Origin of the sequence: Nostoc sp. (assembly GCF_036917815.1) — a bacterium.
Classification (GTDB): domain Bacteria; phylum Cyanobacteriota; class Cyanobacteriia; order Cyanobacteriales; family Nostocaceae; genus Nostoc.
On the sequence record NZ_JBALEK010000008.1, the window covers coordinates 173,014 to 230,684 of the forward strand.

55 protein-coding genes and 1 pseudogene (2 of these 56 only partly in view) are annotated in these 57,671 nt (G+C 41.1%); 32 read left to right on the plus strand and 24 right to left on the minus strand.

Features of this window, described 5'->3' with window-relative positions:
• From V7K97_RS02450 to V7K97_RS02460, 3 genes are all read right to left on the minus strand, one after another.
• Positions 1–585, minus strand: partial view of a family 10 glycosylhydrolase gene (locus V7K97_RS02450; RefSeq protein WP_334799113.1) — the beginning only. 2,196 nt of this gene lie to the left of the window's left edge; 585 of the gene's 2,781 nt are visible here — the first part of the coding sequence; the start codon lies at positions 583–585; its stop codon lies beyond the left edge, outside the window.
• A gap of 97 nt (positions 586–682) precedes the next feature.
• Positions 683–2,023, minus strand: coding sequence for a TIGR03279 family radical SAM protein (locus V7K97_RS02455; RefSeq protein WP_334799114.1), 1,341 nt, complete (start codon positions 2,021–2,023; stop codon positions 683–685).
• A 117-nt stretch (positions 2,024–2,140) separates the two neighbouring features.
• Positions 2,141–2,965 (minus strand): undecaprenyl-diphosphate phosphatase, encoded by an 825-nt coding sequence (locus V7K97_RS02460; RefSeq protein ID WP_334799115.1) that lies wholly within the window; start codon positions 2,963–2,965, stop codon positions 2,141–2,143.
• A gap of 1,074 nt (positions 2,966–4,039) precedes the next feature.
• Between V7K97_RS02460 and V7K97_RS02465 the strand changes: the two genes are divergently transcribed.
• From V7K97_RS02465 to nadB, 3 genes are all read left to right on the plus strand, one after another.
• On the plus strand, positions 4,040–4,807 hold the full coding sequence (locus tag V7K97_RS02465) for a DUF3120 domain-containing protein (RefSeq protein ID WP_334799116.1): 768 nt from the start codon (positions 4,040–4,042) through the stop codon (positions 4,805–4,807).
• Between the two features lie 489 nt (positions 4,808–5,296).
• Positions 5,297–5,725: a photosystem II complex extrinsic protein PsbU gene (gene psbU, locus V7K97_RS02470; RefSeq protein ID WP_334799117.1), complete on the plus strand. Its 429-nt coding sequence runs from the start codon at positions 5,297–5,299 to the stop codon at positions 5,723–5,725.
• Positions 5,726–5,920: 195 nt separating this feature from the next.
• Entirely contained in the window at positions 5,921–7,606 is a 1,686-nt protein-coding gene (gene nadB, locus V7K97_RS02475; protein ID WP_334799118.1) for an L-aspartate oxidase, read from the plus strand.
• Positions 7,607–7,621: 15 nt separating this feature from the next.
• On the opposite strand, the gene V7K97_RS02480 is transcribed toward nadB, so the two are convergent.
• The 4 genes from V7K97_RS02480 to btpA form a co-directional block, all read right to left on the minus strand.
• The gene (locus tag V7K97_RS02480) at positions 7,622–7,858 is read right to left on the minus strand and encodes a hypothetical protein (protein ID WP_334799119.1); all 237 of its coding nucleotides are present in this window, start codon (positions 7,856–7,858) and stop codon (positions 7,622–7,624) included.
• Positions 7,859–8,565: 707 nt separating this feature from the next.
• Complete coding sequence (locus V7K97_RS02485) at positions 8,566–10,770, minus strand: CHASE2 domain-containing protein (protein WP_334799120.1); 2,205 nt, start codon at positions 10,768–10,770, stop codon at positions 8,566–8,568.
• Between the two features lie 651 nt (positions 10,771–11,421).
• On the minus strand, positions 11,422–12,405 hold the full coding sequence (locus V7K97_RS02490; RefSeq protein WP_334799121.1) for a vitamin K epoxide reductase family protein: 984 nt from the start codon (positions 12,403–12,405) through the stop codon (positions 11,422–11,424).
• Between the two features lie 192 nt (positions 12,406–12,597).
• Positions 12,598–13,446, minus strand: a complete 849-nt coding sequence (gene btpA, locus V7K97_RS02495) for a photosystem I biogenesis protein BtpA (RefSeq protein ID WP_334799122.1) — start codon at positions 13,444–13,446, stop codon at positions 12,598–12,600.
• Positions 13,447–14,202: 756 nt separating this feature from the next.
• Here btpA and rimO point away from each other — a divergent pair.
• The 3 genes from rimO to V7K97_RS02510 all read left to right on the plus strand — a co-directional run bounded on the left by rimO (position 14,203) and on the right by V7K97_RS02510 (position 18,083).
• The gene (gene rimO, locus V7K97_RS02500) at positions 14,203–15,522 is read left to right on the plus strand and encodes a 30S ribosomal protein S12 methylthiotransferase RimO (RefSeq protein ID WP_334799123.1); all 1,320 of its coding nucleotides are present in this window, start codon (positions 14,203–14,205) and stop codon (positions 15,520–15,522) included.
• 253 nt (positions 15,523–15,775) lie between these two features.
• A complete protein-coding gene (locus V7K97_RS02505) occupies positions 15,776–17,308 on the plus strand; it encodes a DEAD/DEAH box helicase (RefSeq protein ID WP_334799124.1) in 1,533 nt (510 codons plus the stop codon).
• A 196-nt stretch (positions 17,309–17,504) separates the two neighbouring features.
• Complete coding sequence (locus V7K97_RS02510) at positions 17,505–18,083, plus strand: Uma2 family endonuclease (RefSeq protein ID WP_334799125.1); 579 nt, start codon at positions 17,505–17,507, stop codon at positions 18,081–18,083.
• A 10-nt stretch (positions 18,084–18,093) separates the two neighbouring features.
• Here the strand turns inward: V7K97_RS02510 and V7K97_RS02515 are convergent, their stop codons facing one another.
• The 5 genes from V7K97_RS02515 to V7K97_RS02535 form a co-directional block, all read right to left on the minus strand.
• On the minus strand, positions 18,094–19,041 hold the full coding sequence (locus tag V7K97_RS02515) for an aldo/keto reductase (protein ID WP_334799126.1): 948 nt from the start codon (positions 19,039–19,041) through the stop codon (positions 18,094–18,096).
• A gap of 49 nt (positions 19,042–19,090) precedes the next feature.
• Complete coding sequence (locus tag V7K97_RS02520) at positions 19,091–19,249, minus strand: hypothetical protein (RefSeq protein ID WP_334799127.1); 159 nt, start codon at positions 19,247–19,249, stop codon at positions 19,091–19,093.
• 39 nt (positions 19,250–19,288) lie between these two features.
• Entirely contained in the window at positions 19,289–19,513 is a 225-nt protein-coding gene (locus V7K97_RS02525) for a hypothetical protein (protein WP_094341195.1), read from the minus strand.
• Positions 19,514–19,649: 136 nt separating this feature from the next.
• Positions 19,650–20,057, minus strand: a complete 408-nt coding sequence (locus V7K97_RS02530; RefSeq protein WP_334799128.1) for a type II toxin-antitoxin system VapC family toxin — start codon at positions 20,055–20,057, stop codon at positions 19,650–19,652.
• On the minus strand, positions 20,054–20,269 hold the full coding sequence (locus V7K97_RS02535) for a hypothetical protein (protein WP_334799129.1): 216 nt from the start codon (positions 20,267–20,269) through the stop codon (positions 20,054–20,056). The genes V7K97_RS02530 and V7K97_RS02535 overlap by 4 nt, the downstream gene beginning before the upstream one ends.
• A gap of 207 nt (positions 20,270–20,476) precedes the next feature.
• On the opposite strand from V7K97_RS02535, the gene V7K97_RS02540 reads away from it, so the two are divergent.
• Positions 20,477–20,911, plus strand: a complete 435-nt coding sequence (locus V7K97_RS02540; RefSeq protein ID WP_334799130.1) for a hypothetical protein — start codon at positions 20,477–20,479, stop codon at positions 20,909–20,911.
• On the opposite strand, the gene V7K97_RS02545 is transcribed toward V7K97_RS02540, so the two are convergent.
• The 3 genes from V7K97_RS02545 to V7K97_RS02555 all read right to left on the minus strand — a co-directional run bounded on the left by V7K97_RS02545 (position 20,863) and on the right by V7K97_RS02555 (position 24,952).
• On the minus strand, positions 20,863–21,492 hold the full coding sequence (locus tag V7K97_RS02545) for a hypothetical protein (RefSeq protein WP_334799131.1): 630 nt from the start codon (positions 21,490–21,492) through the stop codon (positions 20,863–20,865). The genes V7K97_RS02540 and V7K97_RS02545 overlap by 49 nt on opposite strands.
• Positions 21,468–23,711, minus strand: coding sequence for a dynamin family protein (locus tag V7K97_RS02550; RefSeq protein WP_334799132.1), 2,244 nt, complete (start codon positions 23,709–23,711; stop codon positions 21,468–21,470). The genes V7K97_RS02545 and V7K97_RS02550 overlap by 25 nt, the downstream gene beginning before the upstream one ends.
• A gap of 146 nt (positions 23,712–23,857) precedes the next feature.
• Complete coding sequence (locus V7K97_RS02555) at positions 23,858–24,952, minus strand: hypothetical protein (RefSeq protein ID WP_334799133.1); 1,095 nt, start codon at positions 24,950–24,952, stop codon at positions 23,858–23,860.
• Positions 24,953–25,144: 192 nt separating this feature from the next.
• On the opposite strand from V7K97_RS02555, the gene V7K97_RS02560 reads away from it, so the two are divergent.
• Complete coding sequence (locus tag V7K97_RS02560; protein WP_334799134.1) at positions 25,145–25,417, plus strand: hypothetical protein; 273 nt, start codon at positions 25,145–25,147, stop codon at positions 25,415–25,417.
• Between the two features lie 63 nt (positions 25,418–25,480).
• On the opposite strand, the pseudogene V7K97_RS02565 reads toward V7K97_RS02560, so the two are convergent.
• Positions 25,481–25,582 (minus strand): annotated as a pseudogene (locus tag V7K97_RS02565) (RNA-guided endonuclease TnpB family protein); the annotation flags it as partial.
• 303 nt (positions 25,583–25,885) lie between these two features.
• Here V7K97_RS02565 and V7K97_RS02570 point away from each other — a divergent pair.
• The 4 genes from V7K97_RS02570 to V7K97_RS02585 all read left to right on the plus strand — a co-directional run bounded on the left by V7K97_RS02570 (position 25,886) and on the right by V7K97_RS02585 (position 30,020).
• A complete protein-coding gene (locus V7K97_RS02570) occupies positions 25,886–27,319 on the plus strand; it encodes a BCD family MFS transporter (RefSeq protein WP_334799135.1) in 1,434 nt (477 codons plus the stop codon).
• A 49-nt stretch (positions 27,320–27,368) separates the two neighbouring features.
• On the plus strand, positions 27,369–28,175 hold the full coding sequence (locus V7K97_RS02575; protein ID WP_334799136.1) for an inositol monophosphatase family protein: 807 nt from the start codon (positions 27,369–27,371) through the stop codon (positions 28,173–28,175).
• Between the two features lie 214 nt (positions 28,176–28,389).
• Positions 28,390–28,962, plus strand: coding sequence for a hypothetical protein (locus tag V7K97_RS02580; protein ID WP_334799137.1), 573 nt, complete (start codon positions 28,390–28,392; stop codon positions 28,960–28,962).
• A 101-nt stretch (positions 28,963–29,063) separates the two neighbouring features.
• Positions 29,064–30,020, plus strand: a complete 957-nt coding sequence (locus V7K97_RS02585) for an MDR/zinc-dependent alcohol dehydrogenase-like family protein (RefSeq protein ID WP_334799138.1) — start codon at positions 29,064–29,066, stop codon at positions 30,018–30,020.
• A gap of 75 nt (positions 30,021–30,095) precedes the next feature.
• On the opposite strand, the gene V7K97_RS02590 is transcribed toward V7K97_RS02585, so the two are convergent.
• From V7K97_RS02590 to petP, 6 genes are all read right to left on the minus strand, one after another.
• Positions 30,096–30,383, minus strand: a complete 288-nt coding sequence (locus V7K97_RS02590) for a hypothetical protein (RefSeq protein WP_334799139.1) — start codon at positions 30,381–30,383, stop codon at positions 30,096–30,098.
• Between the two features lie 83 nt (positions 30,384–30,466).
• Complete coding sequence (locus V7K97_RS02595; RefSeq protein ID WP_334799140.1) at positions 30,467–30,619, minus strand: hypothetical protein; 153 nt, start codon at positions 30,617–30,619, stop codon at positions 30,467–30,469.
• A 153-nt stretch (positions 30,620–30,772) separates the two neighbouring features.
• The gene (gene chlG, locus V7K97_RS02600; RefSeq protein WP_334799141.1) at positions 30,773–31,819 is read right to left on the minus strand and encodes a chlorophyll synthase ChlG; all 1,047 of its coding nucleotides are present in this window, start codon (positions 31,817–31,819) and stop codon (positions 30,773–30,775) included.
• A gap of 5 nt (positions 31,820–31,824) precedes the next feature.
• Positions 31,825–32,052: a hypothetical protein gene (locus tag V7K97_RS02605; RefSeq protein WP_334799142.1), complete on the minus strand. Its 228-nt coding sequence runs from the start codon at positions 32,050–32,052 to the stop codon at positions 31,825–31,827.
• 9 nt (positions 32,053–32,061) lie between these two features.
• Entirely contained in the window at positions 32,062–33,162 is a 1,101-nt protein-coding gene (locus V7K97_RS02610) for a Get3/ArsA fold putative tail anchor-mediating ATPase NosAFP (RefSeq protein WP_334799143.1), read from the minus strand.
• Positions 33,163–33,282: 120 nt separating this feature from the next.
• Complete coding sequence (gene petP / locus V7K97_RS02615; protein WP_334799144.1) at positions 33,283–33,474, minus strand: cytochrome b6f subunit PetP; 192 nt, start codon at positions 33,472–33,474, stop codon at positions 33,283–33,285.
• A gap of 377 nt (positions 33,475–33,851) precedes the next feature.
• Between petP and V7K97_RS02620 the strand changes: the two genes are divergently transcribed.
• The 13 genes from V7K97_RS02620 to V7K97_RS02680 all read left to right on the plus strand — a co-directional run bounded on the left by V7K97_RS02620 (position 33,852) and on the right by V7K97_RS02680 (position 49,659).
• Positions 33,852–34,580 carry a Uma2 family endonuclease gene (locus tag V7K97_RS02620; protein WP_334799145.1) on the plus strand — a complete coding sequence of 243 codons (729 nt, stop codon included), beginning with the start codon at positions 33,852–33,854 and terminating at the stop codon, positions 34,578–34,580.
• Positions 34,581–34,598: 18 nt separating this feature from the next.
• Complete coding sequence (locus tag V7K97_RS02625; protein WP_334799146.1) at positions 34,599–35,438, plus strand: Uma2 family endonuclease; 840 nt, start codon at positions 34,599–34,601, stop codon at positions 35,436–35,438.
• 6 nt (positions 35,439–35,444) lie between these two features.
• Positions 35,445–36,221: a Uma2 family endonuclease gene (locus V7K97_RS02630; RefSeq protein WP_334799147.1), complete on the plus strand. Its 777-nt coding sequence runs from the start codon at positions 35,445–35,447 to the stop codon at positions 36,219–36,221.
• Between the two features lie 12 nt (positions 36,222–36,233).
• Positions 36,234–36,887, plus strand: coding sequence for a Uma2 family endonuclease (locus V7K97_RS02635; RefSeq protein WP_334799148.1), 654 nt, complete (start codon positions 36,234–36,236; stop codon positions 36,885–36,887).
• 12 nt (positions 36,888–36,899) lie between these two features.
• A complete protein-coding gene (locus V7K97_RS02640) occupies positions 36,900–37,595 on the plus strand; it encodes a Uma2 family endonuclease (RefSeq protein WP_334799149.1) in 696 nt (231 codons plus the stop codon).
• A gap of 338 nt (positions 37,596–37,933) precedes the next feature.
• Positions 37,934–38,740: an ABC transporter permease gene (locus tag V7K97_RS02645; protein WP_334706175.1), complete on the plus strand. Its 807-nt coding sequence runs from the start codon at positions 37,934–37,936 to the stop codon at positions 38,738–38,740.
• Positions 38,741–38,744: 4 nt separating this feature from the next.
• The gene (locus V7K97_RS02650; protein ID WP_334799150.1) at positions 38,745–39,485 is read left to right on the plus strand and encodes an ABC transporter ATP-binding protein; all 741 of its coding nucleotides are present in this window, start codon (positions 38,745–38,747) and stop codon (positions 39,483–39,485) included.
• A gap of 203 nt (positions 39,486–39,688) precedes the next feature.
• The gene (locus V7K97_RS02655) at positions 39,689–40,927 is read left to right on the plus strand and encodes a DUF268 domain-containing protein (protein WP_334799151.1); all 1,239 of its coding nucleotides are present in this window, start codon (positions 39,689–39,691) and stop codon (positions 40,925–40,927) included.
• Positions 40,928–40,952: 25 nt separating this feature from the next.
• Entirely contained in the window at positions 40,953–44,693 is a 3,741-nt protein-coding gene (locus V7K97_RS02660; protein WP_334799152.1) for a glycosyltransferase, read from the plus strand.
• 34 nt (positions 44,694–44,727) lie between these two features.
• Positions 44,728–45,693 carry a GDP-mannose 4,6-dehydratase gene (locus tag V7K97_RS02665; protein ID WP_334799153.1) on the plus strand — a complete coding sequence of 322 codons (966 nt, stop codon included), beginning with the start codon at positions 44,728–44,730 and terminating at the stop codon, positions 45,691–45,693.
• 174 nt (positions 45,694–45,867) lie between these two features.
• Positions 45,868–47,166, plus strand: a complete 1,299-nt coding sequence (locus V7K97_RS02670; protein ID WP_334799154.1) for a glycosyltransferase family 4 protein — start codon at positions 45,868–45,870, stop codon at positions 47,164–47,166.
• A gap of 356 nt (positions 47,167–47,522) precedes the next feature.
• Entirely contained in the window at positions 47,523–48,476 is a 954-nt protein-coding gene (locus V7K97_RS02675) for a hypothetical protein (RefSeq protein ID WP_334799155.1), read from the plus strand.
• Between the two features lie 88 nt (positions 48,477–48,564).
• Positions 48,565–49,659, plus strand: coding sequence for a glycosyltransferase family 4 protein (locus tag V7K97_RS02680; RefSeq protein ID WP_334799156.1), 1,095 nt, complete (start codon positions 48,565–48,567; stop codon positions 49,657–49,659).
• 39 nt (positions 49,660–49,698) lie between these two features.
• Here the strand turns inward: V7K97_RS02680 and V7K97_RS02685 are convergent, their stop codons facing one another.
• The gene (locus V7K97_RS02685) at positions 49,699–50,472 is read right to left on the minus strand and encodes a sulfotransferase domain-containing protein (protein WP_334799157.1); all 774 of its coding nucleotides are present in this window, start codon (positions 50,470–50,472) and stop codon (positions 49,699–49,701) included.
• A 127-nt stretch (positions 50,473–50,599) separates the two neighbouring features.
• On the opposite strand from V7K97_RS02685, the gene V7K97_RS02690 reads away from it, so the two are divergent.
• The 4 genes from V7K97_RS02690 to rfbD all read left to right on the plus strand — a co-directional run bounded on the left by V7K97_RS02690 (position 50,600) and on the right by rfbD (position 54,401).
• Positions 50,600–51,676, plus strand: a complete 1,077-nt coding sequence (locus V7K97_RS02690; protein ID WP_334799158.1) for a glucose-1-phosphate thymidylyltransferase — start codon at positions 50,600–50,602, stop codon at positions 51,674–51,676.
• A 117-nt stretch (positions 51,677–51,793) separates the two neighbouring features.
• On the plus strand, positions 51,794–52,339 hold the full coding sequence (gene rfbC / locus V7K97_RS02695) for a dTDP-4-dehydrorhamnose 3,5-epimerase (RefSeq protein ID WP_334799159.1): 546 nt from the start codon (positions 51,794–51,796) through the stop codon (positions 52,337–52,339).
• A 76-nt stretch (positions 52,340–52,415) separates the two neighbouring features.
• Positions 52,416–53,240, plus strand: coding sequence for a class I SAM-dependent methyltransferase (locus V7K97_RS02700; RefSeq protein ID WP_334799160.1), 825 nt, complete (start codon positions 52,416–52,418; stop codon positions 53,238–53,240).
• 240 nt (positions 53,241–53,480) lie between these two features.
• Positions 53,481–54,401 (plus strand): dTDP-4-dehydrorhamnose reductase, encoded by a 921-nt coding sequence (gene rfbD, locus V7K97_RS02705; protein ID WP_334799161.1) that lies wholly within the window; start codon positions 53,481–53,483, stop codon positions 54,399–54,401.
• A 421-nt stretch (positions 54,402–54,822) separates the two neighbouring features.
• Here rfbD and V7K97_RS02710 read toward each other — a convergent pair whose 3' ends face one another.
• Entirely contained in the window at positions 54,823–55,557 is a 735-nt protein-coding gene (locus V7K97_RS02710) for a 2-phosphosulfolactate phosphatase family protein (RefSeq protein ID WP_334799162.1), read from the minus strand.
• 397 nt (positions 55,558–55,954) lie between these two features.
• Between V7K97_RS02710 and V7K97_RS02715 the strand changes: the two genes are divergently transcribed.
• The 3 genes from V7K97_RS02715 to V7K97_RS02725 all read left to right on the plus strand — a co-directional run.
• Positions 55,955–56,374, plus strand: coding sequence for a BlaI/MecI/CopY family transcriptional regulator (locus V7K97_RS02715; protein WP_099102645.1), 420 nt, complete (start codon positions 55,955–55,957; stop codon positions 56,372–56,374).
• Positions 56,374–57,213, plus strand: a complete 840-nt coding sequence (locus tag V7K97_RS02720) for a M56 family metallopeptidase (protein ID WP_334799172.1) — start codon at positions 56,374–56,376, stop codon at positions 57,211–57,213. The genes V7K97_RS02715 and V7K97_RS02720 overlap by 1 nt, the downstream gene beginning before the upstream one ends.
• Before the next feature lie 358 nt (positions 57,214–57,571).
• Positions 57,572–57,671, plus strand: part of the annotated coding region (locus V7K97_RS02725) for a hypothetical protein (RefSeq protein ID WP_334799163.1) (this coding region is incomplete at its 3' end). 310 nt of the annotated region lie beyond the right edge of the window; 100 of its 410 annotated nt are in view.

A 57,671-nucleotide genomic window follows, 5' to 3' on the forward strand; every position in this document is an offset into this window, starting at 1 on the left:
AGAATTCCAAACAGCAGGAGATTCAGTGCCCATATCGTTAGGAATCACAACGCCGCCACGTACTTTGCCAAAGAGTCCAGCTTGATTTGCCCATTCTGGGATATTGGTTTTTGTGGGTTTAATCTGTTCTGTATCACTGAGACTGAATCCCCAATAACCTCCCAAGAGCGATCGCAATAACTGCCGTACTCCTGGCGATGACAGACTACCTACCGGACCACTGGCAATCAAACGCCCTCCCTTACTCATCCAGTCTTCGAGAGCGATCGCTTGGGTTGGCGTTAATGTCTCGATGTTTGGCAAAAATAATACCCGGCGATCGCCCCAATCTGCCCCACTCTTGACATCATTTAGGGAAACTACACAATATTTAACCCCTGTTGCCTGTAAGCGATCGCTTATCCCTCTCCATTGATTTGCATTTTCTTGGCCATACACTACGCTCAATACGGGTTCTTCAGTGGCCGCCGTTACTGGCAAAATATTAAAATTATTTAAAATTAAAAAATTAAAACTTAAAATTAACAATCCGGCTTTTTTTATTTGTGAATTTGCATTTTTATGATACTTTTCTTCATTCTTCACTAACTGACTCCTCAGGGGATTATTTATTATGCATTACTTCTTATTTATCATCTAGCATCACAACAAATTACCTCCGAAAAACAACGGATCTTTGATACTAAACCTCAATCGAATTGAAAATACATTTTTTGATTAAATCTTCAACTCCTGCTACTGGGAAAATTTTTGTATTTAGTCTGCCAGCTAATTCCTCAATATTCATATCATCTAAAAACACTAATTCCCCATTTTTTAACATGACAATAGGTAGCAAAATCCCATCACCTAAATCTTGCCCTTCTAAGTTTAAAAGTAAATCATGACCAGTTAGTAATCCGGTTACACTGATAGTTTGTCCCCAATAATCACTACATAAAGCACGCATATTAACTTCTAAACCTTCAACCAAATTTAAGCGTTTCAAAATGGGTTGAAATGCTTTTTCTACGGCGTTGCCCACTACCCAAGTGAATCTTCTCTGAGGATAAACTTTTGGCGGCAGTAATTCTGCCGCAACGGTGGCAAATTGCTTGATAAATAATTGAATCAAACCAACTCCGTTATCAATTTGGGGATATTCTTCATATTCAGATTCACTCGGTAATTCCTCACCTGCAATCAAAAACCACTCATCAGCTAACCAAACAACGCTAGAACCGAACTTTTGGCGAAATTGCTGCGAGAGAATTTGCACTTGAGAAATCACTTCTTGAGCTTTTTCCCTAGTTACAGGTGTAAGCTCATCTTCTGGAGGCCGAAACCGTGTCAACCCAACTGGCACAACTGCCACCGATGCCACCGCAGGTATTTCACCAGTATGAAAAAACGTTAAATCTTTGAGAGTTTGTTCCAGATGTTTGCCATCATTTATACCAGGACAAACAACTACTTGAGCATGAATTTGCAGTCGCCTTTCTTGAAACCACTTGAGTTGTTGCAAGATTTGTCCCGCACGGGGATTTTTCAGCAGTCTAATTCTCACTTCCGGCTCCGTGGCATGAACAGAAACATACAACGGAGACAAGCGCATTTGCTCAATCCGCCGCCATTCTCTTTCTGGCAAATTGGTGAGGGTAAGATAAGAGCCGTACAAAAAGCTTAGACGATAATCGTCATCTTTCAAATATAAGCTGGTGCGCTTACCTGGTGGCTGTTGATCGATAAAGCAAAATGGACACCGATTATTGCATTGAATTAAGCCATCAAATAGGGCAGTTTCAAATTCTAGCCCCAAATCTTGGTCATAATCTTTTTCGATTTCGAGACTGTGAGTTTTACCAGCAGCGTCTAAAACTTCTAATTCCAAGACTTCATCAGCACACAAGAACTGATAATCAATTAAATCGCGGGGACGTGTACCATTGATTGCAACGATCGCATCCCCAGCTTCAAAGCCAATCTCTGCGGCTATTGAGTCTGGAAGAACTTTGGTAATTCGGGCAGGATTAATGGTATTCATGGGAATTGGGCACTTGTACTGAGCGTTCGCGTAGCGTCTCCAAGAGTTGCCGTTGGCGCAGCCTCTTCAAGAGTTGTATTGGGCATGGAGTTTGGACTAATGACCAATGACTAATGATTATCCTTTCCAACCTGTGGCGATCGCTACTAAGATAGCACTACCGAATGCTAATCTATACCAAACAAAAACTAAAGTGTTTTTAGTTTGTAAGTATTTGATCAAAAATGCAATTGACAGGTAGGAAAAAATAAAGGTTGAAATAATCCCGACAATTAACAGTCCAACAATATTATCTGGTAACTGGTGGGCTTGAAACAACTTGAAGATTTTCAAGCTTTTATACAGGGTAGCAATGGTAAGAGTTGGAAACCCCAACAAAAATGAGAATTTCGCGGCTGTATCGCGTTCTAATCCTAAAAATAAGGCAGTCGTCAACGTTGAGCCAGAACGAGAAACGCCCGGAATTAAAGCAAGTGTTTGTCCCAGTCCAACTAAAATACCATCCCGAATCTGCAATGAATCGAAACCTCGTTTGCGAGTGCCAATTTTTTCTGCCAAAGCTAGTATAAGTGCCATGATAATTGACATGATGGCAATAATTAATGCACTTTCAGGTAAAACATCTTTCAAAAGAAAGCCGAAAATCAAAGCAGGCATTGTTCCTACTACAATACCGACAAGAATTTTCCATTCTTCGCGTTGCCAGTCTTTGTCTTTTAATGCTTCAATCCCACCTTTGACAATAGTATAAATCAGCGACCAAAAATAAAATACAATTGCGATCACACTGCCAAATTGAATGGCATCGACAAAATCTTTAGAGCCTAGTTCTTTCCACCCAAATACCTTTGTCACAATCAGAAGATGTGCAGTGCTGCTGATTGGCAAAAACTCTGTAATGCCTTGAACAATACCCAAAATAAAAGCTTGAATCAACTCCATCTGCAATTAATACCTTTTTCCTGTTCTAGACATGATTATGAAAATTGTTTAGCTGATGATGTTGCTTTATATACTATCCATTGCACCTAGTATTGGAGAAAATTCAATTTTACCGATCAATAACATCATCGAAGACGCTGACTATGTTCTTACACCCACCTCAATAAGTCAACGCAATTTGGCAAATTCATCAAACTTTAATATTTAGCGGACTGATTGTAGCTCAGAGGATGTCTGAAAAGTTTTTTTATATACACTAATCCTTGGATATCCCCCTAAATCCCCCGATAAATTGGGGGACTCTGAGACTCTTATTACCAGCTTTTTAAGCCTTGATCAGGGGGATCAATAAATATTTTATACTTCTCAGACATCCTCTCACTTTTTAACTGTTAAATTTTACCGTTCACCTCCCTGTAGTCCTAGACTTACAAAGAACTACAGAGAAATTCTGACTTTTCACGTTATGTGGAAAAGCTAACGATTGACCTAACCCCCTTCCCTACGTTCGCGTAGCGGCACGAAGTGCGGGAAGGGGGAAAATTCAAAGTCTCTCTCCTTTTAGGCTACGGTGTACACACATCTCTGTACACAATGCAAAACATCGTGATATCCCCGTAAATCCCCCTTGAGAAGGGGGACTTTAAGAAGTTTTTGCCCCCCAATTTATCGGGGGGTTGGGGGGATCAAAAGGCTGTGGGGCAACTCTCCAAGACTTGTGTGTACACCGTAGCCTTAAAGGAAGAGAGAAATATAAGGGACTTCCAAATAAAAAAATATCCGAAAACTGAGGCAAAAACCCTCTCTATTTCTCCTCTCTCTGTGTTCTCTGTGTCTCTGTGGTTCGTTTCTTTGGATAATTTATTTCTTGTCAGTCCCTAAGTGAGGTTTTCCAGATACCGTGAGAAATTCTGTACATAGTGCAAGTTTAATGGGTCAGTCTGGCGCAGAATGCTTTGCTTGGTTGACGCGCAGCCCTTGGGGAAATTTCAGTATAATTACAATGCTCCCAGGGGGGATTTTAAAGTGTGATATCTTAAATAAGATAAAGTTTAGTAACAAATATTAAAAACTTTGATTAATAATACACTGTCGTCCTACACTGCTTCTACCCCTTCTATTGATACTGAGTTGAATTTGGCTGATACTGGGCAGAAGGGTATCAGGCAATTGGAATCTACACTCTCTTTACCCTTATCTATTTCTGCCCGACAAAGTTGGTTAGTGTTTGCGGCGGCGGTGTTTTTGGTATCAGTACCAGTATTTATAGAAGCGCCAATAGTGCGATCGCTACCAAGTCTAAGTTTAGCCCTGGCAGTATTTTGGGTGTGGCTAAGTTTTACCTTAATGTCACGCCCTGCAACATATATCTGGGGCGATTTGCTCTTAGGATTTAGCTGGAGTTGGTTAGCAGGAGCGATTTACTGGGGCTGGTTACGTTGGGAACCCTTATGGCATCTGCCAGTGGAATCTATCGGTTTACCCTTTGCTTGCTGGTGTCTTTTGAAGAATTGGGGCAAGGTGGGTAGCTGGTTTTATTTAGGTTCTTTACTCGGTACAGTTTTAACAGATGTATATTTTTATATAGTAGATTTAATACCCTATTGGCGGCAAATTATGAGAGTAGATGCAGATGGCGCACCACAGATATTACAAAATGCGCTCATACAAGTACAAACACCTTGGGGACAAACTTGGGCGATAATTCTTGCCTTAACGCTGTTAACAGTCGGCATTTTATCTTTAGGTAGAAAGGAAAAACACTGGTATGCCTTTGGTGGCGCAGTTTTAAGCACAATTTTGGTAGATAGCCTATTTTTGTTAGCAGCGATCGCAGCATGAAAAAGGCAGGAGGCTGCAATCAGCGTGTAGTCTTAACTCTTGCCGAAACTTTTCCCAGCCCAATCTACTACACATCAAGAATGATGCTGTAAATGATTAATTAGTTAAGAAATATTACATAACAATCCATCGCCATCAAGTCTTTTTTGGTATTAGACATCGCACAGTTTCGTGTCTGGTTTAGAGGTAGAATCAGCCACCCCAAAAAGATTTCGTCTAGCTGGGAATGCTACCAGGATGGTGGATGCAACGCTATTGCACTCTTCTGGCGATGAAAATTTTTGACAAAAGCATAGTCAAACCTAGTGACGGCAAATATTGTGCATATTAATACGCTGTATATTAGTTTCTGATGACTGCTGTGTTGATTAAGCTATCAGGTTTTGTCCCTTGTCCTTTGTCTTTGGCGCTCTGACTAATGACTAATGACTGCTGACGGCTGTTAGCTTAAAATTTTTATTTCTGTTTGATGGAAAGAGGTAGAAAATCGTGAAAAGATTGGCGCATTTATTAACAGTGTTTAGTTTGTTACTTGGTTGCTGGGGATGGTTGGGAACAACTCAGATAGCCCAAGCTGCTAGTTTCAACAGTTTTGCTTATGTGCAAGTCCCAGTTCTGGCAATTGAGCGGCAGAATCGGGCAGACGCTAAACTAGGTACGGAATTTGGTAAAAAAATTGATTTGAATAATACCAACGTCCGAGCTTTTCAACAATTTCCAGGGCTTTATCCCACCCTGGCGAAGAAAATCATTATCAATGCTCCCTACAAAAAGGTAGAAGATGTATTGGATCTTGACGGATTGAGTGATTCCCAAAAACAAACCCTGCAAGCCAACTTCAAGAATTTCACCGTGACAGAAGTAGAGCCTGCCTTCAACGAGGGAGACGATCGCTTTAACAACGGTATCTACAGATAACTGCACGTGCCGTTAATGTAGCAAATAGCAGCCCACCCCTGATTGTAGGGAGTGGGAGTATTTATAGAGATGAGGGGGATGAGGAGGATGAGGGAGACTTTTCTAACTCATCTCCCCCTGCTCCCTCATCTCCCCCCTGCTCCCTCATCTCCCCCTGCTCCCTCATCTCCCCCTGCTCCCTCATCTGCCATTACCTTGCCCCAAATAGATATTCCTAGCCAATTTGATGTCTTAGTAGTCGGCGCTGGTGCTGCTGGACTTTACACAGCGCTGTGTCTGCCAGAATCCTTGCGAGTCGGCTTGATTACCAAAGAAACTGTTGCTTTGTCTGCCAGTGATTGGGCGCAAGGTGGCATTGCCGCAGCCGTTGCCCCAGAAGATTCTCCCGCCTTGCACATTGAAGATACGATCCAGGCGGGCGCGGGTTTATGCGATCGCCCTGCTGTCGAATTTCTCGCCCAACTTGCCCCTAGTTGTATTCAATCTCTAGTTAACTTGGGAGTCGCTTTTGACCGTCATGGTCAAGCCTTGGCTTTAACTTTAGAAGCCGCCCATTCTCGCCGCCGTGTTCTCCACGCTGCGGACACCACAGGGAGGGAAGTTACCACCACTCTCACCGCCCAAGTATTACGTCGTCAGAATATTCAAGTCATTCAGCAAGCTTTGGCTTTGAGTTTGTGGATTGAACCCGAAACTGGTCGCTGTCAGGGAATTAGCCTGTTTTATCAAGGTAAAATTACCTGGGTAAAAGCTGGTGCTGTGGTACTGGCAACTGGCGGCGGTGGTCAGGTATTTGCCCAAACCACTAACCCGGCTGTGAGTACAGGTGATGGGGTAGCGATCGCATCTCGTGCCGGCGCGATCCTCCGCGATTTAGAATTTGTCCAATTTCACCCCACAGCCCTCACTAAACCTGGTGCCGATCGCTTCCTCATTAGTGAAGCTGTACGCGGTGAGGGGGCACACCTCATCGATAATGAAGGACGGCGTTTTGCCTTTGACTACCACCCTGCCGGTGAACTCGCACCAAGAGATGTGGTCAGTAGAGCAATTTTCAGCCATTTACAACACACCGCCCTGGATTTGGCTACTGCCCATGTCTGGTTGGATATGCGCCCCATCCCCGCCGACAAGATTCGTCAGCGCTTTCCCAACATCATCAAGGTTTGTCAGCATTGGGGCATTGATGTCTTCCACGAACCTATCCCTGTAGCGCCAGCTGCCCATTACTGGATGGGTGGAATTGTCGCGGATCTGATGAATCGCACAAATATCCCCGGTTTGTATGCGGTGGGTGAAACTGCTAGTACTGGGGTGCATGGGGCAAATCGTCTTGCCAGTAATTCCCTATTGGAATGTATTGTGTTTGGCGCACAGATGGGCCAAATTGAGTTGGAAAATATTGGGCTGCCCTCAGAAACACCAGTGCTACCATTACAAAAATTTAGTCCTGATGCTAGTGAGTGGCACATCCAGCAAGCACAGCTAGAAGCACTCAGGGAGAAGTTACCGCGTCTAGTGTGGGAAAATGCTGGTATTTGTCGGGAGCAATCAAAGTTGGAAACTGCGATCGCTACTATTGAATCCTGGCAGCAAGATTTCGCTGCCTTCCCTCTAAGTCAATTCTTGATTGCTTTAAATCCAGCAGAACCAGCTAGTTTTGACTTACCAGATGTTGAACGACAATTGGGACTTTGGGCAGAAACCCGCAACTTATTAGATGTGGCTGATTTAATTCTCAAAAGTGCTGCTTTTAGAACTGAAAGCCGAGGCGGACACTACCGCTTAGATTATCCTCAATCAGACCCAAATTGGCAAGTCCACACACTAGTACAAACAAATCATTGGTGGCAATCAACTTTACCACAATCTCAAATCTAAAATCCAAAATTGCCATCACCGAGTGCCACTACCATTATTACTGTCGGGTCCACCACAATTTGGTGGAACATATATGTCTTTTATATTTTGAGAATTGACTTTGCCGACGATTGAGGTGTTACTGCTAGTAGCGCCAAAAGCATTAGCACTTGCAGTACTGAATATACCTGTCAAAGCGGCAAGCTTAGGTACTAGTATGTAAGCAGTTACACATAAGATCAGAAGCTTTGTGATTTGGAAGTTAGCTTTCATAGCGTTAAGTAAATTTACTAGTTTTTGATTTTAGAAGTGTTTATTATATTCACCGTATATTTACTGATTTTTCTAAAAAGTATTTTAAATTTATTAAGTTATTGCTGCGATTATATAAAGAATTGCACTATTCGGTGGGATTAAATCGTATTTATACTTAAAAAATATTCTTGATTAGCTGCTTTTACATCAGTCTAAAGTTAGATATATTGACAAATCTGTGTGAGCATTTTGCTAAAGTCACTATATTCTTAATAGCATCTTAATATTTTACGTATAAACACTAAGTTTACTAAAATAATAGTTTATAAAACTCTTATGTTTACTTATTGGATTGTATAATTAAAATTTAATTAAATTAAAGACAAACCAAGATAATTGCAATAATACAAGTATTTTAAAAACTATATAACTACAAAATATCGTAATAAGCGAATTAGTACAGGTATATTTTTAATAGTATCAATATTTACAATAAATATTGATACCTCTGATGACTAATTGCTTTCTTACATAAATTATTAGGTTTAGTCTTCAGGGGAAAAAGCCTTGCTAGGTCTCCATCTTGACTAAAAAGCCACCTTTTAGCATATACGCCATACTTTTTTAGGACAATGCTTTGGACATATCTCCAGCCCACATTCCTAATTTGAAGGTAAAAATATTGACTAAGGTGAAAAAAATCTAGAGGCTTGACTCTTGATTAATTAAGCAAACTCGTAGCGATTTTTACCCAAATGCTTGGCACGGTACATTGCTGTATCTGCTTGTTTCATCAAAGTTTCACTGTCTTGACTGTTGTATGGGTAGACACTAATGCCAATACTGGCAGAGATTCTGATTGCATAACCGTCCAAAACAATTGGCTTGGTAATACTGCTTAAAATTTTTTCGGCGACTCTAGCAGCTATTTGGACATTAGGAATTGCCCGTAAAATTATCGTAAATTCATCGCCACCCAAACGAGAAACTGTATCACTAGCGCGTAGAGAGTTGCTGAGTCTTTCAGCAATAGTCATTAGCAAGCGATCGCCCGTCTCGTGTCCCAGATTATCATTGACTTGCTTAAAGCCATCTAAATCAATAAACAGCAGTCCCAGCAGCAAGTTGTTGTGTTGCGCCCAATGTAACGACTCGTTAAGTTGTTCAGCAAAAAATTTGCGATTCGATAAACCGGTCAGTGGGTCATGATATGCTAAATAACGCAAGTGGTCTTCTTTGAGTTTTAATTCATTGTTAGAGCGGAATAGTTCAGCAGCAGTACGCTTCAGATGTTCTTCCATGAGCTTGCGCTCAGTAATATCTCGGATGATCCCAACTAAAAAGGAATTGCCAGCTGAGTCTTTATGGAGCGATCGCTTCGTGGCAATTTGATAAGTCTGGCCATCGGCATTTGTAAATTCTTCTTCGTGTTCCTGGGGTTGCTGAGTCCGAAATACCAGCTCATCCTGTTGTCGAAACACATCGGCTTCATCTTTAGAAAAAAAGTCGTAGTCTGACTTTTCAATTAACAACTTATTCGGATAACCAATAAATTGACAATACGCGTCATTTAAAACAACCCACTGGTGTTCTTCATTTTTCACAAAAATGGGATCAGGAATCGTGTTGATGATCTGATTCAAAAACTCTTTAGAACGTTTCCACTCTTCTTGGATATGAGCGATGCGACTGATCATCCAAATGGCAGAACTGCCAAAAGTAAACAGCGCCGGAATGAGCGGTATCCACCAACCACACAAGAAAGCAAGGTAAGTAATCAGCGTCAGCACACAGCAAGAAAATAAGATACTAAGAAGGCTTTTAGTTGGGTGTCGTATTCGCCATGTCGTAACTGCTCCCAAACAAGACCAGATAAACATCCAGAAATATTCTACCGGGTCAGTCCAAAATCTGAATAACGGTCGTCCTTTAAGAGCAGCAGAGATTAACTCACTAATAAAATAAGCTTGCAGTTGAATAGCAGGTACAGGCTTTGCCTCACTCATTAGATTGCTGGAGTAAGGAACGAATACAAAATCCTTGAGACTGGGTGCGGTGGAGCCAATCAGTATAATTCGATCTTTGATTAACTTTTCTGGGACTTTATCTGCCAGTACATCTCTGATCGATACCTGGCTAAAACTACAAAAGTATCGAGATGAACTTTGACATTTAGGTTTGGGAAAATTGGTCAAAATTTGGTATCCACCATCATCAGCTCTCACATAGCCACCATCATCACCCTTAAAAGGAATAAATACTGCCTTACCCAATTGCAAATAATCAGGGTTGCCTTTTGCTTTGACGGGAATAATTTCCTTTGACTTTAAATACAATAAAGCCAACTTCAGGGCAAAACTTTCATGTGGCTGATTATCAATAGACCAATACAACAAACTGCGACGTACTTTTCCATCAATATCATATAGCAGGTTGTTAAAGCCCACTTGATTCTGATTTAGTCCCGGTGGAGGCAAAACAGTAAAGTTTTTGTTTTTGTCATTTGCTAGTAGTTCAACACCAATTAAGTTGGGCATTGACTTATAAGCATTACGCAGTTCTTGATTACCAAACTCTACTGGCAAATTTCTGTAGATATCTAAGCCGATAGCAAGAGGTTTGTGGACATTTAATTTTTGTAACAACTGGGCAATCTTTTTATCTGGAATCGGCCACGAACGTACTTCGTTTAAATAGGCTTCATCAATGACTACGATCGTAATCCGGTCTTCTGGCGGTTCATTTGGGCGTAAGCGAAAAAATTGATCCAAAGCTGCCAACTCCAAAGATTGCAATAATCCCATGAAGTGCAAAAGCATGATGCATACTGCAACGCTGGCGGCAGTAATCAATTCTCTGTGTCCTCGACTAAGCGATCGTTTCAGTCGAAAGATTAACTTTACAAAACGCTTGCCTACCTGCTGATTCATTCCCATTACCTAGTAAAGAGAAGTATTCTCTATTTACAATAGCTATTAATAACTATCGGACTAACATAGCTCAAGGGGGAGCTAAATAGAGTTTCTAAGAGTTTTTTCAATTCAGCAAGGTTCTTTAAGACATCATGGTATTTGTGATCTATCAACCATAGATTGAGACCAATTATCTTAACCTATGATCAATTAGATATTTTACTGAGAATTACGGCAACTTCCAACAGACAGACCTTTGGATTCGGCGCTGACATGATTGCATCCCAAAGTGGGTTACAAGTCTGGTAAACCCAAATTAATTATACATTTGACTTAAGTAAATATATGCAATTATTTTCCTTCGCTTAAGGTTTTGCCGATAAAAACAGCAGGAAAATTGGTAATTGGGTATTGGACAAAACTCATTATCTGTTACCAAAAACAAAAAAGCCAACTAGAAACAGATCTCGCTGTATTCATCCAGTTGACTATGAGGTGTAAACTGCACTGTACCGCTAGATTGGTGTAGGCTTCTCAATTCATTAGACATCGGAGTGAAAATTACATAGGCAAAATTCATAAATTTTGCCTACCAAGGATTTTGAGCAACGCATAATTAATTTCACGAGATGTCTATTGCGAACTGTAGATGATGCTTCCTCAAGGCAGTTACTTGAAATACTTGAAGTTACGGGGACCTGTGTAACCAGAAATTTTCGCTAGTTCCTCTAAGCTTTGGACTCCGCTATAGCTTTTGCCATTGATGATCCAAGTAGGGAAGCCTTCAATTTTTGCGGCTTTACACAGTTCTGTTTGAGCTTTGAGTCCATCGGGAGCGCATTCTACCTTAATATCATTGTTGATTATTTCCTCGGCTTCTTTACCAAAAAGCATCTTTTGTTCATGGCAGTGAGGACACCAATAAGCAGTGTATTCCTTAGCTCCTACCTTGGCCAAATTGCGGGCTAAGGCTATTTCTGCCTCACCAGAAGTGGTGGTAACTTCCCAACCGAATGCCGGGTTAGGGTCTTGCTTGGGAATAAAGTTAATTTTTACGGGTTGTCCAGAAGTTCCAGCTGTAACATCTGATTGATTCACGCCAGCATAGACACCTAAAGTACCAATCAGCGTCACCATCCCGACAATTAGGGCGGTAAAGAAGATTTGTCCAATATCTTCCCAAGTCCGACCGATAATCGTCAGTACCAAAAGACTCACAGAGAACAAAGCTGAACCGATACAGTAAGGACAAATAGCTTTGATTTGCGATGCCAGCACATACATTAAGTAGCCGCTAAAAACAGACATAGCGATCGCACCCGCCAACAACAGCCACCATGTCCAATTTTCCAATTGTTTGCGGCTATTATTTTCCCCTGAGTTGAATACCAAGGGAGCCAAAGCAAATATCACCATACTGATGTATGCCAAAAACCCAAACAAAGCTAATGGCTGACCAAAAACCGTTGCCCAAGGACTCGAAAGCACATCATTACAGCCCTTTACACCAGCCTGCGCCACACAAGCGGCACTGCCTCCTGTTAACTTTTCGATGGTGAGATAACCTGTGATCAGGGCACCACACCCAGCGATCGCGGCAATCAATGGACGTGACCATTTATGAATCCAAGGAGTAGAACGACGGCGAATCATAAATATTGGGTAATGGGGAATGGGGAATGGGGAATGGGGAATGGGGAATGGGGAATGGGGAATGGGGAATGGGGAATGGGGAATGGGGAATGGGTAATGGGGAATGGGGAATGAGGAATGGGGAATGGGGAATAAGAAATTGTTCGCTTGCTCCCCTACTCCCCTACTCCCCTACTCCCTACTCCCCACTCCCTAAGAATGTAACTTCACTTGTTCTGCTGATTTGCTTTCACCTTTGGAGTTCCAATTGCGACGAGCAGCTTCCACAAATTGGCTGACGCGAATTGGGTCAATTGGTTGCTCTATCCGTCCGTGACGTTTTAGGGAACTGGAAACTATTACACCATCTGCTGCCTGCATCAATGTATCAATATTTTCCCAATTTGCTCCACTACCGATGAATACTGGTGTGCCGTTTGCTGCACCACAAGCTAGTTCCAAATCTTCTAAGTTAGGAGGACTACCAGTAGCCCAACCAGATAAAATCACTCCGTCCGCTAAACCCCTTTCAATGGTGTCTTTCACGGCGACTGTGAGATTTGGAGAACTCAAAGGACGGGCGTGTTTCACCAACACATCGGCCAGGATTTTAACATTGCAGCCTAATTCCCGTCGATAGCGGAGTAGTTGATGGGCTTCTCCCTCAATTAATCCTTGGTCGGTTGCCATTACGCCTGTGAGGACGTTGACGCGGATAAATTGCGCTTGCACACAGCTAGCGATCGCCATTGCGCTTTTACCATCATTTCGCAAAACATTTAAGCCTATAGGCAAAGTCACCAAATTCTGTATCCTTTGCACCACAATGGTCATAGCACTCACAACCACTGGATCGACTTGGTTTTTGGTAAACGGCGCGTCGAAAAAATTCTCGACAATCAAACCGTCAACCCCTCCACTTGCCAGGGCTGCGGCTTCTTGTTCGGCACGATCAATCACCGCTTTTAAACTACCTCCCCAACGGGGCGAGGTAGGTAGTGGTAGCAGGTGAACCACGCCAATAATCGGTGAGCGAGTTTTAAATATCTGATATAAGTCCACGTCTTTAATCCGCCTCGCGGAGTCCAGAGTCCAGAATTCTTTGACTATTGAATGCCAGTTCAACACCACTCCCCTGAAAAGAGGGAACCTTTCTATGGGGGTGGCTCTTCAACGGGGGAAACCCCGCACGTGACTGGCTCCTGTTGACCCTTGACTCTTGACTTTACATTAAATAGTCAAATGTGTTTTATGATAGTCGGCTTACTGCTTCCTTCCTGAGATGGAAATTGGTGTGAAACCTCCCATAAGATATGTTAAGATAAAACCTGGCTACAAGAGGAGTTTGCCACTCACTAGACGCAAGGCAGCTTTCCGTGGTTTAGGCGTCTTGTCCGCGCACTGTCGTAGGACTTGCCAATCGCCAAGGTAGCATTACTGCTTTATAGGCGTAGTCGCTTTCGTCGATTTCCCTGAGGGTAGCGACTTCTCACAACAAGCCCTTTGGGCGGCTTCCCGATGGGTAGATTAACAACGCACACGCTGCGGTAATGTAAAATACCAATAAGCGAATTGTTAAAAAACATTACAAGTGTCAAATGTACCCAAAGACACTTCAATTTACCCTGGGGAACAGATTGATAAAAATATCATAACATGACCTCTATTTTTATTATTGATAGGGTCATAGTTCTACGGACAGTTACTGACAGTGAGAATCTGCCACCGTACTGTTATTAGAAGGATAGCGATCGAGAAAAAGCGAAATGAACGCTGAAATGTTTGACTACAAGAAAAAAATGAAGATATTTTCCAAATATGGGTGACAAGCCAACAATTGCCATTTCTCACCTGGGCTGCGAGAAAAATCGAATTGATACAGAACACATGCTAGGACTGCTCGTAGAAGCAGGCTATGGTGTAGATACAAACGAAGAGTTAGCAGATTACGTTATTGTTAATACTTGTAGTTTTATTGAAGCGGCCCGACAAGAATCTGTCAGAACATTGGTAGAACTGGCAGAGGCAAACAAAAAAATCGTCATCACTGGCTGTATGGCGCAACACTTCCAAGAGCAGCTTTTGGAAGAGTTACCGGAAGCAGTAGCGGTGGTGGGTACAGGCGATTATCACAAAATTGTCAATGTAATTGAGCGTGTAGAACAAGGCGAGCGGGTTAAACAGGTTAGTATTGAGCCAACCTACATTGCCGATGAGACTACACCGCGCTATCGCACTACAACCGAGGGCGTTGCTTACCTCCGGGTTGCCGAAGGTTGTGATTATCGTTGTGCATTTTGTATAATTCCTCATCTTCGAGGGAACCAGCGATCGCGTACTATAGAATCTATAGTCGCCGAAGCGGAGCAGTTAGTTAGTCAAGGGGTAAAGGAAATTATTCTAATTTCCCAAATCACCACTAACTACGGTCTAGATATTTACGGTCAGCCAAAATTAGCGGAATTACTTCGCGCTTTGGGGAAAGTAGATATACCGTGGATCAGAATGCACTACGCTTATCCCACGGGACTGACCCCAGATGTAATCGCGGCGATTCAAGAAACACCCAACGTCTTGCCTTATCTGGATTTGCCCTTGCAGCATTCTCATCCAGATGTTCTCCGCTCCATGAATCGTCCTTGGCAAGGACGCGTAAATGATGGGATTATAGATCGCATCAAAACGGCGCTACCAACAGCCGTGTTGCGGACAACATTTATTGTTGGTTTCCCAGGAGAAACAAGCGAGCATTTTGAGCATCTACTAGAGTTTGTTCAAAGGCATGAATTTGATCATGTTGGTGTCTTCACCTTTTCCTCAGAGGAAGGAACCCCAGCTTATAAGTTGCCAAATCATTTGCCCCAATTGGTGATGGACGAGCGCCGATACCAACTTATGGAAATCCAGCAACCGATTTCCCAAAAGAAAAATCAACAGGAAGTAGGCAAAATCGTCGATGTCCTGATTGAGCAAGAAAATCCTGAAAGTGGTGAATTAATCGGTCGTTCAGGTAGATTTTCCCCAGAGGTTGATGGTCTGGTATATGTCAAAGGCCAGGCAAAATTAGGAACCATCGTGCCAATAGCGATTCACCACGCTGATACATACGACCTCTACGGTCAGGTAGTCAATAACTAAATTGTTATTTTGTCTTTTGTCCAAAGTCTATTTGTTAAATGACCCTTACAGATTCACCCTTATTCTGAGGTCAACGCTGCATTAATGGCAGTTTTCATGAGGGTTTACCTGAAGTTCGCGGATTCGTTGGCATAGCTTCTCCAAGAGTTGAGGCTACTAATAGCCAATAACTAATGACTAATGACTAATGACTAAATAACTAATGACTAAATGACTAATCCAAAAATCCTTAGATAAAATTTAGGACGAATTAATGACTCTTTCATTTCAAGAATTAGGAATTTCTCAAGAACGTGTCGAACAACTGGAAAAAATCGGTTTTACCGAACCAACTAACATTCAAGTACAAGCAATTCCCCAATTGCTTGCCGGTCGTGATGTAGTCGGTCAATCTCAAACTGGAACAGGCAAAACAGCAGCATTTTCACTGCCAATTCTAGAGCGGCTAGATATCAATCAAAGAGCCGTGCAAGCCATAGTTTTAACGCCAACTCGTGAATTAGCGATGCAAGTACACGATGCGATCGCCCAATTCATCGGTAATGAAGGATTACGAGTGTTAGCAATCTACGGTGGTCAATCAATTGACCGCCAAATGTTACAACTCAAACGTGGCGTTCACATGGTTGTGGGCACTCCCGGACGGGTAATCGATTTGCTCGATCGCGGCTGTTTAAAGCTCGATCAAGTGAAGTGGTTTGTGTTAGATGAAGCTGATGAAATGTTGAGCATGGGCTTTATCGACGATGTGATCAAAATCCTATCGCAAGCGCCCGTAGATCGCCAAACAGCTTTATTCTCGGCAACAATGCCACCATCGATTCGGATGTTGGTGAACAAGTTCTTGCGATCGCCTGCAACTGTCACCGTTGAGCAGCCAAAAGCCGCTCCCAACAAGATTAATCAGGTAGCTTACCTGATCCCCCGCCACTGGACAAAAGCCAAAGCTTTACAGCCAATTCTGGAAATGGAAGATCCAGAAACAGCTTTAATCTTTGTCCGCACCCGACGTACAGCCGCCGAACTCACCAGTCAGTTACAAGGCGCTGGTCACAGTGTAGATGAATACCACGGTGACTTGTCCCAACAAGCGCGGGAACGCTTATTAGTCAGATTCCGTAACCGTCAAGTTCGCTGGGTGGTAGCAACTGATATTGCAGCACGAGGGTTAGATGTCGATCAACTCTCCCATGTAATCAACTTCGACTTACCCGATAGCGTAGAAACCTACGTCCACCGTATTGGTCGTACTGGTCGTGCTGGTAAAGAAGGAACAGCAATTTCTTTAGTTCAACCATTTGAGCGGCGCAAACAGCAAACATTTGAACGTCATAACCGCCAAAGTTGGCAAGTGCTGACGATTCCCACACGCACCCAGATTGAAGCAAAACACATTCTGAAATTGCAAGAACTGGTGCGGGAAGCTTTGACAGGTGAGCGTTTGGCTTCATTCTTGCCAATTGTCAGCGAACTGATTGAAGAATACGACGCTCAAGCGATCGCCGCAGCTGCACTACAAATCGCTTACGATCAAACTCGTCCCGCTTGGTTGAACTCAGATGTGGAAATTCCCCAAGAGGAATCTTCTGCTCCCAAACCCAGACTTGGTAAGCGTCGTGAATCTTCTTCTAGCGATCGCCCCCGTTCTGCATGGAAATCAGATAGCAACAATGGAGATGAAAGACATTCTTCTCCCAAGCCAAAACTGCGGACAAGTGGACACGAGTCTTCTGCATCTCCTAGTAAAAAGATAGGTTCACCTACAGCTAGAGAATCAGCTTCTTAGTCAACAGTTAGAAGTTAATCAATTTTGGATTTTAGATTTGAGGTTTTTTCTTTAATCCAAAATCCAAACCTAAAATTGGAGAGTTGAGAGTTAGGAGTCAAGATTTTGACTTTGGCTCTTGACTTTTTGGCTTTTTGGGTAATTTTTTCTCCCAGTTTGTAGGAAGATAAATTAAAGATGCATTCTTCCTGGTCTTATGTTCACTATTCCAGACTTAGAGCAACTACAAGCAGAGCATCCAGAATGGCAGATGGAGCTAGTAGACGGAAATATAGTTGTTATGGGGCCATCAGATTATGAGTCAGAGGAAATAGGTGCTGAGTTAGCTAGGTTACTGGGCAACTGGGTACGCCCACAGAGGCTAGGACGGGTAACGGGTTCTAGCGCTGGTTTTATTTTGCCTACATTAGAAACTGAAAACGGGAAAGAAGCTAATAACGAAAAACGAAATCTCCGCGCTCCCGATGTGTCTTTTGTTCGGGCTGATAGACTTAAAACAAGCAAGCGTGACTTTGTGGAACTGGTTCCTGACTTGATGGTAGAAATAAAATCTAAGTCAGACCGCATCAAACCACTGGTAGAAAAGATTCAGCTATTCCTACAACTCGGATCTACAGTTGGTATCCTGATTGATCCTGACAAATTGACGCTCACAGTTTATCGACTCAACCAAGAACCAATAGTTTTGCAGGACAATGACAAACTGACACTACCAGACTTACTACCAGGTTGGGAACTAGTAGTGTCAGAAATTTGGCCTCCTGTGTTTGAGTAGCTCAAAACTACTACAACCAAGGACGACTAACTAGTTCTAACTCTCCAATTTCATCGTCGCTCAATTTCCAGCCCAAAGCACCAGCATTTTGCCGTACCTGTTCGGCTGTCTTCACCCCAGCAATGGGAATAACGTTCCCCTGAGCAATTAACCAGTTGAGAGCAACTTGGCTAGGGGTGCGATCGTATTTCTCCCCGAAATTGCGTAGCAAAGATATAACTGGAGCAATTTTTTGCAGACCTTCTTTCTTAAATCGCGGGTCTATTTTCCTCGCACCAGTAGGGGTTTCAGTACTATCAATACTGTACTTGCCAGTGAGTAATCCCTGAGCTAAAGGACTATAAGCCAAGATAGTCACACCCAACTCACGGGCAGTTGCGATAATACCTTTACTTTCAACTTGGCGACTGAGTAAAGAATAGCGTACTTGGTTCACAGCTAAAGGCACTCCACGGGCTGCTAATATTTGATGTGCGTCTCGCATTTGCTCTGCTGAGTAATTACTTACACCAACTGCGGCAATTCTGCCCCGCTTCACTTCATCTGCTAGGGCATTCATCAAAGTTTCTTGACTTAAAAAGAAGGCAAAAGGCCAATGCACTTGATACAGGGCAATTCGCTCTAATTGCAAGCGTTTGAGGCTGGCTGTTAAAGCATCAGAGACGGATTGGGCTGTAAATCGCCACGGTAGGGGGCCAAATTTTGTGGCGATTTGTACAGGTTGTTGTGTCTGTTGCAGAAATTGTCCCAAAAATTTCTCTGATAGTCCCATTCCGTAGACTTCGGCAGTATCAAAGAAGGTAATACCAGCTTCTAAGGCTGCGGTAAAGGCTTCTTGTAACTGTTCTGGACCATAGCGATCGCCATAATTCCAAAATAGTTTATCACCCCAAGCCCAAGTGCCGATGCACAAGGGCGTAACAGATGGGCCATTTTGCCCCAATGTGATGTTTTCCACGGTTGCAAAATTTAGTTTATTTACATTTCTTTACTTTTATAGTGTATCGTTACAGGCAAGATTGGGTGCGATCGCCACCACTTGGCTGCAAATCTTGTGGTGCGTAGTCGTAGACATCGCGCCTTGCATAAAAATTTAAATCCTGAATCAAACGCGCATAAACAAGATCCGCGACTTCTTCGAGAAGTCGCGGATCTGCGGGTTGCAATTCTCACAAATCAAATAGGATTGCTATAGTTGAGTGTATTTAAGAATTAGATGATTTATCCTGCTTGGGTTTTTTGATTAATTCCATGTAGACATTAATCTCACTAATTTCTACATCATGCTCAACTCTGGTTACTTTCCATTTCTCCTTTTTTAGGTAAACTTCCTCTCCTACTCTGGGAGTAAATTGGAGATCATAGAACTTTTTTAGAAAATCTTTTTGGTTTACTTCCCATAATATTACTTTGACTGGTTCTTTAGTCATTGCCTATGCCTTTTTGGTTACTAGATGAAGGTAAGTAGTTTGATGACAGACATACGGCGATTTTATCTTACTAATTCAATGGAATAGCGTAGTTAAAACCACATTTTCATAATGTTTAAACTTCCCTGTGCAATAATCACGGAGACCACAATTCCAGACTCTTAAACCAACTCAAATCTCTGTAATCCAATGTCCAAACGCTAGCATCATAAAGTTGAGCTACCGCTATAACAGAGGCATCCTCTAAAGTTCCTTTCCAGTCTGGTATTTGGCGAACCATGCTGTAAATTTCCTGAAACATTTCCATGTTCACTGGTACAGTCACTGTGTTCTCACTAATGACGGTTAGTGCAGTCATTGCAGCATGGCTTGATTGTTCTCGCAGCACAAACTTATAAACTTCAAACAGCACTGGTAGAGGTGTTAGAACCTCACCAAACAACTCTGGTAACTTAACAAAACCCGCTTTGCATTCCTGATGGTAGTTATCTTGGACAGAAACCAAGGCAATCAGGGGGCCTGCATCCAAAACGAGACGCTTCATCCCTGTATCAAATAGTCTTCATTAACTGAAGCGTCTGTAGGAGCATTTTCCACGATTCCTGTCAGCGATAGTAGCCTTGAAGCATTTTTGGGGCGTAACTTTTCCGCCAGTGCTTCCTGTACAACACTTGATGGGTTTTGCTCTGGGTGATCTTTTAAGTATTGGTCAAGTTCTGTCCACAACTCATCAGGAATATAGAGTGTCCGTTTCATTTTCTCAGCCTCTGGAGGTACAACACTAGTTGTACTCTCATTTTACTTGCTGGAGTGCGATGTCTGACGACAAGGCTAGTGCGATCGCTATTTTTTAGCTAGTCCCTGCTCAATGTTGCGATTGACTTTTATAGTGCGATCGTCAAAACCATTCCTACTGTATCAATCGAGTAAAATGAAAGTTCAGTTGTTCATGCGAGGTGTCTGATGACTATGCTTGACCGCCGCCGTCAACTTCAACAACAGATTGCTCAACTTCCAGATGACCAACTGACTCAGGTTGAGCAATATATAGCATTTCTTGGTTTTCAGAAAACAGTTTCATCTCAATCAGAAGTGACCAAATCACCTTCCACTGGAGCTTCGATTCTGGCATCTTTAGAGCAAGCACACACTCCGCCCAATTATCCTCTGGAGGATGAAACCCTAGTACAATCACCTGAAGATTTTGCCGCTAAGATCGCTGAAATAAAACAACGTGGCGATCGCTCTCAATCTGTGATCCGACGAGGTTCTACAGGTCAAGATTTGCTCAAATTGGCTGGTACTTGGCATGGAGACGACCTAGAGGAGTGTCTAGCATTTCTTGTCAATCAACCAAGCACAACGATGTCAAAGTCTGCCTCTGTCTGTGTTGTATAGATTTGAGGCTTTTTTCTGGGTATTTTTTGGCTAAGTCCCATTAATGAATTCTCTCGATTCCTTGGTTTCCAACTATCAAGAATTTCTCGAATAGACACTAATTCATTAAGATATTCACTCACTTTGATTCTTTGACTTTCGAGAGTATCAATAACCTCATAAGCTTCTACTTCCCTTTTTTGCCGTTGCTTAAGTAAAGAGTCAAATTCGTGTTTAAACCTATTGATGTAGTCATTGATTTGCTTCTCGGCTTTACTAAAATCATCTGATACTTGTTGTTCAATAACACGCTGAAGCAACTTTAGGTTTCTCTCTACTTGTGAGTCAATCTTTTGCTGAATTCCTTGAGAAGTCAGTTGTAAATCAATTTCATAGTAAAATACTGTTTCCTCATACGAAACATCTACTTCATAGACTTCATCTGATTGACAGCATTGGCTATTCGTCCTTGATTCCTTCTTACTTCTAGTAAATACTTCTTGCTGATGTTGAATTTTAGCATCAATCCCAGAAAATTCAAAGTCATAAAATTGAATTGGATTACAATACTGCTCGGTTAAGGAATTTCTTGGTTGAGGCAAGCAGGGGGAGCAGGGGGAGAAATGGGGGCATGGGAAGAGTTTTGCCTCCCCTGCTTCCCCTGCTTCCCCTGCCTCCCCTGCTTATCCGAGCAGTATTGAATTGGATTATTACCTATTTGTACTTGCAAATCAATTTTAATAGACTCAGATAGTTCATCAGAAATAGGCTGTATTTCTCGTTTAATTTTTTGAACTAAACCTTCACGAATTATTGTTGCCTCTCTAACTAGTATGTCCTGAGTATCTAACCAAAAACTTTGTATTATAGGGGTGCAATACTCATTAATGGCTTTACCGATTTTCTCAGCATCGTTTTTGTTTTTGACCTTGATTTTATAGGGATCAGAACTGGAAGAGTCTTCAAATAAAGAACTGAAATTATCCCACATATATGTGAGAAGATTTTGATTATTTTTGTCATTTAAAACCTTTTTAGATTGATTTTCAGCCACTCTATCAATTTCTGATTCTATGAGTTTTTTAGCAGTTTCGGCAAATTTATTAATCCCTTGGCTGAACGTAGTGATTAATGTTTGCTTTTGTGCTTCTACGGACTTTTTTACACTATTCACCTGACATTGGGCTGAATTAGAATGTTTTTTGTACTCTTCTACTTTTTGTTCCAGTTCCTCAACTTCTAACTGCCAGCATCCGATATCTGTAAGAAATGTCTCATCAATAGCTTTGGCTGCTTTGTTCAATTCATATAAAACATCACTCAATAAATTCAATCCTGAATTTTGAGTAATAGTTTTAATTACTGTATCTTGAATTATCGGAATACCACTATCATTTAAAGCTTGTGGAGCAATTTCTTGTGGTAAGGGAATGATACGCCTTCCTTCTTTATCTCTTTGGGTATCTGTAGGGGTAAAAAATTTTTCAAAGTCTTTAATATGGCTATCAGTTGCCTTTCCCTGTTGAATAAGCTTGGATAACAACCCTTGCCATCCACTAACTGAATAAATTATTGGTTTTGGGATACCAAATTCAACTAAATTTATTCTCAAAGATTCTATAACATCTGCAATAGGTCTATCTCCCTCAGCTTTTCTATCTACTTTATTAAGAATAAAGTAAATCTTACCTGTATTCTCTGCTAAAAATTCTTTACGCTGCTCAATTAAGTCTTTAAGCAATTCTGAGTTCGTGTTGTCCCTAAACGATGTGTAATCCAGAATGAATAATATAGCATCACAAGTTCGGAGAGCTTGTAAAGGAGTCTGCTTTAAGGAAGTTGTGTTAAACGAGACAGACTCCCACTCATTGGGGCCAGGAGTATCAACTAATGTGAAACCTTTCAGTGATGGTATTGTACTAATCGCTTCAATGGGATGTTCTAATTCAAAGTGTGTAGTATTATCTTGATTAGATTTAGCCCGAATCTCATGGGTACGCTCTAAAAATCTTTGCCGAATTTCGCTTGTTTCACCTTCTATTAAAACTATAGGTTCTCGTTTACCTGCTTGATATTCTAAAAGTCTGGGTGTTTGTCCGGCATCAATTGGACGGATATCTGTGCGACAAACCGTACAAGCTTCTGATTCACTTGCTAAGACATCTGCACCAATTATGGCATTCAAGAAGGTACTCTTACCTGCTTTCATAGCTGCAATCACAGCAACCTGATATTTTTGTTCTGCTAAGGCTTTTAAAGCTTTGCTAATATTATCTTCAACGCTTTGTAATCCTTGGGTACTATCTCCTTCTTTGAACCTTGCAGCCCGAAGTTCTTTTAAGTACTTTAATATTTGATCACCAGTATCACGAATTCTGTTATAGGTTTCTTGAAATTCTTGTTCAGACATATTTTTATGATCTAATTTCATTGTAATTTCTTCCTTGTTTATATTTGAGCGATTTGAAATATCTACTGGCTCCCAAATCATTTTGCGTTGAACAGCAGCTATAAGATTGCGGGCATAATAGTCACTGGGTACACAAATTAACTCTTCATTTATTTTGCATAAAACATTATTTGTCAGTTCTACTGCGTTGACAAATCCCTTTAAAGCCGCTTCTGTTGGCTCTCTATCAATATCCCACATCAGAGAAATCAGATTATGCTGTAATCTAACTGCTAAACGCAAACAATCTTTTTCAACTTCATCTAAAGCGTGCTGGTGAGTTAAACCAAGAATCTGCTTTTTGCTTTCATCAGCTAGTTCATAATATTTATGCTCCAAGTTTGTATATTTATCAGCTAGTTCATTTGCCACAGTCCTATGATGTTTGGCAGCTTGTCTATCACTTTCCCCAACAGCATGAGTAGTAAAAGCACCAACAACTGCTCCAACAGCTAATCCCAGAGCGCCGAAGATAAAAGGAAGCATAAAAACTATGTAATCCTCTAAAAATTTAATTCCTATTTTTCTGTGATTAGATGAGCTAGTTGAGAACCAGCAAGCAAGTTACTATCTGCTGATGTTAATCCTAAAGATTTAGCAATAGCAACTGATTCACGTAAGCGTTGGATAGCCCCTTCTATCCCCCGTGCAATTAGGCGATTTGTAATTTCTTGATTAATTGCTTCCGCTTCAACCAAAAACCCTAGATTTTTCTGGTGTTCATAAATCAGTTCGTTCTCAATTGCTTGTAATCTTTCTAATTCTTGTTGAGTTAAAGATTCATAATAGATTTTCACCGTTTTTTTATGGTCATCAAGGATTTTGAAAAACTCGTAAACCAGACCCGCAGTTCCAACAACAGCTAAAACTGGTGCTGCTGCGGTTAAAGCGATCGCAATTGGTGGACAAGCTGCTGCTATTGTTGTGGTTACAAACGCTGTCACACCACCAACTGTGCCGCCTTTTACAGTATCTTTCAATGTTTCTATAGCGGCTTCTTGTGCAGAAATTTCACCTCGAACTACCCGCAGCGCGTTGGTTAGCAACGAAAATGGTGCTGCTGTCGCTACCCCAATTGCTGCTCCAAGGGGCGCGGCTTTGACACCTGCTTTGACTGCACCTGTTAGGTTGTCAAAATGCCATTTGGCATCTAGTCTCATTTGCTCCTGCGAAGTCATGGGTTTATCGCCACGGGCTAAATTATCTTTGGCGTTTTCCCACTTGATATTTTTCGGATCATTTGAGCCGCCTTTGCTATGCGGTTTGATATGACTAGCGTGTTTATCTGATAGGTATTTTTGGGTATTAACATCAGTAGATTTGCCATCAATCCCTACTCTTTGAGATGGAGGGATTTTATCTAACATTTCTTGGGCTTGCACTCTGGTTCTGATCGGATCACCAGGTCGAATTCCACCTTTATATAATCTACGGGCTGCACTTAAGGATAAATCCTGTAATTGGGCGTGTTGAACGTTAATGTTGGCAGCTGCGTTAAAAGCGGAATTATGCTCTTGTTCGTTAGACATGGATAAACAAATATATTGTGATGTATTACGTTTCTTTGCTTGATACCAAAGCATGGTATGAGCTTCTTTTCTTATGGTTCCCATTTTGGCATCAGATGCGATCGCCTCCAGTGAAGTTATGAGGATTTTAATCTGTCATATTTTGGCGCGATGCCTGCGGCGGGCTTCGCCTACGCTCTCCCAATTCCTACAGAATCAAGCATTGCTCTCTAACATCTGTAGCTTCTGCTCTACAATGAAGTGAAGAATCTAGCAGCTTCAACAGGGGATTTATTTATGTCCCATCCGACGCTCAGTAGCCAAGAAGTCGCCCGACGTGGAAAGGAACTCTATCAAAGAAGTATCCGTGCCAAAGTTGAGACACAAGAGAACATTGGCAAAATTATCTCGATTAATATTGAAACAGGAAATTACGAAATCGGTGATGATTTAGTCGAAACAAGTATTCGATTACGATCCAAGCAAACCGATGCAGCACTTTGGGGAGAAAGAATTGGTTTTGATGCCGTTTATGCAGTTGGTGGTACATTGCTCAGGACGGCACAGTGATACACGGAACTGTAGTTGGACTTCAGGTAAGAATGAGTGTGATTATTCTTCCCCCAGAAGGTTCAGCGCACTTAAACCAGCGTTTTCGGCTTTGTTTGAAAGTATGGCTATAAATTGTCCCCATCCAGCATCATTAATACTTTTAGCCAATCGTGTTTTAGCCAGTTGTCGCCAAGCGCCGCACCGTCAACAATCTCAGGTGCGTTGCTATAAGGCATAACACACCCTACAGCTAATTTATATTTCTTCATATACATTGAATTTTTCTCACCGACTTACTTAGACATCGCGGATTACAACCAAACCCTAAAAATTAATCCTAACTTGGCTGAAGCATACCCTAATTGAGGTGTATATTTGCTTGCCAAATCGCAACTTCAACTTTTCGTTCGCTGATTTGGAGTGAGTAGGGTTTATCTTTATTTAAAGAGAGACATTAAATCCTATAAACTATACGAAAAAGTAGCTATGGCAAGCGGTGAAGTATTTGATACCAAAATAAAATCCCCATCTCTGCCAAGGGTAAACCTGCTGACCATGTTTCGGCTGGGTTTATTTCAGATGGGGTTGAGCATGATGTCTATCTTGACTCTGGGCGTACTTAACAGAGTCATGATTCAAGAAATAGCAATTCCGGCAACGCTGGTATCAATAGTTTTAGCACTGCCTTTATTTGTTGCTCCTTCCCGTGTCTGGTTTGGCCAGATTTCCGATGCCAAGCCGTTATGGGGATACCACCGCACAGCTTATGTTTGGGTGGGCGCGGCAATATTTGCGATCGCAGCCTTTTTAGCTATACAAGTGATGTGGCAACTCAATATTGCTGCAAATAGTGCAGGTGGTTGGGCATGGACAACCCAAACAATCGGCTGGACAGCGCTTCTGTCCCTGATATTCGCTATATATGGTCTAGGAATTTCTGCTAGCGGTACTGCCTTTGCTGCTTTGTTAGTGGATATATCTGAAGAAGATAACCGTTCCAAAGTGGTCGGTGTGGTTTGGTCGATGTTAATGGTGGGGATTATTGTCGGGGCAATTATCAGTGCTAGCTTGCTGAAGCAATTAACGCCAGAAGCAACAACAGCAACCTTGCAGGCGGCGATCAATAGGCTGTTTCTCGTCGTCCCAATAATTGTATTTGGGTTGGCGATCGCCGCAACATTGGGCGTGGAAAAAAAATACTCCCAATACTTAAGCCGTACCACATTAGTAAATCGGGAAGACAGTATAACTCTGGGCAAAGCTTGGGAAATCTTGACAGCTAGCCCGCAAACAGGTATATTCTTCACCTTTTTACTGGTGATGACTCTCTGCTTGTTTATGCAAGACCCAGTTTTGGAACCTTATGCAGGTCAGGTATTTAAAATGCCTTTGGCTGAAAGTACTAAACTGAACGTTTTTTATGGAACAGGTGTACTCATTGCCTACGGTGTGAGTGGTTTTTTGATTGTGCCACGTTTAGGTAAGCAAAGAACTGCAAGACTAGGCTGTATATTAGTGGCATTTTGTACAGCATTACTTGGGATATCAGGCTTCACAGCTAATCCAGCTTTCCTGAAGCTAAGTTTAATTTTGTTCGGTTTAGCCACTGGTGTCTTAACTACAGCAGCAGTTAGCTTAATGTTGGATCTCACAGTTGCCGAAAGCGCAGGTACATTTATTGGGGCTTGGGGACTAGCGCAGTCTGTCTCTAGAGGTGTGGCAGTGGTTTTAGGTGGTACTTTATTGGATATAGGTCGTAAGCTATTACCCAATTTAGTTTTAGCCTATGGACTGGTATTTGCTCTAGAAGCTGTGGGAATGTTGGTGTCGATTTGGTTTCTCAATCGGGTAAACGTCACAGAATTTAAAACAAGTACAAAGCTGGCGATCGCTTCGGTTTTAGAAAGCGATTTAGATTAAACTGTATAGGACAAATGACTAATGACAAATGACAAATGACTAATAACCAATGAATGATTTTTGGACAACAATTCTTGATTTTGCCCAAACTGTAACTACCAGAGTGGGCAAGCAGCTAATGCAAGATTTTGGGCAAGTACAGGCTTCACAAAAAGCTGATGGTAGTTTGGTGACGCAAGCAGATAAATGGGCAGATCAAGAAATTCGGGATGCGATCGCTTCTAATTTTTCTGGTTACGGCATTTTGAGCGAAGAGAGCGAACAATCATTTCCCGGTACTGAGTGGTGCTGGGTAATTGATCCTCTAGATGGTACAACCAACTTCACACGCGGCATTCCCCTCTGGACAATATCTCTGGGTTTACTGTATCGAGGCACACCCATTTTCGGTTATGTTTACGCACCAACCTTGAATCAAGCTTTTCATGGTTTCTGGGCAGGTTCATCTGGATTAACACCGCCAACTGGAGCATTTCTCAATCATCACCCCATCCACACCAGCAGTGATAGTCCCAGTAATAACCACTTTTTTAACCTCTGTTCACGTAGCACCGCAGTGATCCAAAACGGCTTTCCCTGCAAAATTCGGATGTTGGGTGTGGCTAGCTATAACTTTTTGATGGTTGCCACTGGAGCAACATTAGGTGGTATTGAGGCGACACCAAAAGTTTGGGACTTAGCGGGGGCTTGGGTAATTGTCCAGGCTGCTGGCGGTGTTTGGTTATCGCTCAAGTCAGAGCCGTTTCCATTGTCGCCAGGAGAAGATTATAGCGATCGGTCTTTTCCTACGCTTGTGGTTAGTCGCCCCGAATTAGTCCCGGTATTTCAACCTTTTCTCGAAGGCGTAAAAATTTAATTTGCCGATTTTTGCCTCGAAACAGTGATTTTGTCAACCAGCCTAGTAGACTGGGGCATATCGAGATTAAACTTAACAAGACCCTAGTCAAACAAAGAATTTAGTATAAATAAAGCTGGTTATAATCCTGATTTACGTGCCAGACCAGTGTAGTTATTAATTTAAGTAGTGTTGTGGCTTTCATCACACTGGTTAATTTAGTATAAATAATTTTATGTTGTCCAATCTAGATTTAATTCGAGAGTTTGTGCAAAACTCTATCCAGAAAAAAGACGTTTTGTTGTCAAATCCGGCTTTGACAGCGCAAACAGTCTATAAAACCAACCAATTGACAGCGAAATCTGAAGGTGTAATTGCGATCGCCCAACTATCTAACACCCTATCTGAATTCTCGATTTCCCCAAAATCAACCCAGTGGGAATTGATGAATCAGGCATTAGCAGAATATGGTTATCTCCTCAAAGGAGAAGTAGATAGTCGGGGTTTCTATCAGTATCAATACTGCGAAGTTCCCAAAGGCTATCAGATGCACTGTACTAAATCTGTGCTTCTATGGCGTGCTTGGTGGAAATATCGCAAGTACACTTCAAGACTAGGAATCCCCTTGGATCTTCTGATTAGAACACGAGATTCATGGTATCCAATCCGAGATTTAATTATTAGCGACGGACTTCTTTATATCAAAACATTAGGAAGCGAGATCGCACTTGACTCAGAAGACTTGGTTACTTGGTTAAGTAAAGTTGATGTAACCAAAATTAAACAAATACCTACTACAGAGTCATAGATGTATGGGCGTAAATCTGTACACCCATACAGCCGATTAATTATATTACAAAGATTTTTGAAACTGGTTTGACAAAATATAAAGCAAAGGAAGTGAAAAAAATGAAAGGACTTTGGCTCGAAAATAATCAGTTGCAACTACGCACGGATATTTCCATTCCTGAACCACCACAGGGAGAAGCCTTAGTACGTGTCTTGCGTGCGGGTATCTGTAACACTGACCTGGAACTACTCAGAGGCTACTATCCCTACACTGGTATTTTGGGGCATGAATTTGTCGGCGTTGTCGAACAAGGGCCAGAACACTTAGTTAATCAACGCGTAGTTGGAGAAATCAACGCTGTGTGTGGGCATTGTCGGTTTTGTCGCAGTGGACAACCAACTCATTGCGAAAATCGGACAGTTTTGGGTATTGTCAACCGCAACGGAGCCTTTGGCGAATATCTCTGTTTGCCGGTTGAGAACCTCCATCCCGTACCTGATAATGTGCCAACAGAAGTGGCAACATTTACTGAACCTTTAGCAGCAGCTTTGGAAATTCAGCAGCAAGTACCATTGCGTCCAAATGACCGGGTGCTTGTGGTTGGAGATGGCAAACTAGGGCAGTTGGTAGCCCAGACATTAGCCCTAACTGGCTGTGAACTCTTAGCGGTAGGTCGTCATCGAGACAAATTGGCTAACTTAGAGGCACGAGGAATAAAAACGAGTCTAGCCGACGCTGTTACAGATAGATATTTCGATATCTCAGTAGAATGTACTGGCAACCCAGAAGGATTTGCGATCGCCCGTCGCGCCCTGCGTCCCCGTGGTACGCTTGTACTTAAAAGTACCTATGCCGGTAACCTCAGCCTGGATGCTTCTTCTTTAGTCGTGGATGAAATCACCCTCATCGGCTCCCGTTGTGGCCCCTTTGCCCCAGCCCTCCACCTACTAGCCACAGGACAAGTTGATGTCCAACCCCTGATTCATGCTACCTACCCCCTAATTGAAGGGCTTGCGGCTTTTGAACACGCTCAGAGTCGGGGTGTTTTAAAAATATTGTTAGAGATTAGTCATTAGTCATTGGGCATTGGTCATTCTACTTGTACCCTCATCTCCCCCACTCCCCACTCCCCACTCCCTACTCCCCACTCCCTAATACAGATAAGGATTCGTCTTCGGTTGATAGTCAGAACAATTGATCGCTTCTTCTGTATTGGCAATAGATGGGCGTACAGTACATTTAAGACGGTAATTGTCGGTAAAATATTGGCAGCCAGTACAGGGAATTTGATGCATTTGTTTGGCTGTAGTCACACTATCTCGCGCCGCAGCCCAGATACTCAAAACAACGAGAATAATTACAGTCCAAGCAACGACAAAGCAAATCGGGACTAACAAAGGTTGAATCCCATGAATAAGGAAATATATCAGTTTAAACACGGTATGTCCTGATACAAATTAGGAGTTAGAAGTATATTACCTCTTAACTCCTAATTTCTAACTTCTTATATAGCGGTTCTCGTTTACGTGAGATACACCCGTAGGGGCACGGCACTGCCCATTGGTGTCAAGTTAAGCCAAAACCCCTTTAAAACCTCGTTTCCAGCCTCTGGCTGGAAATGCATCTGATTGGGCTGCTGCCGCCAGTCTTGAGGCGGAGCCTCAACGACGGGCATTCCCAGTCAGAGACTGGGAACGAGATAATCTCTAAAAGCTTGTTCTAGGCTGGCTTTCACGTTAAGTTGACACCAATGGGCACTGCCGTGCCCCTACATCTCGTGATGTAATGTTGTACCGCATCTGAATGGGAACCGCTATAGAAGTATAAGTTAAACGCCAGCATGACCCAGTGCTAAACCTGTTACCAGCATTCCCAAAACCAGGAAAGGTTGGGCACTGGCTTGGTACTTAACATCATTCTTCACAGGATCGCGCAAGAAATACATGTCTTGCAAGGTAATTTGCGGGATGATTAAGAGTACTAGTATTGCTGCATACAAATTCTCGTGAATGCTGACGAGATAAGCTGCGATCAATCCTTGAAAGACATCTATTGTCACTACACAAATCCAAGACGCAGTGGTGATGCCAAACATTACGGGTAGTGAATTTAATCCTAGCTGGCGATCGCCTTCTACACTCTTAAAATCATTGACAATGGCAATACCCAATCCAGCCAAGCTGTAGAACATCGTCAAAATTACAATCGTGGAATTCAGTTCGCCAAACAAAGCGTGTCCTGTAGACCAAGGTAGGGTAATGTAGCTTGCACCCAAGGCGTAACTACCTAGCCAGCCGTTTTGCTTGAGCTTGAGGGGAGGTGCAGAATAAATATAGGCGATGAAAGAACCGATAATTGCGATCGCTGTAATTGTCGGGAATTCATGACCAGACCAGACATCTAGCACAAATGCCAAACTAATGCCAGCAATCAGTAATACCCAAATCTGAATAATTACCTGGGGTAGAGGAATTGCCCCAGAGGGAATTGGGCGATAGGGTTCATTGATGGCATCGATTTCGCGATCGTAGTAATCGTTGAGGATTTGAGTGTAACCTGTCATCAATGGCCCAGCCAGCAGCATACAGGTTGCTACCTTCAACACATTTTCCAGCGTCCAAGTATAGTTACCAGAAGAAGCCGCACCACAGACTACGCCCCAAATTAGGGGAATCCAGGTAATGGGCTTCATTAGCTGCAAACGAATTTTCCAAATTGAAGTTTCCCCAGCCGATGCGCCTTTCATCCCCAACAGCTGCCTAGTTTTCGCATTGCGATCGCTCGTTGCTGTTGCTTGCTCACTGGGATTATTTGCAACTAAGTCTACTGCTTCCGATGGGTTAGGGTCTGGGGTAATGGGAGTTGATTCTGACATAATTTTTACTGATTAATCGGGCATTGGGCACTTGTACTGAGCGGAGCCGAAGTATTGGGCACTTGTACTGAGCGTACCCCTTCGGGGATCTTGCTACGCGTAGCGTCTCCAAGAGTTGCCGTTGGCGCAGCCTCTCCAAGAGTTGTATTGGGTATTGGGCATTGGTTATTAATTAATTCATCTCCCTCATCCCCCTCATCTCCCTCATCTCCCTCATCCCCCTCATCCCCCATGCCCATAACTTAAAACGAAATTATCAAATAACTATTCTGAAACTTTGCTCCAGCAACGGGTCTGCCACTGAGAGCCGGGGGTAAGGGAATATTACGTCGCTGATCTCCTGCTTCTACCGTGACTTCTGGGCCATATTGGGTGAGCTTGACCTGCTTTTTGTCAAATCCTGGTAAGAATAAGCGTACTTGACGATTGTGGATGTCTATTTCAATTGCTTTGGGAGCTTGTAACGCTTGTGCTTCAAAGTTAGGTAAAGCGTCTATCAGTGGTTGCCAGTCACCTGGGGGCGAGTCAGGAACGACGCTCACAGGTAGAGGTATAAATTCCTCTGACAGGTTGACATTTGTCTCAGTAGACACAAGCAGAACACCACCGACCGTTAAACCGATTTGTTGAGCGCTACCCCACAAATAACGAGCATTTGCTACCTCAATGGGATCTCCTGTAGTCACCAAAAAAGCAACGAGACGCTTGGGATCAGCAAGAGCGGCTCTCCCCTTTTCTAAGAAATTATTGACTTGGTTAGTGGGACCTGCAAAGTTATCTGCTGTCCAGTTGATATTGAAAAAACTGCTAATTAGCGGTTGAATCAAGGGCGATTCAGTAATTGTCTTCCCCAAATCGGAGTTGACAAACAATTGCCGAAATCGCCGGACATACCAACTGAGAGATTCTGGTAAACCCAACATTCGCAACGTTAAAGAGTCACCCGTGCCATCGTAGACGATCGCATCATACTTCCCACTGGCATCATATTCGCGGATAGCATTGAGGGCTAGGGCGTTGTCCATCCCTGGTAATACTACCAGTTCTTGACCAAAAACGTCTTTGAATATGGGGGTGCGGAGATATTGCGCCTCAAGTTTTTTTACCTCATCCCAGTTGCGTTCTAGTAGCACAGATGCTTGAAACTGGACTACTTGCAATTTGGGAGCGATTTCTTGGGGATCAGCAGCAATGGGAGTACCCAGCAGGATTTGCAATGTTGGTTCTGCTTGTCCTGCTAGGAGTACGCGCTTGCCTTGACTTGCCAATAATTTGGCGGCGGCGATCGCAATTTTGGTACGAGCGGTGCCGCCTTTGCCCAAAAATGTCAATATTAGAGCCATTACTTGATTCCTATTTTCACCGCCTTTGCTTTTCAACTCCAACTTAGCACTCAACAAAGACTCTCAACCTGTGCTTGAAATTTCAGATACCAAGAAAAACCGGATCTGAGTTCTTTACAACTACACAGATTTGATTTCATCTTCAAAAAACCAAGTGGAAGTATTGTCGTCAAACAGTACCACTACGCCGATTCCAGCACCATCGGTAACTTTGTAACCTTGAATGATACCCACTTGTCCGAGTTTTTTCACAATTGGGGGAGAAACGCGATCGCGCAAACGATAGACCTTAACCTTTTGTCCGATTTCCATGCCTGATTACAATGCAATAAACCTTCGTCTCAGTGTAGCGGAATCCGTGACTCTGCTCTCATAAATTCAGGGGAAATGGAGGGGATGGGGGAGATGAGGGAGATTAACAATTCAAAATTCAAAATTCAAAATTAAAGACATCTCAGACGAACGCGAGTGCGTCTCCAAGAGTTGAGAAGTGCCTTGCGATAAGTTAAGAGCGTTGTGGCAACTTCGGGGGATTTAAACCCCGACTGAAATGGGTGCTACATGTAGATTGCAGGTTCTTAAACCCTTTAATTTACGATAAAGTTAACTCCTAACTCCTAACTCCTAACTCCTAACTTCTGACCTAACAGCTTAAAATTAAATCAACAACCAAACTCTTATATACCCAAATGTTTGTCACAGCGCAACAGCTAGAACAACAAATGCCCGATGCAACTCGGTTGTTAAGTGATGAGCCAGAGATGGAAACTTCATTGCACTATATGCAGCTACTGCTGCTAGTAACTTCCCTTGAGTGGCTGTGGCGTGACTCTAATGATTTCTTTATAGGTGCGAATCTAACAATCTATTTTAGCCGTCAGCAGTTGCGAAATCGAGATTTTCGCGGTCCAGACTTTTTTGTGGTCAAAGACACCGAAAAGCGATCGCGCAGTTCCTGGGTAGTCTGGGAGGAAGATGGTCGTTATCCAGATTTGATTATTGAATTACTTTCTGAAAGTACGGCTGATATTGACCGAAATTTGAAGAAAAATCTCTATGAAAATCGATTTCACACACCAGAATATTTTTGGTTTTCGCCGGATAATTTTGAATTTGCGGGTTTTGAATTAGTAGGCAACAAGTATCAGGAAATTACACCAAATGCGCGGGGATGGCGTTGGAGCGATGTGCTTAGGCTGTATTTAGGCGTAGAAGCAGGTAAATTGCGCTACTTTACACCCGATGGTAATTTAGTTCCAACACCAGAGGAAGCTGCTATTGCAGCGCAGCAACAGGCATCTGTTGCCCAGCAACAAGCATCTGAGGCACAATTGCAGTTGGAACAAGAACGGCTGCGATCGCAACGGTTAGCTGAACGTTTGCGATCGCTGGGAGTTAATCCAGATAGCTTGAGTTAAGCAACAAAGGTAGTAGTCATGTATCAAACAGATCCACCCCGTCCGCCACAAGAAACCATGCCGACGATGTATGATTTACCCAGTGAATTAGTAGGGGAATCAGGTTTGCCAGATGAATTTCACCGCATTCAGGCGGATTTGCTCAGTGAGACTTGTCAGCCTCTCACTTATCCATCTGAGGAAATTTTGCTTGCTAGTGACTTAAATCTTTACTACGATCCGCGCCATCCTTTGTGGTACAAGCGTCCTGATTGGTATATGGTTTTAGGAGTACCTAGCGCTAGCCAACAGCAAGACCTACGCTTAAGTTACGTCATTTGGCAAGAAGGAATTGATCCATTTTTAGTAATTGAATTACTTTCACCAGGTACAGAACAAGAAGACTTAGGAAAAACACTGCGGGAAGTAAACCGACCCCCAACCAAGTGGGAAGTATATGAACGCATTTTGCGGGTTCCCTACTATGTTATTTATGACCGCTATGAAAATTATTTGCGTGCCTTTAAACTCAATGGTACTGGCTACGAGGCAATATCTTTACCGGATAACCGCTTCTGGTTAGAAGAGTTAGAGCTAGGATTGGGTCTTTGGCAAGGCACTTATCAGCAGACAACAGGTTTGTGGTTGCGTTGGTATAATGCAGCAGGTTGGATGCCGACGCGAACAGAAAAAGCAGAACTTGAACATCAACGGGCACAACAAGAGCGCCAACGGGCGGAACTTGAACATCAACGGGCACAACAAGAACGCCAACGGGCTGAACAGGAACATCAACGGGCGGAACAGGAACATCAACGGGCAGAGCGATTGGCAGAGTATTTGCGATCGCTGGGAGTCGATCCAGATAATTTGAGATAAGTCAATATGTATCAACCAATTCCACCCCGTCCGCCCCAAGAAACCATGCCGACGATGTATGATTTACCTAGCGAATTAGTTGGGGAATCAGGTTTGCCAGACGAATTTCATTGCATTCAGGCGGATTTACTCAGTGAAACTTGTCAACCTCCCAACTATTCATCTGAGGAAATTTTGGTTGCTAGTGACTTGAACCTTTACTACGACCCCCGCCATACTTTATGGTACAAGCGTCCTGATTGGTACTTAGTTTTGGGAGTAGCGAGTGCTAGTCAACAAGAAAACCTCCGCTTAAGTTACGTCGTTTGGCAAGAAGGAGTTAATCCATTTTTAATCGTGGAATTACTTTCCCCAGGTACTGAACAAGATGACTTGGGACAAAGATTAAGGGAGGTAAATCAACCGCCGACGAAGTGGGAAGTATACGAAGGGATTTTGCGGGTTCCCTACTACGTGATTTATGACCGTTATGAAAATAATCTCCGCGCCTTTCGACTCACTGGTACTAGTTATGAGGCAATTTCCCTAACAGAAAACCGTTTCTGGCTGGACAAGTTAGAACTAGGATTGGGGCTATGGTGGGGTACTTATCAGCAAACAACAGGTTTATGGTTACGTTGGTATAATGGCGCAGGTTGGGTGCCGACGTTGGCGGAACTGGCAGGGCAAGAGCGCCAACGAGCGGAACAAGAACACCAACGGGCGGAACAAGAACGCCAACGGGCTGATAGACTTGCAGAATATTTGCGATCGCAAGGAATTGATCCAAACAACCTACCCTAGTAAAAGGTAGCCATGACTACAACCATCAAAATAGTCAATCCCAACATCGAATATCCCAGTTCCGACGGTGAACCATTGGCAGAATCATACCTACATCTCTACGCAATTCTCACCACACTAGAAGTAATTAAACAATACCTAGCAGGTAGACAAGCCACAGTTTTAGCAGACCAATTTCTCTACTATGCTCAAGGTTTTCCTAAATTAAGAGTTGCACCAGATGTGATGGTAATTTTGGATGTGCCGCCTGGGGGTCGGGATAATTATAAAGTTTGGGAGGAAGGTCAAGTTCCCCAGGTGGTATTTGAAATGACTTCTCAAGGAACTCAAAAACAAGACCAAGAGCAAAAGAAAAATCTCTATGAACAATTAGGGATTTTAGAATATTGGTTATTTGATCCCAAGGGGGAATGGATTGAAGAAAAATTAAGGGGATATAGGTTAGAGGATGAAACTTACCAGTTAATTACCGATGGTATATCTCAACCGTTAGGATTAACAGTGGCGGTGGAGGGCGAATTATTGGGATTTTATCGTCTAGATACGGGGGAGAAATTACTCACACCGACGGAGTTAGCTGAACAATTACAACAAGAACGCCAACGGGCTGATAAACTTGCAGAATATTTGCGATCGCAAGGAATTGATCCAAACAACCTACCCTAGTAAAAGGTAGCCATGACTACAACCATCAAAATAGTCAATCCTAACATCGAATATCCCAGTTCCGACGGTGAACCATTGGCAGAATCATACCTACATCTCTACGCAATTCTCACCACACTAGAAGTAATTAAACAATACCTAGCAGGTAGACAAGCCACAGTTTTAGCAGACCAATTTCTCTACTATGCTCAAGGTTTTCCTAAATTAAGAGTTGCACCAGATGTGATGGTAATTTTGGATGTGCCGCCTGGGGGTCGGGATAATTATAAAGTTTGGGAGGAAGGTCAAGTTCCCCAGGTGGTATTTGAAATGACTTCTCAAGGAACTCAAAAACAAGACCAAGAGCAAAAGAAAAATCTCTATGAACAATTAGGGATTTTAGAATATTGGTTATTTGACCCCAAGGGGGAATGGATTGAAGAAAAGTTAAGGGGATATAGGTTAGATGGTGAGACTTACCAGTTAATTACCGATGGTATATCTCAACCTTTAAGATTAAGAGTGGCGGTGGAGGGCGAATTATTGGGATTTTATCGTCTAGATACGGGGGAGAAATTACTCATACCGACGGAGCTAGCTGAACAATTACAACAAGAACGCCAACGGGCAAACCAAGAACGCCAACGGGCTGAACAAGAACGCCAACGGGCTGATAAACTGGCAGAATATTTGCGATCGCAGGGAGTTGATCCAGATAACTTGAGTTAAATTGATCCAGATAATTCGACTTAGCTAGATAGAGTAGCCCTTAGATAGTCCCATGAACAGATATCCTGGAAAGCATTATCCTTGACTTGTAAACAATTTCATGGTATCAGCCGCTACCTAATAATTTGTGGTAGATAGTTCTAGGAACCAATTGATAAATTAATTGGTCTTGCCGAGATAGGATGTGGTTAAAAGTATAAAAATGGTAATTAGTAACTTGTGTATTTAACAATGCTTTTTAAAATAAAGTTTTTATTGTTAAAGTAATGCGGTAAAGTAGCCGCCAATAGTATAAAATTTGCAAATAATTTAGCTATGATGTGTAGCGGTGTGTAAGGATGAAGCTTTCGGTTAAAAGTAATTCAACTTGGTTGAAAGTGTGGCGCTACTGGGAATTGCTGCACGTCTTGGTAGCGCGAAATCTTAAAGTGCGTTACCGGGGTTCATTTTTGGGGGTTTATTGGTCACTCTTGAACCCGTTGATTATGACCGGGCTATACACTGCAATTTTTGGGACAACGTTTTCGTCGTATTACAATCACTCAATACCAAACTATGTATTAGCAGCATTTACAGGGCTGGTGGTAATCAACTTTTTTTCAGCTTCTACCTCTCAGGCACTGACTAGTGTAGTGGGTAATGGCTCACTTTTAAATAAAATTCGTCTGCCAGTCAGTATTTTTCCAATATCAATGATTGCAGCAAATGTATTTCAGTTTTCCGTCGGGGTGCTGCCCTTGTTAGGAATTATAACTTTTGTTAAATCCAAAAGTTTAATAAATGTGCTGGCATTGCTGTTTCCATTTCTAGCGCTGGTTTTAGTCTGTACGGGAGTTGGTTTTTTGGTAAGCGCTTTATATGTATTTTTTAGAGATTTACCTTATTTTTATGAGTTAATTATATTTGTAATTTGGATCAGTAGTCCTGTGTTTTATCCACCAGATATTGTTCCAAAAACAGTAAAAGCATTTTTAGGGTTAAATCCTTTATCACCAATTATAGAAAGTATCCGTCAGATTACACTATCAGGAGTGCTACCAGATTTAAGTTTAATTTGGGGAGCCTTGCTCAGTGGCATAATTATTTTGTCACTGGGATGGGTTTGTTTTCACCTGTGGCGGCATCAATTTATGGATTTGCTGTAAATAAATGGAAGTAATTCGCCTAGATCGAGTTTCGCTGTGGCGACGGACACAAGAAGAGTTTTCTTATGACCTAAAGAAAACACTGCTGTCTGTTTTAGAAGGTAAATATCACCAGCCTGCGAAGAAACAGGTGCTAAATGAAATTGATTTAGTTGTTGAAAGAGGTGAAAAAATAGGTATTATAGGGGCGAATGGCTCTGGTAAATCAACACTATTAAAGATAATTTCTGGTATTTTGCAACCTACCAGTGGTTTGGTGCGAGTACGCGGTCAAATTGCTCCATTGATTGAGCTTGGTGCTGGGTTTGATGTAGAAATTTCTGTGATGGATAATATTTTGCTGTATGGCGTATTACTGGGATATTCTCGAGCAGAAATGCGGAAAAGAACGCTTTCAATATTAGAGTTTGCAGAGTTAGAAGATTATGCATTAGTACCAGTGAAGGGATTATCTTCTGGAATGGTAGCGCGATTAGGGTTTGCGATCGCCACCGATATCCAGCCTGATATTTTGATATTGGATGAAGTCTTGTCGGTGGGAGATGAAAGTTTCAAAAACAAGTGTAAGCGAAGAATTGAGCAATTTTGGAATCAGAACGCTACTGTATTAGTCGTTTCTCATGATTTAAAATTTATAAAACAGTCTTGTGTTCGAGGAATTTGGTTAGATCAAGGAAAAGTGCGTTTTATGGGAAATGCGGATGAAACTGCCGACTACTATTTAAATTCAGTAAGTAGAATTTAATGTCAATTACCTAATATTAGTTATTTACTTATAAATAGGAATTTTGTCTTAAGGAAAATTATTTAGTGAACTATATGAATAGGACAACTAATATGATTAGATAGACTGAGCAAGGATTTAGTTAGGCTTTGAATAAAATTTGCTAATAAAAAAATGTATTCTTTTCGGAAGAATGATATTATGATAAACTTCAGGAGAATCAGATGGATTACGAAAAAATACTAGAGCGTATTAGTGATGTTTATCAACAATCTGCTAGATTTAATCGTCCAGATGAAAATGAATCAAGGAAAACAATAAATTTACCTAATAAATTAGTAAACAATAGTTACGTTATAGAAATTGATGGTAACTACTTACTATTTTTTAATGATATATATACAAATGCTATTCGTAAGTGGCTAAAAAGTATTTTAAAGAAAATAGCATGGCCTATTTTCAAAAGACAAGTCTATTATAATTCTGCTGTTAGACAACTTTTATACAATTTAATACAACAAAGTGATGAATATAATACAAGGGACAAAGAGGTAAACAAGAAGTTTTCTCAGCTTGAGCAGAAAGTAGAACAGCTTTCTCAGCTTGAGCAGAAAGTAGAACAGCTTTCTCAGCTTGAGCAGAAAGTAGACCAGCTTTCTCAGCTTGAGCAGAAAATAGACCAACTACCTCAACTTCAACAGGCAATAGACCAACTCTCTGCTGAACTGCAAGTTAATAATAATGTAGCCAGTCAATTTGCTTCTGCTGAAGAAGCAAAAATTAAGAGTGGGTTATGGTTTAATGATCCAATCTGGGTAGGTCATCGTGATAATGGTGAAGCTTACTGGGTTGAGACTACTGAAAGAATTTTAGAAAAGACTTTTGTCATGCATTCTCTAGCTTGTTTGTACCAATCTAGGGATATAGAAATTCTAGATGTTGGTGCTGCTGAAAGTCTCCTTTCGTATGAGTTAGCTAGTTTTAATTACTCAGTTACAGCAATAGATATTCGCCCCATAGCATTATTTCATCCCAACTTGAAGTTTGTTAAAACTGATATCTGCAACCCTGTATTACCGCCAGCTAGTTTTGATTGTGTGATTGCTTTATCTACTCTGGAACATATTGGCTTGGGATGGTATGGAGATGAAACGGGGGAGAGTTATGATATTAAAGCTGTCCAACAGATTAGTTTACTTTTAAAACCAGAAGGTAGTTTTATACTCACAGTTCCCTATGGCAAAAAAGCTTTAACACCAGTGCATCGAATATATAACCAAGAATCACTACAAAAACTAATTCAAGATTTCAAGATAGTTCAAATATCCTATGGAGTACGTAAGGATGACTTCACTTGGACTATCACTGAAAATGAATTAGAAGCATCTGAAAAAGAACATAATCCAGATAATTACCTTCCTGGTGCGGTAGCTATGTTGGTATGTAAGAAAAATCTTGTATAAAAAATTAAATCAAAGTTGACGCAGCATGAAAATAGCCATTGATCTTCAAGCTCTGCAAACAAATAATTCTAGGAATAGAGGTATTGGTCGTTATACACAATCTGTAATAGAAGCTCTATTTAGTCAGCAAAATACTCTCAGTTACCAGTTATATACTAATAGTAATCTACCAGCCCCAGAACTAGATGATAATTACTTTCAATATAATTCTGTAGATTACCCATACATTGGTAGTTGTGATATCAATGAACTACTATTAAAAACTGTTTTAATGGCAGCAGATGTTGACATAATATTTATACCTAGCCCGATGGAGGGTTTAGACTCCACAATACCTGACTATAGCAATTTCCCTAAAAAAGTTTTTGTCATCTGCTATGATTTAATACCTCTCATCTTTTCTGATAGATACTTAAATGAGTTAAATATGCGCTCACTCTACATGAAGCGCTTAAAAAATATACAAAATGCTGATTTTATATTCGCAATCTCGGAAGCTACCCGCCAAGATGTAATTAAATACCTCGATATATCTCCTGAAAGAGTTTTAAACGTTTCGGGTGGTGTTTCTGCTTTTTTTACTCCAATTCATGTTCATGAACATCAAGCTTGGCTCGAAACTTTTGCGAAGAAATTTGGTATTTACAAAAAATTTATTCTTTATACAGGAGGTGAAGATTGGCGAAAAAATATTGAAGGGCTAGTCACAGCTTTTTCTACCCTACCCAAGAATTTGCAGGAATGTTACCAGCTAGTAGTTGCTTGTAAAGTTTCTGAGCATTTTAGTAAAGAAATAACTAGCTTGGCGTCGAAATTAGGAATTAATAAATCTATTATATTAACAAATTATGTTACAGATGAAGAATTAAGAGCTTTATACTCAACCTGCTCTCTATTCGTTTTTCCTTCTTTTTATGAAGGCTTCGGTTTACCGCTACTTGAGGCTATTTCATGTGGCGCACCAGCTATTGCAAGTAATAGCTCATCTTTGCCAGAAATTTTAGGTTCTGATGAATTACTGTTCGATCCATACTCACCTTCTGATATGGCTAGGATCATGCAAAAAGTTCTATCTGATGAGAACCTTAGAAAAAAAATCTCAGAGGATGCACTTCAGCAATCAGCAAAATTTTCTTGGCAATCTGTTGCTAAAAATATGCTTGATGTGTTTCAAGAACATCAGCTATTAAAAAAAGTATCTATTTCAGTTAATCAAAAACCACAAATAGCTTTTTTTAGCCCATTTCCACCAGCTAAATCTGGTATAGCAGACTATAGTGGGGACTTGTTACCATCATTGGGACAACATATTAACCTTGATTTATACCATGATGATAGTTATTTGCCCGATATTAACATCAGTAATAACTTATTTTCTCATAGTAAATTTGAAGAAAGATTTAGATATCAAGGATATGAAGGTATTATTTACCAGATAGGCAATAGTAGTTACCATTCTTATATGTACTCTCAATTAATGAGATATTCTGGAATATCAGTGTTGCATGACTATTACTTGGGAGGGCTAATTAATTATATGGAAGCTCGTTTTCCAGAGCTTGGTATTAAATTTTCTAAAGAACTAGAACACTGTTACGGAAAAAGTAGAGCAGTAAAAATTTTAAACCTTTTAAAAACAAAAGGTTTAGATATAAATGAGAAGCTGTCAGGAGTAGGTATTTATGTCAATAGAAGAATTTTTACGCGCTCTCTAGGAGTTATATTACACAGCAAATGGGCTTATAACTGTGCGATTAAAGAATTTACTAATGATAATAGCCATATTGTTCACATACCTCAGATAGTACCAAATTATGTTGTTAAGGAAAAATCACTAAGAGATGAGTGTAAAGGGTTGGATCTTCCAGACTACAAACTCATAATATCAACCTTCGGATTTATCAATAATACTAAACGTCCACTACAAATTATTTATGCATTTAAAAAGTATCTTGTAACTCAGCCAAATGCTTACTTAGTATTTGTGGGTGGTACTGATTACCTTGGTACAATTAATATAGAAGATGAAATTAGAAAACTAAGTTTACAAGGTCAAGTCAAAGTTACTGGCTATGTCAATATGACAGACTTTTACCGTTATATAGAAGTATCAGATATATGCCTTAACTTAAGATTTCCTTTCAACGGAGAAAGCTCTGCATCACTTCTGCGAATTTTGTCTGTTGGTAAGCCTACTATTGTTACAGATATCGGTTCCTTCTCTGATTTCCCCAATGATGTGGTGTTAAAAATACCCCAGCCTGGACAAAGTGATGAAGTAGAAGAGATATTGAAATCTCTTATTTTACTAACTCAAAATTCAGACTACAGAAAATCATTGAGCGAAAATGCATATAAGTATATTGCTAAGGAACATTCCCAAGAAAGATGTGCTAATTTATATGCTGAATTTATCCAGCAAATACTTTCTTCACCTGAAGCAAAAAGCAAAAAACTTGCTGACTATGTAGGACGGGAATTAGCTAAAGTTACACCCAATGTATCCAAAAAAGTACTTACTACTTTTGCTAGATATGTTGATAATTCGCATAAGGAAGAACAGCCGCGTAAGGAAGGACAGCAAGTAGTTGAAAATTTCGATTTCAATAAGACTGCGATACCAATACAGACTCCTTTACGAAAACAACTGAACTTTAATGATTTTTTACACGAATGCCGTTCAATTTGCCTGGCAAAGATACCACAAGCTAAAGAAATATTAAGCATTGGATGTGCTGGAAATTGGTACTTCGAGTGGTTCGATAAGTTTTACCCTTACTCTATTGAAAATCACACTGGTATAGATTTAAATCCAAAGCCACTAGATTTACCAAATAATGTAACTTGGATTCAACATGATGGGGATGATCTAAGCTTAATAGAGTCGCAAAGCTTTGACTTAGTATTTGCTGGTCAATTTATTGAACATATATCTTGGGAATCGCAGGTAACTTTCCTGTTAGAAGTAAATAGAGTACTTAAATCAAATGGGATTTTTGTACTTGATAGTCCAAATTATACTGTTACCAATAGATATGGATGGAAGCAACCAGAACACATACATGAACTAAGTTTTCAACAAGCGTGTGAGCTTTTACGGATTGCAGGTTTTGAAATTAAAGATTCATCTGGTTTGATTTCAAAAGACTTATTAGGAATTCCACCTAATTTATTTGGCAGATATATTGAATCTTGTTTAGATATAAATTTATACCAAGAAGACATTGAAAGTGCAATTAATCAAGATCCGCAAAATTGCTTTGTTTGGTGGATAACATCTCAAAAATTTCAAGAAATTGATCTTGCAGATAGAACTCTAATTAAGCGAATGCAGGAGTTTTACCTAGAAAACCAAAAAATTAAAAATGAGGTGATTTTTCATGGCATTGGTTCAATTATTGAAATAGAGAAAGAGTATTTTGTCTTTGTAAATCCTGATGATGGTGAAGGATTTGCTATTTTTGGCCCTTACGATTCCTATCACAAAGGGAAATATTTAGTTGAGTTTGAAATCTTTGCCTCGGATTATGATAATGAAATATATAAAACTAGTTTAGATTTAGTTGTAACGATCGCAGATATTTCTACTAATTCTGGTACGCTAATTATAGCCAAAAAAGAAGTTACTTTAAGAGATATCTTAAAGAAAGAAAAGACAAAACTGGAGTTTATTATAGATACACCATATATACTAGAATTTCGAGTTTTCTCGCTAGGAGTATACCCAGTTTTAGTTGGTATTAAACCAAAAGTATCAATGCTATGATTCAGTATTTACAGAAAAGAAATATATTGTGAGTATGACAACAAAAAAAGCCCTAATCACCGGGTTAACCGGACAAGATGGTTCATATCTTGCCGAACTACTCATAGCAAAAGGCTACCAAGTCTTTGGTCTAGTCCGCCGTTCTAGCACCAGTAACCTAGAGCGTATCACCCACCTTTATGGCGACATTCAAATAGTATCCGGCGACCTCCTCGATCAATCATCCCTCATGGATGTAGTGAGTGAATGTCAACCGGACGAAATTTATAATCTCGCCTCTCAAAGCTACGTTCCTCTTTCTTGGACACAACCTGCTCTCACTGCTGAATATACAGCTCTCGGTGTCTCCCGCCTCTTAGAATCTATTCGTCGCTGCAAACCTGATGCCAGATTCTATCAAGCATCCAGTAGTGAAGTTTTTGGTCAACCCGACGAATCACCTCAAACCGAACGCACTGCCTTTCGTCCCCGGAATCCTTATGGTGTTGCCAAAGCTTATGCTCATTGGATGACTGTCAACTATCGGCAGAAATACAACCTTTACAACTGTTGTGGTATTACTTATACTCACGAATCGCCTCGACGTGGGACAGAATTTGTATTTCGCAAAATCACGCACGCAGCTGCCCAAATTAAATTAGGTTTGGCAAATGAATTAAAATTAGGCAACCTAGATGCCCGTCGTGATTGGTGCTACGCTAAAGATGCTGTTTACGCTATGTGGTTAATGTTGCAGCAGGAACAACCTGATGACTACCTCATTGCCAGTGGTGAAACGTACTCTGTTAAAGAACTTGTTGAGTGTGCTTTTGACTGTGTTGGGCTTAATTGGCAAGATTATGTCTCGGTTGATCCCACTTTTTATCGTGCTGATGAATCAGTGCAGTTAGTTGGTTGCATTGATAAAATTAAAAATGGAATAGGTTGGCAGCCTCAATACTCTTTTAGTCAATTGGTCGAGTTAATGGTTGATTATGACCTTAAGAAATTAAGCAGTTAGCTCGTTTAGTTTCTTAATCATAAATAACCACTAACTTGAAACTAGGAAAAAATTAAAATAGCTTACCTAAGAATGTAACTACTAAGTTTTTTATTTATGGCTTTTCTTAGGTAAGTTTTTTAAGTAAAAAAATATTAAAAATTTGCATAAAAATAGTTTCAAATAGGTTTTAGGATGAAGATATTTATAGATTGTACTCACACTGCAAAACATACGTATAAAAATACTGGAATCCATCGAGTAGTTCGAGAACTAACTTCTGAATTATTGCAAATAAGCTCAAACTGCACAGATATAGAAATAGTAGCGGTTATGTTTGATGGTAGTTTTATGCGGAGGGTGACTAATCTTAATCAACAGCAAGACTACCATTTGATCGAGGTTAACAAATATTTCGCTCTAACTAAAATAAATATAAAATTTCAAGCTCTCGTTTTGAAGCTGAAAAATAAATTTATCAATTTTTTTTATAGATTAAATTTAATTGATTGGTTTGATTCAAATTCAGTAAACAAAAAAGTTTTCCTTGAATTTGAAGATTCTATAATCCAGTCAGGAGATATTTATGTGATAGCTGATGCTAATTGGGATTTACCTAAAACTTACTACCGATTTTTACAACTTTTAAAAAGGCACAAAGTTACTATTGTAGTTATATGCTATGATCTCATTCCAATAAAATTTCCAGAGTTTTCTACCAAGAGATTTACTAAAGCTTTTACAAAATTCTACAGCGATTATTCGAGTTTATTCGATAAGGTATTATGTATTTCTAAAAAGAGTGCTGAAGATTATAGTAATGCGAAAGTTCAAGGAATCTTAGCTAATAATAACTCACAAATTGTTCAAAGCTTTCGCTTGGGCGGCAACTATTATAAACATGATTTGTTACTAAGTGAAGAAAATAACAGCCCTGATGTAAAGTTGCAGAAGTTGCTTAATAAAAAATATATTTTAGTAGTTGGAAGCTTAGTGCCTCATAAAAATATTAAAACCATCATTGCAGCCTTTGATTTATTGATAAATTCTAGTCATGATGATGTATTTTTAATTTTTGCAGGTAATAAAGGTTGGGACTCAGAAACTGATAATTTGATAGAATCTAATAAAATGTATGGCAAGCTTATACAAATACTAGGTTCTGTTACCGATGCTCAACTAGATTTTCTCTATCAAAATTGTTATTGTTTAGTTCAAGCCTCCTTTTATGAAGGATTTGGATTACCTGTGGTAGAAGCACTACAACACTGTAAACCTGTAATTGCCAGCAATGGTGGCTCTTTGCCTGAAGTAGGAGGTGATTTTTGTAGATATTTCTTTCCTACTCAACCAATAGAACTGTATGAAGCTTTAAAAGAGCTACTTGATTCAGAGATTTACTACAATAACTTGGTAGAGCGCATCAAAAATGAGTATATACCATTCTCATGGCAAGAATCTGCTGAGGAGTTTCTCTCTTGTTTGTATAATTAAATTCAGTTTAATTAAAAGCTTAAAAATTTGTTGGACTATCGATCTTTTTTGTCTAAGAAACCCACAGGTGTAACAACTTACGCTTTCAATATCCCTGCAAATCTGCAATCTCTCAAACTGAGATTATTAACTTCACAGTCAGTTTCTGGTCATAAATGCTATGGAATTTCATCAGACTTAACACTATACCGCAGTTTACAAAAGTGAGATATTACCCTATTATTTGTTAAATAAACTACTAATAAACCTGTTTATTGTCAGTAATAATTCTGTTAAAAGACCAAGATTAAGCAATTAAACTTTACACAACAAACTAGAAAGCAAGTCGAAAATATATGTCATATAAAATATCACAAATGGTAAAAGCTATATTGAATTTATTAAGATTATTGAAAAAAACAGATGCTATAAGCTTGAACATTAAAACTTTCGGCTATGAATATGCTCGTAATTTGCGCGAACAGTTGACAATACCTAGTAATTTATCACCACAAAAAATCAACTTGCAATCAAAAGCTTGTCAACAAAATGATATTGAATCAAATTGGTTTTTCTACTGGTGTCAAGAGATGAAAATGCCTGTAGCATACCATCGAAAATTGTGGGAATTTTGCTATATTTTACAAGCATTATATGAATACGATTTACTTACTCCTGGACGTAAAGGTTTAGGTTTTGGTTGTGGTCAAGAACCTCTGCCAAGTATTCTTGCTGCTTATGATGTTGCGATTACGGCTACAGATTTAGATCCAACAGCATCAGCTGCACAAGGTTGGATAGAAACTAAACAAAATATGTCTTATTTAGAAAAGATATTCCGTCCTGAGTTATGTACAAAAGAACTATTTACTAAAAATGTGAGTCTAAAGTATGTCGATATGAATGCTATTCCTGCTTACTTAGAGGGTAAATATGATTTCTGCTGGTCTGCTTGTGCATTAGAACATCTAGGCAGCATTAAAAATGGACTTCTATTTATCGAAAATTCTTTAAAAACTCTAGTTCCTGGAGGAATAAGTATACAGACGACAGAATTTAATTATTTAGAAGAAGAAGAAACTATTGACAACAGAGGAACAGTACTTTTTAGAAAAAAAGATTTTGAACAAATTGCTAAAAAACTAACTGCTGCAGGACATCAAGTAGCACCACTAGATTTCAATATTGGTTCTTGTGTGTTAGATAAATTTATTGATATTCCTCCATACTACAGTAAAATACATGACATCCCACAAGAAGCACATTTAAAATTATTAGTCGATCGTTTCGCTTCTACATCCTTTGGTATGATCATCAGAAAAGCTGTGTAAAAACTTACGCTTCTTAAGTTACCTTAGCATTCTCTAATTTTTAATAATGTCAAAATTATTATTTTTATAGCAAAATAAAAAATACTAAATGAATATAGTAGATAATTTTTCCTCTAACCAATTAATTGTTAACTTATCTATTCTCCTAGCTCAACCAACGGGTATAGGCAACTATGCTCAAAACATTTTTCCTTATTTAAAATCTTTGCAACCCACTTTATTAGTAGCGCAAAAATATCCCGATTTTGACTGCTATCCAATACCGTCAAACTTAACCCCAAACCACGGCACTAAAGGTCATTTTAACCGCCTTCTCTGGACACAATTTGAACTACCACAAATATATAAAAACCTCAAATCAAGTCTTTTATTCTCCCCCCTACCGGAAGCACCCCTTTATAGCAATTGTCGTTTTGTTGTCACATCTTTTGATATGATACCGTTGCGCTTTGCTAAACGCTTCTCACCACTCACAGCCTACCACCGCTACTACACGCCCCAAGTTCTTAACCAAGCACAACATATTATTTGCATCTCTCAGACCACAGCTAAAGATATCACCGATTTTTACCAAATTCCCGCCAGCAAAATTACTTCGATTCCTTTAGCGCACGATCGCACTCACTTCTATCATCTCAACCTCCCCACCAGCAACTACTTTCTCTACATTGGTCGCCAAGATCCATATAAAAACATCCAGCGAATCATCAGTGCTTTTGCGGCGTTACCTAACTGCAAAGACTATGAACTATGGTTAGTAGGGCCAATTGATTCGCGTTACACCCCTACTTTAAAAGTGCAAGTTGCAGAATTGGGTGTAACCGATCGGGTGAAGTTCCTTAACTATGTACTTTATGGCGAATTGCCAAAAATAATTAATCAAGCGATCGCTCTCGTTTTCCCCAGTCTTTGGGAAGGTTTTGGTTTACCTGTCCTCGAAGCAATGGCTTGCGGTACTCCCGTCATTACCTCTAATCTCTCTTCTTTACCAGAAGTAGCTGGCGATGCGGCGATTTTAATCAATCCCTACAACACCGGAGAAATTACAGAGGCGATGCAGTCTATTGCTACTGATTCAGAATTGCGATCGCACCTATATACCCTTGGCCTCAACCGCGCCAGTCAGTTCAGCTGGGCAAAAACAGGACTTGCCACTGCCGAAGTTCTCAAGCAGTACCTATAATGGCTGATTTATCGAAAATAGAGACACTGCGGGGTAAGCTTAGTTCTTCACTGCAATAGCATTCCAGTTAGCGATCGCTTGCTCTTCGGTTAGAGTCGGATCGGCATTACACACATATTCAAGTTTAGCTAACACGCTTTGATGGGCAAGAGCAATCTCTTGAGCAACGGGTGCTGTAAGAAGCTTCTTCCAGAGAGCATACTTTCCCTGCCAGAAGTGATTGTTTGTACTCATGGTGCGGAGGCGATCGATAGAATGCAACGAAACCACATCTAATATAGGCTTGACTGGGGTCAGCCCCAATTGTTCGTTAAACTGCGAAAGTTCCTTGACCGCATCATTCACCAGATTTTCGTAACGAACTTTCAACGTGTCTTCTTGCCTCCACCATTCTGGGCTAATGGAGAGAAGTGCTGCTGCTCTACTCCCAGTGGCATAGTTGATAAACTCTGGGCTAAGTGGCGTTTTCTCAAGGATGGATATCTCAGTTCCTCCGTCACCTTTTAGCCAGCTGGCAGTCTCTGGTTCGTAGTTGGCAAAATGCAGAATAGAAATCAATACATCCAAGGGATGGCGGGCAAGAGCTACCACACGAAATCCTTGCTCGGCTAGCAATGAAACTAAATCATCACTTCTGTGCCAATGAATCTGAAGCACTAATCTTGCTGGTAGCGAGTGCCAGGAAATGTTAGCCGGATGATGCACCGCCAGTTCAGCCATTTCATAACTGGCTGCCAGCATTTTTCGTAGCCAAGTGTTACCCGATCGGGGATTGCTAATTATTGCCAGACGCAAGGAGCCTAAACTGCTCAAATTCTGTTAATCCTTTCAGCTAAATTAGGGTACATCCAAACTAACACCATAACTTAAATCCAATGATTTGGGATTTTGTCAAGATTTCAGATTATCTTGACTAATGACTTGTCATTACTCAATCCTTATGAAAGCACTAATTCTCTCTGGCGGCAAAGGTACACGCCTACGTCCCCTCACCTATAGCGGAGCAAAACAACTCGTACCAGTTGCCAATAAACCTGTTTTATGGTATGGCATTGAAGAAATGGTCGCTGCTGGCATTACTGATATTGGCATCATTATCAGCCCAGAAACCGGAGCAGAAGTCCAAACGAAAACCGGAAATGGAGAATACTTCGGAGCGAACATCACCTACATTCTACAAGAGCAGCCACTTGGACTTGCTCACGCTGTTCAAATCGCCCGTCCCTTTTTAGGTGATTCTCCCTTTGTCATGTACTTGGGCGACAACCTGATTCAACTAGGTGAGTTACGTTACTTTCTGGAACAATTTAGCCAACAACAGCCAGATGCTTTGATTCTCTTGCGTTCGGTTGCCAATCCTAGCGCCTTTGGTGTAGCTCAGGTAGATGAAACAGGACGGGTATTACAGTTAATTGAGAAACCCAAAGTTCCGCCTTCAAATTTGGCATTGGTAGGGGTTTATTTCTTTTCTCACATCATCTTTGATGCGATCGCAAATATTCAACCTTCAACCAGAGGCGAACTAGAAATCACTGATGCTATTCAATACCTAATTAATCAAAAAAAGCAAGTTTTAGCGTACAATCTCCAAGGTTGGTGGCTAGATACTGGTAAAAAAGATGACTTGTTAGAAGCTAACAGATTGATTCTCGATACCTATCTGACAGCATCAGTTGTCGGCGAAGTTGATACCCAAAGTCAGATTACTGGACGAGTCAAAATTGGTGCAAAATCTAAAGTAATTAACTGCACAATTCGGGGGCCAGTAGTCATTGGTGTTAATTGTCATTTAGAAAACTGCTTTATTGGTCCTTATAGTAGTATTGCTAACAATGTCATACTCATTGATACTGATTTAGAACACAGTGTTATTTTAGAAGGTGCAAAAATTGACGGAATCCATCAGCGCATTATTGATAGTGTCATTGGACAAAGGGCACAATTGACTCTTGCACCCCGTCGCCCCAAAGCTTTGCGATTTCTAATTGGTGATGACTGTCAAATTGAACTAACGTGATTTATTTGTTAAAAACAGGAAAAGCCACGGTCGAAGTGTTATCCTACTATCTGTGAAATATAAGGATTAAATTACTCTCACAATTAACACTGTGGTAGGTTACTCCAAATAATATTAATGAGCATTGTACATACCAAAATTCCCGAAGTTATACAACTAGATCCCCAAGTATTTACAGACAATCGCGGTTTCTTTTTTGAAGCTTACAATCACCAAAAATTTGCTCAAGAGACAGGTATTGTTACAAACTTCGTCCAGGATAACCACTCTTATTCTAAACAAAACGTTCTGCGTGGGCTGCACTATCAAATCCAACAACCCCAAGGAAAACTAATTCGTGCTGTTGCTGGTATCATCTTTGACGTAGCCGTAGACATTAGAAAAAGCTCGGCTACTTTTGGTAAGTGGGTGGGTTATGAACTCAGTGCTGAGAACAAACGCTTACTGTGGATACCACCAGGCTTTGCTCATGGCTTTCTCGTGCTTTCAGAAATAGCTGAAGTTCTCTACAAAACTACAGATTACTACGCGCCCCAAAGCGATCGCACAATTTTATGGAACGATCCCGATTTAGCGATAGATTGGCCGCTGAGTGCGCCACCGATTTTATCGGCTAAAGACCAAGCCGGTAAATCTTTGAGAACTGCTGAAGTATTTGATTAACCTTAATAAAAATTTTGACCGATCCCTTGCTGCTTCTAAAATGAAATTGGACTTCATTGCTGACACGCCCTAGCTGATGCAAGACTTTAGACAAGAAATAAATGCCAGAGCTTCTATGGATTTGGAACAGCGAAGGACTTGGTATTCTCCCGTTGCTGATGTTTATTACGATGCAAGACCGCACTATCCACATAAACTAATTGATCGGTCTGTGGCTTTAGCCCAACTTGACTCAGATGCATCGATTCTTGAGGTTGGTTGTGGTCCAGGAAATGCGACGGTGGCTTTTGCTCAATTTGGTTTTTCAATGACGTGTATTGAGCCAAACCAGGATTTTTATCATTTGGCACAACACAACTGCGATCGATATCCAAAAGTTACAATTTGCAATACTTCATTTGAGGAGTGGGAACTAGAAGCAAAACAGTTCAATGCCGTTCTATGTGCCAATGCCTTTCATTGGATACCGCCAGAGATTAGATATACCAAGACAGCATCGGCAATGTGCGATAACGGTTTTCTTATTTTGCTATGGAATCTGACCCCAGAACCGAAATACGAAGTTTACCAAGTTCTAGAGGAAGTGTATCAAGCTTATGCGCCCTCCTTTGTTCGATATGAAGGTGCCCAGATTCAAGCGGAGATTTTGAGGGGTTTTGAACAAGAGATTTTAGACTCCAATTGTTTTCAAGAGTTGGTTGTCGAGCAAACTGCGTGTGAAGTCACCTATAGCATTGATGACTACCTCAAGCTTTTGATTACCTTGCGGAGAGTAGAGCCACAAGCGAAAGAGTTACTATTTGCAGGATTGCGCCAGAAGCTAGAAAAATTTGGAGATAGGGTACAACTCTCGTTTCTTTCTGCTGTTCATGTTGCCCGCAAAGCACCCGTGAGAGGTTAAGAGAATTGCACAAATCTAAATATCCAGACTCATGCTAATTAGCTTACATTGCCTAAATACTGGTAAACGATAACACAGAATGCATTACCAACTGAGTAGCAAATTCAAAGGATATTCTTCGTGGAGAGCCACAGCAGTTAAAACTGCCGTTCGGCTTTCCTCCACAGCAATCAAGTCAAGTGGTTTGCAGCCGTTTCAAGGATGTTTCTATGATTGCGTTAGGTTTGAGAACTAATCAGAATGAGTAAATCAATTCTGCTAATTGGTCGCAACGGTCAAGTGGGTAAGGAACTGCAAAAAATACTCCCATCCTACGGCAATCTTATCTCAGTAGAACGCCCAACAGTAGACCTTGCCCAACCCGATACCCTCCGCAACGTTATCAGATCAAAACAGCCGCAAATCATCATTAACGCTGCTGCTTACACTGCTGTAGACAAAGCAGAAAGCGAACCCGAACTTGCTAGCGCTATTAATGCTACTGCACCCCTAATTATTGCCGAAGAAAGCCAAAAATTAGGAGCTTTTTTAATTCATATTTCGACCGATTATGTTTTTGATGGGAATGCCTGTAGCCCTTACCAGGAAACCTACACGACTAATCCCTTGAGTGTCTACGGTAAAACCAAACTTGCTGGAGAAGAAGCAATTCGGGAAACTTGCGTCCATCACCTCATCCTCCGCACTGCTTGGGTTTATGGAACCTTTGGCAAAAGTAACTTTGTCAAAACCATGCTGCGACTAGGTGCAGAACGCCAAGAACTCCGTGTTGTCGCCGATCAAATTGGTAGCCCGACTTGGGCGCAAGATATAGCCACAGTTATAGCCCAAATGATTCCCCAGTTAACTCCACAAATTAGCGGTACTTATCACTACACTAATAGCGGCGTTGCTAGCTGGTACGATTTTGCTGTCGCCATTTTTGAAGAAGCCCAACAGTTAGGCTTCTCTTTGAAAGTTGAAAATATTGTCCCCATTACAACAGCTGAATATCCAACACCAGCCCGTCGCCCTGCCTATTCTGTCCTTGCTTGTGGAAAAATTTCCGCAATTATAGGGACTTATCCCCCCCATTGGCGACAAAGACTTCGGCAAATGCTTCAAGATTGGGTATTGGGTACTGGGGATTGGGGATTGGGGATTGGGAAAACTCTTCCTTAATCCCCAGTCCCCTGTCCCTAGGGCGTGTTTTAAAACTGCTGGTTTAGCCTCCTAACTTTCTAGATCCCCCTAAATCCCCCGATAAATTGGGGGACTTTAAGAGACTCTTTGCCCCCCAATTTATCGGCAGGGCTGTTTCATTCGATCTCTGAGAGATTTTGTCAATAGTGTAAGTCAGAAATTTGCTTGATTTGGTCATTGAAAAGATACCACTTCAACGAGTAAATTTCAGTGCGAACGCGATTTTCTTGCCCAATCAGGTTTTTTATTCACCTGACTTTTTTGCTTGAAACGCTTGTAAATCAGAGCCTTTTAGGGAATGAAACAGCCCTGCCAATTTATCGGGGGGTTGGGGGGATCTAAGACTTTGAAATACACGCCCTAGTCCCTAGTCCCTTCCCCAGTCCCCAGTCAAGAGTCCCTATCCCCTTTTCAAAACTCCCGTTTCATGTTGTATCGGCAAAACATCTAAAATATCAGTTTGGGAACAATATTTTAAATCTTCTTGACAGTCAAGACGCAACAATCGTTGGCCGTGACTAGCTTGGTGAAGTAATCCCAATAAGTTATCTTGCCATTGAGAGTAAAGAGCGATCGCACTAATTACTTCATCATTCCCAGCGAGTTCTTCTGCTGACAAGGTACTTTGTTGTAAAACACTATGAGCGATGGCACCTGCACAAACTGTATCCTCTAAAGAAAAACTGCCTTCCCAACCAGAACCGACAATCCATACTGTCTCTGGTTGCAACTCTAGAAGAAATTGCACCACTGCCGCCCGGTTAATCAAGGCTGCTGCTAATACATTTGGCGAATCTTGTACCCGTTGTAAAGCACGAGTGCCATTGGTGGTACTGATAAACAAACGCCGCCCCTGTACCAATTCTGGTGTGCAGTCGAGAGGAGAGTTACCCAACTCAAAGCCAGCTACTTTCGCGCCGCCGCGTTCTCCAGCCCGCAGACGTTTTTCAGGAGGCCATTTTTCGCTAACTTCAATTAACTGATCTAAATCGCTGAATACTTGTACAGCTTCGCCTCCAGATGCCAAGACAGTCGCTATTGTGCTAGTGGCTCGCAATACATCGACTGCGATCGCACATTCTGGCGCTTGATCCGTTGGAGTCAATTCAGGAGTGTGGTATACGAATAGCTTCACGCGCTGGATACACCTGCTTTAATAGTACTGCCGCAAATAATATTCTACCTAGTTGGGGTCATTAACTATAATTTCAATTAGTTCTGGAACATTTTTTACCATCAAAATACAAAATGTATGTCATTCAATACATAAATGGGAGTGGGGAAGAAAACTGCTTACTAAGGGCTGGGGTTTTAACTAAATCTTAAGAGTCCCTAATACCTAATAAATATTCAAAAAGTCCATTTATATGGTTTTAGACTTTCAGACTTGCAGCACTATCTTGTAATCTAAAACTATAACAGACCTTCTAAAAGGGGAAAAATTTACAGCTTTCAGGTTACAACCCAAAGGGACGAATATTCACTCATTCCCAATTCCCCACTCCCCACTCCCATTCCCCATCGAAATCGCTATGGCACCTTTACCCGACTACCGCCCTAAACAACTATCTTTAGGCCCCTTAGAAGCGGAAATTTTAAATATCATCTGGGAACTTGGTTCAGCGACAGTCAAGGATGTACACGATCGCATCCTCGCTGATCCCAACCGCGAATTAGCATATACTTCTGTCACCACCGTTTTACGTCGCCTCACTGATAAAGGTTGGCTGGCCTGCGACAAAAAAGAGCGAGCATTCTATTGGCGGCCAATGCTGAGTAAACAACAATCAGATGTCATCAAAGCTCACGAGCAGTTACAGCGATTTCTCGCGGTGGGAAATCCCGATGTTGTTGCTGCCTTTGCTGATAGCCTAGATGAAGCAGCTAGTGAGCAAATAGCAGCGATCGCCAAACGTATTCAATCTGCACGCCAAGCCAGGGAGGAACAATGATGCATCTGATAATGATTTTGAATGCTTTGGCAGTTGCCTGGTGGTTAAGATCCTCTGCGAATCAACCCCAAGGTAGTTGGAGTTTGCGGTGGCGGCGATCGCTATTTTTGTTTCTCTTCCCGCCCTTGCTAATTTTCATGACTGCGATCGCAGTGCTGTTCATGGGACCCCAAGGACAAATGGGCGGAATGTATACAGGCTCAATTAGCTATCTAGTCGCATTAATTTATTTAGCATTTTTTGCCATTTCATGCATTAAACTTGCCTTTCAGGGTTGGCAGTCTGTAGAATCTGCCCGTAACTGCCCCCTAGTGAATCTGGGGGATAAACGAGCCAGGTTACTACAAACGGGCGCGTTGTTTGCTGGTCAAATTGGTTTTTGGCAACCAGAACTAGTTGTTAGCCAAGGATTAGTGCAAACTCTCTCACCCGCTCATTTAGAAAGCGTCTTAGCCCATGAGCAAGGGCATCACTATTATAGGGATACGTTCTGGTTTTTTTGGCTGGGTTGGGTGCGTTCCTGCACTGCATGGTTGCCGAATACAGAGCCTTTGTGGGAAGAACTGTTAGCTTTGCGCGAACTCCGTGCCGACAGTTATGCAGCATTGCAGGTAGACCCTCTGGTGCTAGCAGAATCACTTTTATTAGTAGTTAGTAGCAGCCCCGTCTTATCGGAAATTTGCTGTGCTGCATTAGGTTCCTCTGGTGCAGATCGCTTAGAACAAAGAGTAGAAGCTCTATTAGCACCACCAGAACCAACCCCAGAAGCTCAATTGCAATCTTGGCATGGCTTTCTGTTGGCGTTTCTACCTTTAGTAAGTGTGATGTTTCATAGTTAAGTTGAATTTACCAAGCTACTACAGCACGAAATCGTGATGTTTGTAACGAAACTCATAGCGTTGCTAACGAAACTTGCAGTGTTGGTAATGAAAATCGTAGTGTTGGTAACTAAAATCGGGTTTTGTCAGATTTTAGTGATGATGAAAGGTTACTCGCTTTAAGGCAGAAGGCAGTCCCGATGAACTGCTGTGAAGTACATAAATAAGACTAGTTATTAACAATAATTAAGAAGAATTGTATGAAGTATGAAATAAGCATACTCTCGATAATTGATACCGTAAAGTTACCTGATTTAGTGCCAAAAAGTGTTGAGGTATTACAGAATATGAACTCAGCCTGAGAAGTAAATAGGGGTTAATGATGAAAAGGAAGTTTATAATTTTAATTGGCACAACATCGGTAATTTTATCCCTGGTGAGCCAACCAGCCTTTGCAGTTTGGACAGGATTTGTGAATC

Coding starts and splice junctions, on each gene's coding strand:
- chlG (WP_334799141.1), bottom strand. CDS start 31,819: ATGTCAGAATCAACTCCCATTACCCCAGACCCTAACCCATCGGAAGCA.
- rimO (WP_334799123.1), top strand. CDS start 14,203: ATGGGTGACAAGCCAACAATTGCCATTTCTCACCTGGGCTGCGAGAAA.
- V7K97_RS02570 (WP_334799135.1), top strand. CDS start 25,886: ATGGCAAGCGGTGAAGTATTTGATACCAAAATAAAATCCCCATCTCTG.
- V7K97_RS02635 (WP_334799148.1), top strand. CDS start 36,234: ATGACTACAACCATCAAAATAGTCAATCCCAACATCGAATATCCCAGT.
- rfbD (WP_334799161.1), top strand. CDS start 53,481: ATGAGTAAATCAATTCTGCTAATTGGTCGCAACGGTCAAGTGGGTAAG.
- V7K97_RS02595 (WP_334799140.1), bottom strand. CDS start 30,619: ATGCCCGTCGTTGAGGCTCCGCCTCAAGACTGGCGGCAGCAGCCCAAT.
- V7K97_RS02700 (WP_334799160.1), top strand. CDS start 52,416: ATGCAAGACTTTAGACAAGAAATAAATGCCAGAGCTTCTATGGATTTG.
- V7K97_RS02585 (WP_334799138.1), top strand. CDS start 29,064: ATGAAAGGACTTTGGCTCGAAAATAATCAGTTGCAACTACGCACGGAT.
- V7K97_RS02525 (WP_094341195.1), bottom strand. CDS start 19,513: ATGACTAAAGAACCAGTCAAAGTAATATTATGGGAAGTAAACCAAAAA.
- V7K97_RS02540 (WP_334799130.1), top strand. CDS start 20,477: ATGACTATGCTTGACCGCCGCCGTCAACTTCAACAACAGATTGCTCAA.
- V7K97_RS02640 (WP_334799149.1), top strand. CDS start 36,900: ATGACTACAACCATCAAAATAGTCAATCCTAACATCGAATATCCCAGT.
- V7K97_RS02620 (WP_334799145.1), top strand. CDS start 33,852: ATGTTTGTCACAGCGCAACAGCTAGAACAACAAATGCCCGATGCAACT.
- V7K97_RS02530 (WP_334799128.1), bottom strand. CDS start 20,057: ATGAAGCGTCTCGTTTTGGATGCAGGCCCCCTGATTGCCTTGGTTTCT.
- V7K97_RS02505 (WP_334799124.1), top strand. CDS start 15,776: ATGACTCTTTCATTTCAAGAATTAGGAATTTCTCAAGAACGTGTCGAA.
- V7K97_RS02610 (WP_334799143.1), bottom strand. CDS start 33,162: ATGGCTCTAATATTGACATTTTTGGGCAAAGGCGGCACCGCTCGTACC.
- V7K97_RS02535 (WP_334799129.1), bottom strand. CDS start 20,269: ATGAAACGGACACTCTATATTCCTGATGAGTTGTGGACAGAACTTGAC.
- V7K97_RS02460 (WP_334799115.1), bottom strand. CDS start 2,965: ATGGAGTTGATTCAAGCTTTTATTTTGGGTATTGTTCAAGGCATTACA.
- V7K97_RS02575 (WP_334799136.1), top strand. CDS start 27,369: ATGAATGATTTTTGGACAACAATTCTTGATTTTGCCCAAACTGTAACT.
- petP (WP_334799144.1), bottom strand. CDS start 33,474: ATGGAAATCGGACAAAAGGTTAAGGTCTATCGTTTGCGCGATCGCGTT.
- V7K97_RS02480 (WP_334799119.1), bottom strand. CDS start 7,858: ATGAAAGCTAACTTCCAAATCACAAAGCTTCTGATCTTATGTGTAACT.
- V7K97_RS02625 (WP_334799146.1), top strand. CDS start 34,599: ATGTATCAAACAGATCCACCCCGTCCGCCACAAGAAACCATGCCGACG.
- rfbC (WP_334799159.1), top strand. CDS start 51,794: ATGAGCATTGTACATACCAAAATTCCCGAAGTTATACAACTAGATCCC.
- V7K97_RS02580 (WP_334799137.1), top strand. CDS start 28,390: ATGTTGTCCAATCTAGATTTAATTCGAGAGTTTGTGCAAAACTCTATC.
- V7K97_RS02675 (WP_334799155.1), top strand. CDS start 47,523: ATGGTAAAAGCTATATTGAATTTATTAAGATTATTGAAAAAAACAGAT.
- V7K97_RS02485 (WP_334799120.1), bottom strand. CDS start 10,770: ATGAATCAGCAGGTAGGCAAGCGTTTTGTAAAGTTAATCTTTCGACTG.
- V7K97_RS02660 (WP_334799152.1), top strand. CDS start 40,953: ATGAAAATAGCCATTGATCTTCAAGCTCTGCAAACAAATAATTCTAGG.
- V7K97_RS02690 (WP_334799158.1), top strand. CDS start 50,600: ATGAAAGCACTAATTCTCTCTGGCGGCAAAGGTACACGCCTACGTCCC.
- V7K97_RS02630 (WP_334799147.1), top strand. CDS start 35,445: ATGTATCAACCAATTCCACCCCGTCCGCCCCAAGAAACCATGCCGACG.
- V7K97_RS02490 (WP_334799121.1), bottom strand. CDS start 12,405: ATGATTCGCCGTCGTTCTACTCCTTGGATTCATAAATGGTCACGTCCA.
- V7K97_RS02720 (WP_334799172.1), top strand. CDS start 56,374: ATGCATCTGATAATGATTTTGAATGCTTTGGCAGTTGCCTGGTGGTTA.
- V7K97_RS02680 (WP_334799156.1), top strand. CDS start 48,565: ATGAATATAGTAGATAATTTTTCCTCTAACCAATTAATTGTTAACTTA.
- V7K97_RS02670 (WP_334799154.1), top strand. CDS start 45,868: ATGAAGATATTTATAGATTGTACTCACACTGCAAAACATACGTATAAA.
- V7K97_RS02645 (WP_334706175.1), top strand. CDS start 37,934: ATGAAGCTTTCGGTTAAAAGTAATTCAACTTGGTTGAAAGTGTGGCGC.
- V7K97_RS02510 (WP_334799125.1), top strand. CDS start 17,505: ATGTTCACTATTCCAGACTTAGAGCAACTACAAGCAGAGCATCCAGAA.
- V7K97_RS02555 (WP_334799133.1), bottom strand. CDS start 24,952: ATGGGAACCATAAGAAAAGAAGCTCATACCATGCTTTGGTATCAAGCA.
- V7K97_RS02560 (WP_334799134.1), top strand. CDS start 25,145: ATGTCCCATCCGACGCTCAGTAGCCAAGAAGTCGCCCGACGTGGAAAG.
- V7K97_RS02650 (WP_334799150.1), top strand. CDS start 38,745: ATGGAAGTAATTCGCCTAGATCGAGTTTCGCTGTGGCGACGGACACAA.
- V7K97_RS02605 (WP_334799142.1), bottom strand. CDS start 32,052: ATGGGGGATGAGGGGGATGAGGGAGATGAGGGAGATGAGGGGGATGAG.
- V7K97_RS02715 (WP_099102645.1), top strand. CDS start 55,955: ATGGCACCTTTACCCGACTACCGCCCTAAACAACTATCTTTAGGCCCC.
- V7K97_RS02665 (WP_334799153.1), top strand. CDS start 44,728: ATGACAACAAAAAAAGCCCTAATCACCGGGTTAACCGGACAAGATGGT.
- V7K97_RS02455 (WP_334799114.1), bottom strand. CDS start 2,023: ATGAATACCATTAATCCTGCCCGAATTACCAAAGTTCTTCCAGACTCA.
- V7K97_RS02655 (WP_334799151.1), top strand. CDS start 39,689: ATGGATTACGAAAAAATACTAGAGCGTATTAGTGATGTTTATCAACAA.